The sequence below is a fragment of the Bacillus sp. 9.4 genome (assembly GCF_055486415.1).
The window spans coordinates 858,222-914,647 of the sequence record NZ_JBVFMU010000002.1 but is presented as its reverse complement, the minus strand read 5'-3'; the positions used below and the strand labels follow the sequence as shown (position 1 = coordinate 914,647).

58 protein-coding genes and 2 pseudogenes (2 of these 60 cut by a window edge) are annotated in these 56,426 nt (G+C 44.4%); 29 read left to right on the top strand and 31 right to left on the bottom strand.

Going from position 1 to position 56,426, the window contains the following annotated elements:
* Positions 1–19 carry the 3' portion of a YhaI family protein gene (locus tag ACZ07B_RS11300; RefSeq protein WP_009966921.1) on the top strand. The gene continues 323 nt to the left of window position 1, outside the view, so only the last 19 of its 342 coding nucleotides appear in the window; the start codon falls outside the window, past its left edge; the stop codon is at positions 17–19.
* Here ACZ07B_RS11300 and ACZ07B_RS11295 read toward each other — a convergent pair.
* Together ACZ07B_RS11295 and ACZ07B_RS11290 are read right to left on the bottom strand one after the other, a co-directional pair.
* A complete protein-coding gene (locus ACZ07B_RS11295) occupies positions 16–627 on the bottom strand; it encodes an HTH-type transcriptional regulator Hpr (protein ID WP_268549541.1) in 612 nt (203 codons plus the stop codon). The genes ACZ07B_RS11300 and ACZ07B_RS11295 overlap by 4 nt on opposite strands.
* A gap of 177 nt (positions 628–804) precedes the next feature.
* A complete protein-coding gene (locus ACZ07B_RS11290; protein ID WP_326214122.1) occupies positions 805–1,161 on the bottom strand; it encodes a YtxH domain-containing protein in 357 nt (118 codons plus the stop codon).
* A gap of 129 nt (positions 1,162–1,290) precedes the next feature.
* Between ACZ07B_RS11290 and ACZ07B_RS11285 the strand changes: the two genes are divergently transcribed.
* Entirely contained in the window at positions 1,291–1,482 is a 192-nt protein-coding gene (locus ACZ07B_RS11285) for a hypothetical protein (RefSeq protein ID WP_024571664.1), read from the top strand.
* A 73-nt stretch (positions 1,483–1,555) separates the two neighbouring features.
* Here the strand turns inward: ACZ07B_RS11285 and trpP are convergent, their stop codons facing one another.
* From trpP to ACZ07B_RS11270, 3 genes are all read right to left on the bottom strand, one after another.
* Complete coding sequence (trpP, locus tag ACZ07B_RS11280; protein ID WP_003233236.1) at positions 1,556–2,074, bottom strand: tryptophan transporter TrpP; 519 nt, start codon at positions 2,072–2,074, stop codon at positions 1,556–1,558.
* A 124-nt stretch (positions 2,075–2,198) separates the two neighbouring features.
* Entirely contained in the window at positions 2,199–3,278 is a 1,080-nt protein-coding gene (gene serC, locus ACZ07B_RS11275) for a 3-phosphoserine/phosphohydroxythreonine transaminase (RefSeq protein WP_268549543.1), read from the bottom strand.
* Positions 3,279–3,424: 146 nt separating this feature from the next.
* Positions 3,425–3,862, bottom strand: coding sequence for an HIT family protein (locus ACZ07B_RS11270; RefSeq protein ID WP_003233231.1), 438 nt, complete (start codon positions 3,860–3,862; stop codon positions 3,425–3,427).
* Positions 3,863–4,349: 487 nt separating this feature from the next.
* Between ACZ07B_RS11270 and ecsA the strand changes: the two genes are divergently transcribed.
* The 3 genes from ecsA to ACZ07B_RS11255 are packed head-to-tail and all read left to right on the top strand — an operon-like array spanning position 4,350 to position 7,042.
* Positions 4,350–5,093 (top strand): ABC transporter ATP-binding protein EcsA, encoded by a 744-nt coding sequence (gene ecsA, locus ACZ07B_RS11265; protein ID WP_003233230.1) that lies wholly within the window; start codon positions 4,350–4,352, stop codon positions 5,091–5,093.
* A complete protein-coding gene (ecsB, locus tag ACZ07B_RS11260; RefSeq protein ID WP_268549544.1) occupies positions 5,086–6,312 on the top strand; it encodes an ABC transporter permease EcsB in 1,227 nt (408 codons plus the stop codon). The genes ecsA and ecsB overlap by 8 nt, the downstream gene beginning before the upstream one ends.
* A 19-nt stretch (positions 6,313–6,331) precedes the next feature.
* A complete protein-coding gene (locus tag ACZ07B_RS11255) occupies positions 6,332–7,042 on the top strand; it encodes an EcsC family protein (RefSeq protein ID WP_268549545.1) in 711 nt (236 codons plus the stop codon).
* A gap of 17 nt (positions 7,043–7,059) precedes the next feature.
* Here ACZ07B_RS11255 and sndC read toward each other — a convergent pair whose 3' ends face one another.
* The 4 genes and pseudogenes from sndC to hmoB form a co-directional block, all read right to left on the bottom strand.
* Positions 7,060–8,250, bottom strand: a complete 1,191-nt coding sequence (gene sndC, locus ACZ07B_RS11250; RefSeq protein ID WP_217002633.1) for a M20 family metallopeptidase — start codon at positions 8,248–8,250, stop codon at positions 7,060–7,062.
* 72 nt (positions 8,251–8,322) lie between these two features.
* Positions 8,323–9,714 carry a hypothetical protein gene (locus ACZ07B_RS11245; RefSeq protein WP_216999653.1) on the bottom strand — a complete coding sequence of 464 codons (1,392 nt, stop codon included), beginning with the start codon at positions 9,712–9,714 and terminating at the stop codon, positions 8,323–8,325.
* Between the two features lie 65 nt (positions 9,715–9,779).
* Positions 9,780–10,097: pseudogene (locus tag ACZ07B_RS11240) on the bottom strand (hypothetical protein).
* A 44-nt stretch (positions 10,098–10,141) separates the two neighbouring features.
* On the bottom strand, positions 10,142–10,642 hold the full coding sequence (gene hmoB, locus ACZ07B_RS11235) for a heme-degrading oxygenase HmoB (RefSeq protein WP_086343651.1): 501 nt from the start codon (positions 10,640–10,642) through the stop codon (positions 10,142–10,144).
* Between the two features lie 121 nt (positions 10,643–10,763).
* Here hmoB and ACZ07B_RS11230 point away from each other — a divergent pair, with 121 nt between their 5' ends.
* The 6 genes from ACZ07B_RS11230 to ACZ07B_RS11205 all read left to right on the top strand — a co-directional run bounded on the left by ACZ07B_RS11230 (position 10,764) and on the right by ACZ07B_RS11205 (position 19,642).
* Complete coding sequence (locus ACZ07B_RS11230; protein ID WP_015383251.1) at positions 10,764–12,908, top strand: transglycosylase domain-containing protein; 2,145 nt, start codon at positions 10,764–10,766, stop codon at positions 12,906–12,908.
* A 121-nt stretch (positions 12,909–13,029) separates the two neighbouring features.
* Positions 13,030–14,091 carry a uroporphyrinogen decarboxylase gene (hemE, locus tag ACZ07B_RS11225; RefSeq protein WP_086343653.1) on the top strand — a complete coding sequence of 354 codons (1,062 nt, stop codon included), beginning with the start codon at positions 13,030–13,032 and terminating at the stop codon, positions 14,089–14,091.
* A gap of 71 nt (positions 14,092–14,162) precedes the next feature.
* Positions 14,163–15,095, top strand: coding sequence for a ferrochelatase (gene hemH, locus ACZ07B_RS11220; protein ID WP_327845622.1), 933 nt, complete (start codon positions 14,163–14,165; stop codon positions 15,093–15,095).
* A 14-nt stretch (positions 15,096–15,109) separates the two neighbouring features.
* The gene (gene hemY, locus ACZ07B_RS11215; protein ID WP_464877192.1) at positions 15,110–16,522 is read left to right on the top strand and encodes a protoporphyrinogen oxidase; all 1,413 of its coding nucleotides are present in this window, start codon (positions 15,110–15,112) and stop codon (positions 16,520–16,522) included.
* A 146-nt stretch (positions 16,523–16,668) separates the two neighbouring features.
* Positions 16,669–17,244 carry a TetR/AcrR family transcriptional regulator gene (locus ACZ07B_RS11210; protein ID WP_014479348.1) on the top strand — a complete coding sequence of 192 codons (576 nt, stop codon included), beginning with the start codon at positions 16,669–16,671 and terminating at the stop codon, positions 17,242–17,244.
* A 70-nt stretch (positions 17,245–17,314) separates the two neighbouring features.
* Entirely contained in the window at positions 17,315–19,642 is a 2,328-nt protein-coding gene (locus ACZ07B_RS11205) for a YhgE/Pip family protein (RefSeq protein ID WP_464877191.1), read from the top strand.
* A 41-nt stretch (positions 19,643–19,683) separates the two neighbouring features.
* Here ACZ07B_RS11205 and fabHB read toward each other — a convergent pair whose 3' ends face one another.
* Positions 19,684–20,661, bottom strand: coding sequence for a beta-ketoacyl-ACP synthase III FabHB (gene fabHB / locus ACZ07B_RS11200; RefSeq protein WP_464877190.1), 978 nt, complete (start codon positions 20,659–20,661; stop codon positions 19,684–19,686).
* Between the two features lie 128 nt (positions 20,662–20,789).
* On the opposite strand from fabHB, the gene ACZ07B_RS11195 reads away from it, so the two are divergent.
* On the top strand, positions 20,790–21,566 hold the full coding sequence (locus ACZ07B_RS11195; protein WP_464877189.1) for a YhfC family intramembrane metalloprotease: 777 nt from the start codon (positions 20,790–20,792) through the stop codon (positions 21,564–21,566).
* 84 nt (positions 21,567–21,650) lie between these two features.
* On the opposite strand, the gene ACZ07B_RS11190 is transcribed toward ACZ07B_RS11195, so the two are convergent.
* A complete protein-coding gene (locus ACZ07B_RS11190) occupies positions 21,651–21,842 on the bottom strand; it encodes a hypothetical protein (RefSeq protein WP_003245634.1) in 192 nt (63 codons plus the stop codon).
* A 137-nt stretch (positions 21,843–21,979) separates the two neighbouring features.
* On the opposite strand from ACZ07B_RS11190, the gene ACZ07B_RS11185 reads away from it, so the two are divergent.
* Entirely contained in the window at positions 21,980–23,020 is a 1,041-nt protein-coding gene (locus ACZ07B_RS11185) for a M42 family metallopeptidase (RefSeq protein WP_038428732.1), read from the top strand.
* 12 nt (positions 23,021–23,032) lie between these two features.
* Positions 23,033–23,440, top strand: a complete 408-nt coding sequence (locus ACZ07B_RS11180; RefSeq protein ID WP_015252434.1) for an ASCH domain-containing protein — start codon at positions 23,033–23,035, stop codon at positions 23,438–23,440.
* A 36-nt stretch (positions 23,441–23,476) separates the two neighbouring features.
* Here ACZ07B_RS11180 and gltT read toward each other — a convergent pair whose 3' ends face one another.
* Together gltT and yhfH are read right to left on the bottom strand one after the other, a co-directional pair.
* A complete protein-coding gene (gltT, locus tag ACZ07B_RS11175) occupies positions 23,477–24,766 on the bottom strand; it encodes a glutamate/proton symporter GltT (RefSeq protein WP_003245579.1) in 1,290 nt (429 codons plus the stop codon).
* 270 nt (positions 24,767–25,036) lie between these two features.
* The gene (gene yhfH, locus ACZ07B_RS11170) at positions 25,037–25,171 is read right to left on the bottom strand and encodes a protein YhfH (protein WP_003244802.1); all 135 of its coding nucleotides are present in this window, start codon (positions 25,169–25,171) and stop codon (positions 25,037–25,039) included.
* 157 nt (positions 25,172–25,328) lie between these two features.
* On the opposite strand from yhfH, the gene ACZ07B_RS11165 reads away from it, so the two are divergent.
* The 4 genes from ACZ07B_RS11165 (at position 25,329) to lcfB (ending at position 29,439) form a co-directional block, all read left to right on the top strand.
* A complete protein-coding gene (locus ACZ07B_RS11165; protein ID WP_003233185.1) occupies positions 25,329–26,063 on the top strand; it encodes an MBL fold metallo-hydrolase in 735 nt (244 codons plus the stop codon).
* 12 nt (positions 26,064–26,075) lie between these two features.
* Positions 26,076–27,071, top strand: coding sequence for a lipoate--protein ligase LplJ (gene lplJ / locus ACZ07B_RS11160; RefSeq protein WP_014479356.1), 996 nt, complete (start codon positions 26,076–26,078; stop codon positions 27,069–27,071).
* A gap of 64 nt (positions 27,072–27,135) precedes the next feature.
* Positions 27,136–27,780: an SDR family oxidoreductase gene (locus ACZ07B_RS11155; protein WP_041338152.1), complete on the top strand. Its 645-nt coding sequence runs from the start codon at positions 27,136–27,138 to the stop codon at positions 27,778–27,780.
* 117 nt (positions 27,781–27,897) lie between these two features.
* Positions 27,898–29,439, top strand: a complete 1,542-nt coding sequence (gene lcfB, locus ACZ07B_RS11150; RefSeq protein ID WP_024572532.1) for a long-chain-fatty-acid--CoA ligase LcfB — start codon at positions 27,898–27,900, stop codon at positions 29,437–29,439.
* Between the two features lie 38 nt (positions 29,440–29,477).
* On the opposite strand, the gene ACZ07B_RS11145 is transcribed toward lcfB, so the two are convergent.
* Positions 29,478–29,873 carry a YhfM domain-containing protein gene (locus ACZ07B_RS11145; protein WP_003245187.1) on the bottom strand — a complete coding sequence of 132 codons (396 nt, stop codon included), beginning with the start codon at positions 29,871–29,873 and terminating at the stop codon, positions 29,478–29,480.
* A 148-nt stretch (positions 29,874–30,021) separates the two neighbouring features.
* Here ACZ07B_RS11145 and ACZ07B_RS11140 point away from each other — a divergent pair, with 148 nt between their 5' ends.
* Positions 30,022–31,302 (top strand): M48 family metallopeptidase, encoded by a 1,281-nt coding sequence (locus ACZ07B_RS11140; protein ID WP_086343660.1) that lies wholly within the window; start codon positions 30,022–30,024, stop codon positions 31,300–31,302.
* Between the two features lie 38 nt (positions 31,303–31,340).
* Here ACZ07B_RS11140 and aprE read toward each other — a convergent pair whose 3' ends face one another.
* Entirely contained in the window at positions 31,341–32,486 is a 1,146-nt protein-coding gene (aprE, locus tag ACZ07B_RS11135) for a subtilisin AprE (protein WP_029726299.1), read from the bottom strand.
* 433 nt (positions 32,487–32,919) lie between these two features.
* Here aprE and ACZ07B_RS11130 point away from each other — a divergent pair, with 433 nt between their 5' ends.
* From ACZ07B_RS11130 to ACZ07B_RS11120, 3 genes are all read left to right on the top strand, one after another.
* A complete protein-coding gene (locus ACZ07B_RS11130; protein WP_464877188.1) occupies positions 32,920–33,369 on the top strand; it encodes an N-acetyltransferase family protein in 450 nt (149 codons plus the stop codon).
* A 71-nt stretch (positions 33,370–33,440) separates the two neighbouring features.
* The gene (locus tag ACZ07B_RS11125; RefSeq protein ID WP_464877187.1) at positions 33,441–34,433 is read left to right on the top strand and encodes an NADPH:quinone oxidoreductase family protein; all 993 of its coding nucleotides are present in this window, start codon (positions 33,441–33,443) and stop codon (positions 34,431–34,433) included.
* A 220-nt stretch (positions 34,434–34,653) separates the two neighbouring features.
* Positions 34,654–35,625 (top strand): ABC transporter substrate-binding protein, encoded by a 972-nt coding sequence (locus ACZ07B_RS11120; protein ID WP_464877186.1) that lies wholly within the window; start codon positions 34,654–34,656, stop codon positions 35,623–35,625.
* Between the two features lie 31 nt (positions 35,626–35,656).
* Here ACZ07B_RS11120 and phoE read toward each other — a convergent pair whose 3' ends face one another.
* The 7 genes and pseudogenes from phoE to ACZ07B_RS11085 form a co-directional block, all read right to left on the bottom strand.
* Positions 35,657–36,238, bottom strand: coding sequence for a phosphatase PhoE (phoE, locus tag ACZ07B_RS11115; RefSeq protein WP_003233157.1), 582 nt, complete (start codon positions 36,236–36,238; stop codon positions 35,657–35,659).
* Between the two features lie 70 nt (positions 36,239–36,308).
* Positions 36,309–37,403 (bottom strand): acetyl-CoA C-acyltransferase, encoded by a 1,095-nt coding sequence (locus ACZ07B_RS11110; RefSeq protein WP_123373336.1) that lies wholly within the window; start codon positions 37,401–37,403, stop codon positions 36,309–36,311.
* Positions 37,400–38,839 carry an acyl-CoA synthetase gene (locus ACZ07B_RS11105; protein ID WP_464877185.1) on the bottom strand — a complete coding sequence of 480 codons (1,440 nt, stop codon included), beginning with the start codon at positions 38,837–38,839 and terminating at the stop codon, positions 37,400–37,402. The genes ACZ07B_RS11110 and ACZ07B_RS11105 overlap by 4 nt, the downstream gene beginning before the upstream one ends.
* Before the next feature lie 6 nt (positions 38,840–38,845).
* The gene (locus tag ACZ07B_RS11100) at positions 38,846–39,406 is read right to left on the bottom strand and encodes a biotin transporter BioY (protein ID WP_003233151.1); all 561 of its coding nucleotides are present in this window, start codon (positions 39,404–39,406) and stop codon (positions 38,846–38,848) included.
* 134 nt (positions 39,407–39,540) lie between these two features.
* On the bottom strand, positions 39,541–40,056 hold the full coding sequence (locus tag ACZ07B_RS11095) for a methyl-accepting chemotaxis protein (RefSeq protein ID WP_326255844.1): 516 nt from the start codon (positions 40,054–40,056) through the stop codon (positions 39,541–39,543).
* Between the two features lie 240 nt (positions 40,057–40,296).
* A pseudogene (locus ACZ07B_RS11090) lies at positions 40,297–40,923 on the bottom strand (protoglobin domain-containing protein); the annotation flags it as partial.
* A gap of 54 nt (positions 40,924–40,977) precedes the next feature.
* The gene (locus ACZ07B_RS11085; protein WP_464877184.1) at positions 40,978–42,507 is read right to left on the bottom strand and encodes an FAD-dependent oxidoreductase; all 1,530 of its coding nucleotides are present in this window, start codon (positions 42,505–42,507) and stop codon (positions 40,978–40,980) included.
* Positions 42,508–42,618: 111 nt separating this feature from the next.
* Between ACZ07B_RS11085 and ACZ07B_RS11080 the strand changes: the two genes are divergently transcribed.
* Positions 42,619–43,476 carry an SDR family oxidoreductase gene (locus ACZ07B_RS11080; RefSeq protein WP_003245662.1) on the top strand — a complete coding sequence of 286 codons (858 nt, stop codon included), beginning with the start codon at positions 42,619–42,621 and terminating at the stop codon, positions 43,474–43,476.
* Between the two features lie 27 nt (positions 43,477–43,503).
* On the opposite strand, the gene ACZ07B_RS11075 is transcribed toward ACZ07B_RS11080, so the two are convergent.
* The gene (locus tag ACZ07B_RS11075; protein ID WP_003233142.1) at positions 43,504–43,737 is read right to left on the bottom strand and encodes an IDEAL domain-containing protein; all 234 of its coding nucleotides are present in this window, start codon (positions 43,735–43,737) and stop codon (positions 43,504–43,506) included.
* 292 nt (positions 43,738–44,029) lie between these two features.
* Between ACZ07B_RS11075 and comK the strand changes: the two genes are divergently transcribed.
* Positions 44,030–44,608, top strand: a complete 579-nt coding sequence (gene comK, locus ACZ07B_RS11070) for a competence transcription factor ComK (RefSeq protein WP_003245329.1) — start codon at positions 44,030–44,032, stop codon at positions 44,606–44,608.
* A gap of 46 nt (positions 44,609–44,654) precedes the next feature.
* Here the strand turns inward: comK and ACZ07B_RS11065 are convergent, their stop codons facing one another.
* Positions 44,655–45,554, bottom strand: a complete 900-nt coding sequence (locus ACZ07B_RS11065) for an SDR family oxidoreductase (protein ID WP_123373340.1) — start codon at positions 45,552–45,554, stop codon at positions 44,655–44,657.
* Between the two features lie 216 nt (positions 45,555–45,770).
* Here ACZ07B_RS11065 and ACZ07B_RS11060 point away from each other — a divergent pair, with 216 nt between their 5' ends.
* Positions 45,771–46,040 (top strand): excalibur calcium-binding domain-containing protein, encoded by a 270-nt coding sequence (locus ACZ07B_RS11060; protein ID WP_003224373.1) that lies wholly within the window; start codon positions 45,771–45,773, stop codon positions 46,038–46,040.
* Positions 46,041–46,083: 43 nt separating this feature from the next.
* Here ACZ07B_RS11060 and ACZ07B_RS11055 read toward each other — a convergent pair whose 3' ends face one another.
* The 3 genes from ACZ07B_RS11055 to ACZ07B_RS11045 all read right to left on the bottom strand — a co-directional run bounded on the left by ACZ07B_RS11055 (position 46,084) and on the right by ACZ07B_RS11045 (position 48,320).
* Positions 46,084–47,553, bottom strand: a complete 1,470-nt coding sequence (locus tag ACZ07B_RS11055) for a sodium:solute symporter family protein (RefSeq protein WP_262119611.1) — start codon at positions 47,551–47,553, stop codon at positions 46,084–46,086.
* Positions 47,550–47,750 (bottom strand): DUF3311 domain-containing protein, encoded by a 201-nt coding sequence (locus ACZ07B_RS11050; protein WP_003224377.1) that lies wholly within the window; start codon positions 47,748–47,750, stop codon positions 47,550–47,552. The genes ACZ07B_RS11055 and ACZ07B_RS11050 overlap by 4 nt, the downstream gene beginning before the upstream one ends.
* 207 nt (positions 47,751–47,957) lie before the next feature.
* Positions 47,958–48,320 (bottom strand): hypothetical protein, encoded by a 363-nt coding sequence (locus ACZ07B_RS11045; RefSeq protein ID WP_464877183.1) that lies wholly within the window; start codon positions 48,318–48,320, stop codon positions 47,958–47,960.
* Between the two features lie 151 nt (positions 48,321–48,471).
* On the opposite strand from ACZ07B_RS11045, the gene ACZ07B_RS11040 reads away from it, so the two are divergent.
* From ACZ07B_RS11040 to ACZ07B_RS11025, 4 genes are all read left to right on the top strand, one after another.
* Entirely contained in the window at positions 48,472–49,095 is a 624-nt protein-coding gene (locus tag ACZ07B_RS11040; RefSeq protein ID WP_464877182.1) for a TVP38/TMEM64 family protein, read from the top strand.
* A 1-nt stretch (position 49,096) separates the two neighbouring features.
* The gene (lepB, locus tag ACZ07B_RS11035; protein ID WP_003233128.1) at positions 49,097–49,603 is read left to right on the top strand and encodes a signal peptidase I; all 507 of its coding nucleotides are present in this window, start codon (positions 49,097–49,099) and stop codon (positions 49,601–49,603) included.
* Positions 49,604–49,783: 180 nt separating this feature from the next.
* On the top strand, positions 49,784–51,283 hold the full coding sequence (locus ACZ07B_RS11030) for a monooxygenase (RefSeq protein ID WP_464877181.1): 1,500 nt from the start codon (positions 49,784–49,786) through the stop codon (positions 51,281–51,283).
* A gap of 76 nt (positions 51,284–51,359) precedes the next feature.
* Positions 51,360–51,887, top strand: coding sequence for a MarR family transcriptional regulator (locus tag ACZ07B_RS11025; RefSeq protein WP_041335554.1), 528 nt, complete (start codon positions 51,360–51,362; stop codon positions 51,885–51,887).
* Positions 51,888–52,043: 156 nt separating this feature from the next.
* Here ACZ07B_RS11025 and glcP read toward each other — a convergent pair whose 3' ends face one another.
* The 4 genes from glcP to ntdA form a co-directional block, all read right to left on the bottom strand.
* Complete coding sequence (glcP, locus tag ACZ07B_RS11020) at positions 52,044–53,249, bottom strand: glucose/mannose transporter GlcP (RefSeq protein ID WP_251186895.1); 1,206 nt, start codon at positions 53,247–53,249, stop codon at positions 52,044–52,046.
* 71 nt (positions 53,250–53,320) lie between these two features.
* A complete protein-coding gene (ntdC, locus tag ACZ07B_RS11015; RefSeq protein ID WP_464877180.1) occupies positions 53,321–54,373 on the bottom strand; it encodes a glucose-6-phosphate 3-dehydrogenase NdtC in 1,053 nt (350 codons plus the stop codon).
* A gap of 13 nt (positions 54,374–54,386) precedes the next feature.
* Complete coding sequence (ntdB, locus tag ACZ07B_RS11010) at positions 54,387–55,235, bottom strand: kanosamine-6-phosphate phosphatase (protein WP_024572383.1); 849 nt, start codon at positions 55,233–55,235, stop codon at positions 54,387–54,389.
* Positions 55,207–56,426: the 3' portion of a 3-dehydro-glucose-6-phosphate--glutamate transaminase gene (gene ntdA, locus ACZ07B_RS11005; RefSeq protein ID WP_349611985.1), read on the bottom strand. It continues 106 nt past the right edge of the window; the window shows 1,220 of its 1,326 coding nt (coding positions 107–1,326); its start codon lies off the right edge, out of view; the stop codon is at positions 55,207–55,209. Before ntdA ends, ntdB begins: the two co-directional genes overlap by 29 nt.

Genomic DNA, 56,426 nt, shown 5'->3' with positions numbered 1-56,426 from the left:
CATGAAGCATTTTGATTAACTGTTTACAGGTTCGAGCTCTTCTGCCGGTTCATCCGCCGCACTGTCCTTTGTTTTTTTCTTCAGTTTTCCGTTTACGCTTTCAAAGTCATTGTCAATATTGGTGAGTGACGTTTCGAAAATTTCCATAAAATCATCGCCGTAGATATGGCGTATCATACACATCATTTCTGCCACTTCAGGAAATTTTCCGAATAAATGATACAAAGGCTGTGACCCTTTAAAAACAGCGTTGCGTGTCGGATCAAATTCCTCAAGCAAGCTCCAGAATACCTCGGTACCTTCCTCAGTCAATTGGACATATGTGTTCCGTTTATCATTCAGCCGTTTGGAGAACCTTAAATATCCCCGTTCTTCCAGCTTTTTTGAAAAGTTGAATGCGGTTGATACGTGCATGACCCCGAATTTCGCGATTTCAGAAATGGAAGCTCCATTCAATTGATACGCAATCCATAAAATATGATGCTCATTAATATTCAGGTCATACGGTTTGAGCCATTGCTGCCAATCCTTCTCGATCGATTTCCAAAGAGCCTTGCTAAGCTGAGCCATTTTCTGGGTGAAGACCAGAGCTTCTTTCACATCATAGGGCGGTTCCACTCGATTCATTACGTCACCTGCTTCTCTTTTTCTTTTTCTCTATTATGCCAATAAAATAAAGATTAATAAAGATGAAAATGTAAGAATTTTTTAATAAATTCACAAACCATTGCGGCGGAAGGGTTTTTCGGCCAAAAAAAATACGGGTCCAATTTTGGCCCGCATTTTTTTCTTTTGAATAGGATATTAGTTTTGTAAGGTTTTCTCCAGCTGTCTGATTTTCTCTTCGATTTCGGCAATTTCTTTTTGCAGATCCTGCTGGTGAGGCTTGATCTCTTCCTGCCATTTTTTAATTGACGTTTGGAGCTCGCCGCCCACGTCTTTAATAACATCCGTGCTTTCTTTTGCCGCTTTGATCAGCTGGTCTTTTAATGCAAGCCCGTCTGATTTTAAGCGTTTGATTGTTTCTTCAAAAGAATCATAATTGGTTTTCATTTTTTCACGCAGCTGCTTTCCTGAGGAAGGTGCAGTAAGAAGAACCGCTGCTCCTCCGATGATGCCGCCTACGAATAGTCCTGTTAATAGAGAACGTCCGCTCGCCATTACAATCACCCCGTCTTTTTCTTCAAAATAGGATTCATTCAGCATTTTTCATTTTTGTTGAAAGCCTGAACTTCTATACATAGCTTGCTTTATTTTAGCATATTTTTTAAGTGAAAAGGAGGGAGAAGGTTGTCTGTCTTTTTGATTGTATTATCCTGCATCACACTTGCCTTCGCTTCAGGCGCTGTTTACTATATCAGACTTCTCAGCCAGGCTGCTTCTTATCCGCCCAAGAGGGTTATCCGGCAGAAAGCGCTTGTTTGTTCAACCGGAACCGCCTTTACACTATGTCTTATCTTTTTCACAAAACTCCTCGCTTAAAACATGCTGACATGCTGCAGGCGCTCTGTTCAAAAAAACCTCTCCCGGAAGCGGAAGAGGTTTTGTGTGACAATTATTTAGCAGCTTCCATAAAGCTCGAACGTCTTAAAATGGTTTGCACAATCGGATAAATAATGATCATTGAGATTGTATTCAGCACAGCGGCCGGCAGAACAACAGCCGCGAACAATGCGGCGAAACCGCCCGGCAAACCGACGATCAATAAAGCTGACGATAGAAACACAATTCCCGATAAGATGGTCCCGATCACTGTCAGCACAGCGGCTGCACCTGTTTTCCGGCTCTTTCTGAACAAGAGAAACAGGGAGAAGAACAGAAACGCTGATACAGGTTTGTCGATGATGTTAGGGATCTGTCCGGCTGGAAACGCGGTTGTAAGCGCGGAAATGATTCCGGTCACGATCCCGATGACGAGTACATTTTGCACCCGCGGGAACAGCAGAATGCCCATGAACATCATGATCAGCATCATATCTGGTTTCATGCCGCCTAAAAAGGGCGGAATAATGGAATGAAGCGCTGCGCCGATAGCGGCAAACAGAGCCATAATGACTAACTCTTTTGTTTTCATAACTATGCTCTCCTCTGCTAAGCTTTTTGCCCTCCAATAATATGCTCATCATTTATTGCGAAGGCTTTACAGAATGTGTTATGCAAACAGTATACCAAACGGACGGTTTGCATAGCCAGACTTTTTACTCATTTTCCTGCTGGAATTTCTTCATGAACGCAGCTAATTTTTCACAGTCTTCGAGAGAGACCGCGTTATAAATAGAAGCGCGGCAGCCTCCCACCGAACGGTGTCCACCAAGGCCGATCATCTTCGCATCTTTTGCTTTCTGAACGAATGTTTTCGTTAATTCGTCATCCCGAAGCGTGAAGGTGACATTCATGCGTGAGCGGCTGTCCTTTCTGGCATGTCCTTTATAGAAGCCGTTGCTTTCATCAATACAGCTGTAGAGAACCTGCGCTTTTTGTTCATTGCGCTGTTCAACAGCTTCCACACCGCCGTTTTCCTTTAGCCATTCCAGAACAAGGCTCAGCATATAAATCGCAAATGTCGGCGGAGTGTTGTAGAGTGAATCCGCTTTGACATGCGTGGAATATTTCAAGATTTTTGGGACGTTCGCATTTTCATTTTGCAGCCAGCTTTTTTTCATGATAACTACAGTCACGCCGGAAGGGCCGAGGTTCTTTTGGGCGCCTCCGTAGATCACGTCAAATTTGGACACATCGATTTTTCTGCTTAAAATATCGCTGGACATGTCGGCGACGAGCGGAATTGGAGAATTCGGGAACTCCTGCCACTGAGTGCCGAAAATCGTATTGTTGGATGTGATGTGTAAATATGCGCCGTCTTTTACATCCGTAAGGTCAACCTCTGGAATATAGCTGTAATTGTCTGTTTCACTTGTAGCGGTGATAGACGTGTTCCCGAACAGTTTCGTTTCTGCCAGTGCTTTTTCAGACCAAGCGCCTGTCATGACAAAATGCGCGGTTTTTTCAGGTGTTAAAAAGTTCATCGGAAGCATTGAGAATTGAAGGCTTGCCCCGCCTTGAAGAAACAAGATATCGTAATCTTCTGGAATGCCCATCAGTTCGATTAAGAGGCTTTTCGCTTTTTGGTGCACCGCTTCATACTCTTTGCTGCGGTGGGAAAGCTCCATAACAGACATGCCGGATTCGTTAAAATTAATAAATTCTTTCTGTGCTTTTTGCAGAACTTCCAGTGGCAGCGCTGCAGGACCTGCGTTAAAATTCGTTGTACGTTCCATTATGATCTCTCCCTGTTTTCCACGTTAATGTATAAAATAATACAATTATCCTATCACAAAAATTCAGTTTTTTGATAAAAAATTAGAATTATCAAAAGAAATTGACGGATGTTTGCGAAATGTTCACAAAATAAAATAACCTCATCTTATGATGAGGCCAGGCGTTTTGCGATAGAGGAAGAGATGTTCTGCAGATCCTCCGGTTTATAATCATCAGCATGCGTTTTCCAAACCGCTCCGAATCCATCTCCTTTTCCGTAGCGAGGGATAATATGCATATGGTAGTGGAACACAGATTGTCCAGCTTTTTCGCCGTTATTGTTCAACGTATTTAAGCCGATCGGTTCAAATTCATCCCGGATAGCGCGGGCGATTTTCGGAACAGCATGAAAATATTGTTTTGCTAATTCATCTGTAAATTCATATACATTCTCAATATGTGTTTTCGGAATGACAAGCGTATGGCCTTTTGTCACTTGGCTGATATCAAGAAAGGCAAGTACATGTTCATCTTCATACACCTTCGCGGATGGAATGTCGCCGGCAATAATTTTACAAAAGATACAATTCTCTGCACAATGCATGAGGGTTCCTCCTTATGAAATCGTTTAGTATGTATACACTCATCGTACCACAGAAATGCAGAAAATAGAAAACAGGATGAACGGCTAGCGTTCACCCTGAATGCAGAGGAAGAGCTTATATGAAGAAAATGTGTTATGCCTTTGGTAAGCACCTCATTTGTCAATAAAATGAAGACTTGTTTAATGCCTAACGATTCCTGCGATAAACACCTCATTTGACAATTTGCTTCATACATGAAGAATTCATCAATTCAGTGAAGAGAAATGGTTTGAGCATTGGACATGTTTATTTTCTATCCAACTGTTTCTAAGACGTCTTTGACAAACACCTCATTTTTCAGTTGATATGCTTTTCCTCTACAACTATTATGATGTCCAGAACCCTGTCTCTTTATGACAGCAAATTCATCATTTGTTAAAAGGGAATTGTTTCAAATCAGGCCTTGTTTTTGGTACTATGAAGAAAAACACTATAAGGGGAGAAACTATGTCTCTGCTATCGGTAAAAGACTTAACCGGCGGATATACAAGAAATCCGGTTTTAAAAAACGTATCATTCACCCTTGAACCGAATCAAATTGTCGGCTTAATCGGGCTGAATGGTGCTGGTAAAAGTACAACAATCAGACACATCATCGGGCTGATGGACCCGCATAAAGGTTCAATCGAATTAAACGGTAAAACGTTTGCTGAGGATCCGGAAGGCTACCGTTCACAATTTACCTATATACCTGAAACACCTGTTTTATATGAAGAATTGACGCTGATGGAGCATCTTGAACTAACAGCCATGGCATATGGGCTGTCAAAAGAAACGATGGAGAAAAGGCTGCCTCCGCTTTTAAAGGAATTCCGAATGGAAAAGAGGCTGAAGTGGTTCCCGGCCCATTTTTCTAAAGGAATGAAGCAGAAGGTTATGATTATGTGCGCATTTTTGGCAGAGCCTGCGCTCTACATTATTGATGAGCCTTTTCTAGGGCTTGATCCGCTTGCCATTAACGCGCTGCTTGAACGGATGAATGAAGCGAAAAAAGGCGGGGCGAGCGTGCTGATGTCAACACACATTTTGGCAACGGCAGAACGCTATTGCGATTCGTTTATTATTTTACATAACGGCGAGGTGCGGGCGCGCGGCACGCTGTCAGAGCTCAGAGAGCAGTTTGGAATGAAGGACGCGGCGCTGGACGATTTGTATCTTGAGCTTACAAAGGAAGACGCTGGCCATGAATAATATGCTTGATATTTGGCAGTCGCGGCTGCAGGAGCATATCAAAGAAACAAGAACATACATGAAATATATGCTCAACGATCACCTCGTCATTGTTTTGATCTTTTTTCTAGCGGGCGCTGCAAGCTGGTACAGCAAATGGATACGGGACATTCCCGCTCACTTTCCGTCCTTTTGGGTGATGGCCGTGCTGTTTTCACTAGTGTTGACAAGCTCTTATGTGCGAACGCTTTTGAAGGAGGCTGACCTTGTTTTCTTATTGCCTCTAGAAGCAAAAATGGAGCCTTACTTGAAGCAGGCGTTTGTCTATAGCTATGTGTCTCAGCTGTTTCCGCTGATTGCGCTGAGCATCGTTGCGATGCCGCTTTATTTCGCAGTCACACCGGGGGCTTCGCTCGTATCGTATGCCGCGGTCTTTGTCCAACTGTTGCTGCTGAAAGCGTGGAATCAGGTAATGGAATGGCGCACGACTTTCCAAAACGACCGCAGCATGAAACGGATGGACGTCATCATTCGCTTTGCGGCGAATACACTCGTTCTTTATTTTGTTTTCCAATCTGTTTATATGTATGCGCTTCTCGTCTATGTCATTATGGCTGTTCTTTATCTGTATATGTCTTCCGCAGCAAAACGGAAAACATTTAAATGGGAGAGCCATATTGAGTCCGAATTGAGACGAAAGCAGCGTTTCTATCGGATTGCCAACCTGTTTACTGATGTGCCGCATTTGCGAAAGCAAGCCAAACGCAGAGCTTATCTCGACTTTTTGCTGCGGCTTGTGCCGTTTGAACAGCGCAAAACATTTGCCTATATGTTCACCCGCGCCTTTTTGCGTTCGAGTGATTATTTGGGCATTATTGTCAGATTAACGATCGTTTTCGCGCTGATCATTATGTATGTCTCAGCTAGCCCGCTGATTGCCGCGGTTTTGACTGTGTTTGCCATTTTCATTACGGGCATTCAGCTTCTGCCGCTCTTCGGCCACTTTGACCATCTGGCTCTTCAAGAGCTGTACCCTGTGAAAAAAGAAACAAAGCTGAAAAGCTATTTCTCTCTATTAAAAACTGCACTTAGTATTCAAGCGCTGCTGATGTCTGTTGCATCTGCCTATGCAGCTGGCTTGACCGGTTTTCTGTACGCGCTGATCGGTTCTGCCGTTCTGATTTTTGTTGTTTTGCCTTCTTATATGACAACCAGGCTGAAAAAGCACGGAAAGCTGTGAACTGAAAAGGGGTAATCAAATGACAGATAATCAGCTGCTGATGCAGGAAGCGTTGCAATGGAAAATGCATTTTTTGCGAAAGGATTCCATGTTTGAACGCTTTTCGAAGCGTGTGCAGACGAAGGTGAATGAACGGATTCCTGAAAAAATCCATACGGTCGTCACCGAGAGTGTGAAAAAAATGGTAGAAGCGACAATGGCCGGCTCCAATATCATCACTTATAAAAAGGATACAAGTGCACTGTCGCTCAGTGAAAAAAACGAATTGGCGAAAAAAACGATTGTTTCTTATCAGAAAGTGGCAGCTGCTGAGGGAGTCGGTACCGGAGCGGGCGGCATTTTTTTAGGCATTGCTGATTTTCCGCTGCTGCTTTCAATTAAGATGAAGTGTTTATTTACCTTGTCTTCCATTTACGGCTTTAATGTCAAGGATGCACAAGAAAGGATGTTTTTGCTGCTCGTGTTTCAGCTTGCGTTTTCGAGTGATGATGGCCGTAAATCGCTTTTTTCTGTCATCGAAAATTGGGAGACGGAGAAAAAGAGCATCGACTGGAGAGTGTTCCAGCAGGAATATCGCGATTATATCGACGTCGTGAAGCTTTTTCAGCTTTTGCCGGGCGTAGGAGCGGCAGTCGGCGGAATTGCCAATTATAAGCTGCTTGCTCAGCTTGGAGAAACGGCAAGACATGTTTTTCATCTGAGGATATTAAAGGAAACAGCCGGAGAATAAACACTCCGGCTGTTTTTTTATAGCTGATGATAGGTGATCGCAGCGCCGGCAAGGACCTTGGCCGCTGTCAGCATGGCTTTTTCGTTGATATCAAATTTCGGATGGTGGTGGGAATAAACTCGGTCTGGCTGTTCGGGAGCGGCACCTGTAAAGAAAAAAGTGCCTTTCACGTTTTGTAGGTAATAAGCAAAATCCTCGCCGCCCATTTGCGGTTCACCGTCAATGACCTGCTGAACGCCCTCGGTATTCTTTGCGGTGCTCACCAAGTGGTTCGTTTCTGCAGGATGGTTCACAACCGCTGGATAACCCTGTTCATAGGTGTACTCATAGGACGCGCCGTGCATGCTGCATATTCCTTTTACAACCGCTTCAATTTCTTTCTCCAGAATGTCCCGGACATTTTCATCAAAAGAACGCGCTGTGCCGATGAGTACTGCTTGGTCTGCGATGACATTAAACGGATTGTCGGCGATGAAGGAGCCTGTCGAAATGACGGCGGATTGAATCGGATTGACTTTGCGGCTGACAATGTGCTGCAAAGAGGAAACGATTTGCGAACCGATCAGGACGGCGTCTTTTGTATCATGCGGATGAGCGCCGTGGCCGCCCTTTCCGAAAACTTTAATCGTAAATCGGTCCGCCGCCGCCATTACGGCGCCGGGGCGGCAGAGAATAGTTCCGAGCGGCTCAGTTGCCCAAAGATGAGTGCCGAATATCACATCCGCGTTTTCGAGACAGCCGTCATCAATCATTGGCTTTGCGCCTCCCGGATAATATTCTTCTGCATGCTGGTGGATCATCACAAATGTTCCCTTCAGTTCATGTTTGTTTTGGTGAAGGACCTTGGCCACTGCGAGAAGAGCTGCGGTGTGGCCGTCGTGGCCGCATGCATGCATGACACCAGGCACTTTGGAGGCGTAAGGGACATCTTTTTCATCTTGAATGGGGAGAGCGTCAAAGTCGGCCCGCAAAGCGACTGTAGGGCCTGGTTCGCTTCCTTCTATATATGCTAAAACCCCTCTGCCGCCGACGTTCGTGCGGATTGGGACTCCTAACGATTCATAATAGGAAGCAATAAATGCGGCGGTTTTTTCTTCTTGAAATGAGAGCTCAGGATACATATGAAAATGGCGCCTGATCTCAACCATTTCTTCAAAACAGCCGTCGAGCTGTTTGTTTATCTCTTTCTGCAGTGTGGATATGGACAAAGCCGCTTCCCCCTTTTCTATGCTTTTCCATGATTGTATAGAAAAAGTCTGAATATTTCAACTCATGCTGTTTCAAAGCATCATCACAGCTGCGAGGGTTGTCACCAAAAGGCCAATCGCGACTGGAATGAAGTTTTTTCTGGCAAGCTCAAAAGGATCAACTTTGCAAATGGCCGCGGCGGGAATCAACGCCCATGGGACCAGTGTGCCTCCGCCCACCCAGATGGCAGAGATTTGTCCGAGCGCGGTCAGAACGGCGGGATCGGCATGGAGAGCGGACGAAAAGAGCTTTGCGATGGAGCCGGCGAGAGAAATGCCAGAAAATCCTGAGCCGTCAAGGCCTGTTATGGCTCCAGCGGCAGTTAATGCAGCGGCGGCAAGCTCCTTTGACATAGGCATCATATGGGATAAAGCAATGCCAAGATCGTTGACAATGCCGTGGGAACCTTTAGGGAGTGAAGTGCCCAGTATGCTCTCATAGCCTGAGTCGCCAAGATAAAAGAAAGCGGCAATCGGGATGACGGGGCCGAAAACCTTAAAACCGAACTTAAATCCGTCAATAAAATAGCCGGTGATTTTTTCAAGCCCTTTATGCTTATACACGAAAAAATGAACGGTAAGGAGGATACAGATTGCAGACCCGCCAATTAACGCGGTGGCATCATTTCCTTGTAGGTTAAACAAGAGCATGCAGGAAATATCTGCAAGAAAGGCAAGCGGAATCAAAAAAGCCAGTATGGACCGCAGGCGTTTTGGCAAGTACAGCGAGTTGTCTTGTTCGCCGGAAAGAATGGGGGAAAAAGAAGCGGGATGCTCCTGCTTTTTGCGTTCGCGCTGAATCATGATAAAGGCAGCGGTTGTTGTTGTCACACCCATAATCAGCACAAGCGGAATGCTGGCCGAGACGACATCACCGACTGGAATGCCTGCTGCATCCGCAGTCAGCTTTGGCGCCGCCTGAATGACAAAGTCTCCTGACAGGGCAAAACCGTGTCCGAATAAGTTCATGGCCATGGCCGCGGCAAGAGGCGTCAAACCGGCACGTGCGGCTGCGGGGAGCAGGACGGCGCCGATTAAAGCGACACCCGGAGAAGGCCAGAAGAAGAGAGAAATGGCGAACATCAGGCCTCCAATCAGCCAATAGGCAGTCACAGGCCCTCTCACAAGGCTTGCAAAGGGAGAAATCATCGCTTCATTTATCCCTGTTTTTGTTAACAAATCACTCATTGAAACGATAAAGCAAATGATGAAAATCGTGGGCAGCAGTTCGCCGGCCGCATAGATAAAGCTGTGGAATAAACTGCTGACAGAAGCTGAAAGTGAATGGCTGGCCCATAGCGATATGATAAAAATGCCGAATAGAGAAATAAATGTCGTGTCTTTTCTCAGCAGCATAAATAAGATAATTGCACCGATAAAAAACACATACAGAACATGGACAGACAAAATCCCGACTTCCATCATCGATCACTCCTTCCGCTTACAGATTATTCATAGGCGGGCGGAAGGTGCCGGGACAGAGGGGAGGGTTATGATGGAAGATGAACATTGATCTGTTTCAGCTGCTCAATCAGATGAAGCCTTAACACTCTATTCGCTTTTTGCAGATGTTTTGGGAAGCATTCAGGAGAAAAAATGACGCACCCATCAGCAAGCCAGTTTTTTCTATAGGCGATGATGCTTTCCGATGGCTCTAAATATGAATCATCCTCGTGCTGCATCTCGTAATCATCAAATCCGAACTGAAAACCGCAGCACGGGCAGATTTCATGAGAATGATTGCCTTCATGATCATATGGCGGCTCAGCCAATCCCTTAAACCCGCAGACTGGGCAAGTATGCTTCATTTTGCTTTCCTCCCAATAAAATAAGCTGCCGGACATGCCGGCAGCTATTCGACAGCGAAATATGTGGTGACATAGGAAGGCCGGGAGAAGATCGACGTTGTGTCAATTCCGGCAGATGTATCGCGTTTTTTGTGGGCTTCTTTGTAAGAACCGGACTGCTGCCAGTCTTGAAAGGCGCTTTCCGTTTCCCACAAGGTCAGAATGACATAGGTGTCACTGTCAAGCGGACGGAGCACTCGAATTGCTTCAAAGCCAGGCTCATTTTCGACTTTTCCCGCTCTGTTTTTAAATCTGTTTTCAAACAGCGGACGCCCTTCCTGAGTGACGGCAATATTGTTCAATACTGCAAAACCGGGATGCTTGATCTCTCCGACTTGGTCAATGACTTCATAAGCGTGTGGTGCCTGGAAAACGGTTTCTCCGTTTGTTTCATGAATCAAAATGGCGTTTTCCTGCCCCTGCATCAAAAGGATATTTTCTGAGGGATACTTTTCTACGATTGTTTTTAAAAAATCGGCTGTCCCATATGTAATATAAACCTTCATATCAGCCACCTCCTGCTTGCTAGTATATCAAAACAATGGTATAAGTTTCTATTGGCGAGTGCTTCGAACATAATTCCAAACAATTTTTCCCATACTACCTTTAGAAAGGCGAGGTGAGTTCATGTTTAAGATAAAGAAAAAGAAACTTTTTATACCTATCATTATTTTAGTGTTAACTGCTTTTCTCGCTTTAATAGGATATATTTCAATTATTTTTCTCGGCCATTATGTCATAGATGAAAAAAAGCTTATTCTTCATGCTTCTTCAAAAATTGTTGATCAAAACGGAGATGAGGTTGCAAGCCTGTATACAGAAAATCGCGAGCCGGTCTCGATCAATGAGATTCCAAAGCAGGTCAGAGAAGCGTTTATCGCTGTTGAGGATAAAAGATTCTATGAGCATCACGGCATTGATGCAAAATCTGTCGGAAGGGCAGTGTACCGCGATATATTAGCAGGCGGAAAGGTGGAAGGCGGAAGCACAATCACCCAGCAGCTTGCCAAAAATATTTTTCTGACACATGACAAAACGTTTCTAAGAAAAACAAAAGAAGTGATCATTGCGATCAATCTTGAACGGGATTACAGCAAGGACAAGCTGCTGGAAATGTATTTGAACCAGCTTTACTTCGGACATGGGGTTTACGGCATACAAGCGGCGTCCCACTATTATTTTAATAAAGAAGTAAAAGATTTGACTGTATCTGAAGGCGCTGTTTTGGCCGCTATTCCGAAGGCGCCTTCTACGTACTCTCCGATTTTGCATCCTGATAAAAATAAGGAGCGGCGTGATACAATTCTAGGTATGATGAATGACCAAGGCTATATCAGTGCGAAAGAGGCTGTCACCGCGCAGGGCCGGACGCTTGGATTGCACGTGAAGAAACAGTCGGAAACACCTTGGTTTGACAGCTACATTGACCTTGTGATCAAAGAGGCGGAGGACAAGTATTCCATTTCCGGAGAGCAGCTTCTTCAAGGAGGATACACGATCAAGGTGCCGCTCGATTCGAAGCTGCAGAAGACGGCTTACCAGGTGATGAAAGAGGGTAGCTATTATCCCGGAACAGATCAGAATGCCGAGGGAAGCGCGGTCTTTATTAATAACAAGACAGGCGGTGTAGAAGCGGCCATCGGCGGAAGGGATTACACATCCAAAGGATATAACCGTGTCACAGCTGTCCGCCAGCCGGGTTCCACATTTAAGCCGCTTGCCGTATACGGACCGGCGATGCAGGAAAAGAAATTTAAGCCATATTCCCTATTGAAGGATGAGTTGCAGTCCTACGGAGATTATACGCCGAAAAACTACGACAGCAGGTATGAGGGCGAAGTCACTATGTCTGACGCCATTACGTACAGCAAAAACGCGCCGGCTGTCTGGACGCTGAATGAGATCGGCGTCGAAACAGGAAAATCTTATTTGAAAGCAAACGGCATTGATATCCCTGATGAAGGCCTTGCTCTTGCTCTAGGCGGCTTGGAAAAAGGCGTTTCACCGCTCCAGCTTGCCGGCGCGTTTCATACATTTGCCGCGAATGGAACGTATACTGAACCCTTCTTTATCTCGAGCATAATAGATGAAGACGGAGAAACAATAGCCGATCATAAAGAAGAAGGAAAGCGGGTATTCAGCAAGCAGACGTCTTGGAATATGACGAGAATGCTGCAGCAGGTAGTCAAAAAGGGAACGGCTACGTCCGGCACCTATCACGGCGACCTGGCGGGAAAAACAGGTTCTACATCTTATACAGGCGTCTCCGGCGCGACAAAGGACGCCTGGTTTGCAGGCTATACGCCGAAAATAACCGGGGCAGTCTGGATGGGCTATGACAAAACGGATCAAAGCCATTATTTGAAAGCCGGGAGCTCATACCCGACGCGGCTGTTTAAGGATATTTTGACACAGGCAGGAGAAACCGGTCATGTGTTCACAAAGCCTAAAAACGTTAAAGAACTGGAAAGCCCGATTGAGCTGAAGCCGGTCAAAACACTCACAGCCGATTACACATTTAAAGCAGCGGGGCTCTTTACTATTGAATTAAAGTGGGACGCTCAAGAGGATGATCGGGCCGTATACAGAATTTATGTAAACAAGGACGGCAAGGAGACGCTTCTTGATTCGGTTGAAGGGAAGGGAAGCTATGAAATTCCTTATGCCAACTTATTTTCGGGCGCGTCTTATAAAATTGTGCCTTATAATACACAGACAAAAAGAGAAGGGGAAGGAACCGATTACGTTCAGCCAAAATTGTTTTCCTCTTAATGGAATTCGGCGATTTTTTGAACTTTGAGCTACATTTCTATACCATTTGCCTAAAACAAGGTATAGTGTAATAAGTCAAGAAATACGAACGTATGGTTGCCGTATGAAAGGTGGAAATCAGATGAGTAAACGAGAAACGTTTAACGAGACGTTTTTAAAAGCTGCGCGGGGAGAAAAAGCGGATCACACGCCTGTGTGGTATATGAGGCAAGCAGGGCGCTCACAGCCGGAATACCGCAAGCTGAAGGAAAAGTACGGATTGTTTGAGATCACACATCAGCCCGAACTTTGTGCGTATGTCACAAGACTGCCGGTTGAGCAATACGGAGTCGATGCTGCAATCCTTTATAAAGATATCATGACGCCGCTGCCGTCAATCGGTGTGGATGTTGAAATCAAAAACGGGATCGGTCCTGTGATTGATCAGCCAATCCGGTCTCTGGCGGACATTGAAAAACTCGGCCAAATTGATCCGGAACAGGACGTGCCGTACGTGCTTGAGACAATTAAACTGCTTGTCAATGAGCAGCTGAACGTCCCGCTCATCGGTTTCTCAGGTGCGCCTTTTACGCTTGCAAGCTATATGATCGAAGGCGGCCCGTCGAAAAACTACAATAAAACAAAAGCCTTCATGTACAGCATGCCGGATGCATGGAATCTGCTGATGTCCAAGCTTGCCGACATGATCATCGTGTACGTGAAAGCGCAGATTAAGGCAGGCGCAAAAGCGATTCAAATCTTTGATTCGTGGGTCGGCGCATTGAATCAGGCAGATTACAGAACATACATTAAACCCGTAATGAACCGGATTTTTTCAGAGCTCGCAAAGGAGAATGTGCCGCTGATCATGTTTGGCGTCGGCGCGAGTCATCTCGCAAATGATTGGCATGACCTTCCTCTCGATGTTGTCGGGCTTGACTGGAGACTCGGCATTGATGAAGCCAGATCAAAAGGAATCACTAAAACAGTGCAGGGCAACCTGGACCCGTCCATTTTGCTTGCGCCATGGGAAGTCATTGAGAAGAAAACGAAGGAAATACTTGATCAGGGTATGAAATCAGATGGCTTCATTTTCAATCTTGGCCATGGGGTATTTCCTGATGTCAGTCCCGAGGTTTTGAAAAAACTGACAGCGTTTGTCCATGAATATTCACAAAACAAAAAAATGGGTCAATATTCCTAAGCATATCTTTTGGTATCTTAATGATATCCTGTCAAAATGTTTGTATCAGATCATTAAAGAGGGTGTAAACAGTGAGTAGAAAGAAAATGGGGCTTCTCGTTATGGCGTATGGCACGCCTTATAAGGAAGAAGATATTGAACGTTATTATACACATATCAGAAGAGGCAGAAAGCCTGAACCTGAAATGCTTCAAGATTTGAAAGACAGATACGAAGCGATTGGCGGCATTTCACCGCTTGCCAAAATCACAGAAGAGCAGGCGCATAGTCTGGAACAGCATTTGAATGAAATTCAGGACGAGATTACGTTTAAAGCGTATATCGGACTGAAGCATATCGAGCCGTTTATTGAAGACGCCGTAGCAGAGATGCATAAGGATGGCATTACAGAAGCAGTCAGCATCGTGCTGGCGCCGCATTTCTCCACGTTCAGCGTTCAGTCCTACAACAAACGTGCCAAAGAAGAGGCTGAAAAACTCGGCGGCTTAACGATTACGTCAGTTGAAAGCTGGTACGATGAACCGAAGTTCGTGAAATATTGGGTTGACCGAGTGAAGGAAACATATGCGTCAATGCCTGAGGATGAAAGAGAAAACGCGATGCTCATCGTATCCGCACACAGCCTGCCGGAAAAAATCAAAGAATTTGGAGACCCGTATCCGGACCAGCTGCATGAATCGGCGAAATTGATTGCTGAAGGCGCAGGCGTTTCCGAATATGCTGTCGGCTGGCAAAGTGAAGGGAACACGCCTGATCCTTGGCTCGGACCCGACGTTCAGGATTTAACACGTGATTTATTCGAACAAAAAGGCTATCAAGCATTTGTATATGTTCCTGTTGGATTTGTCGCGGATCACTTAGAAGTGCTTTATGATAATGATTATGAATGCAAAGTGGTTACTGACGATATCGGCGCAAGCTATTACCGGCCGGAAATGCCAAATGCCAAGCCTGAATTTATTGATGCTTTGGCAACAGTCGTATTAAAAAAATTAGGACGTTAAAGAAGGCGATGAACATGAGTGACGGCAAAAAACATGTAGTCATCATCGGCGGCGGCATTACCGGTTTAGCCGCCGCCTTCTATATGGAAAAAGAAATCAAAGAAAAGAATCTGCCGCTTGAGCTGACACTTGTTGAGGCAAGTCCGAGAGTCGGCGGGAAAATCCAGACTGTCAAGAAAGACGGCTATATCATCGAAAGAGGGCCAGACTCATTTCTGGAACGAAAGAAAAGCGCCCCGCAGCTTGTTAAAGACTTAGGTCTTGAGCATTTGCTTGTCAACAATGCGACCGGACAATCCTATGTGCTTGTAAACCGCACCCTGCATCCAATGCCGAAGGGCGCTGTAATGGGGATACCGACAAAAATTGCGCCGTTTGTTTCTACGGGTCTGTTTTCTTTGTCTGGGAAGGCGAGAGCTGCTATGGATTTCATCCTGCCTGCTAGCAAAACAAAGGATGATCAGTCATTGGGAGAATTCTTCCGCAGACGTGTCGGAGATGAAGTGGTCGAGAACTTAATCGAGCCGCTTCTATCAGGGATCTACGCAGGCGACATTGACAAGCTCAGCCTGATGTCGACATTCCCGCAATTTTACCAGACGGAACAAAAGCATAGAAGCCTGATTCTCGGCATGAAAAAAACAAGGCCTCAAGGCTCAGGCCAGCAGCTGACGGCAAAAAAACAAGGGCAGTTCCAGACTCTGTCAACCGGTTTGCAGACCCTTGTAGAAGAGATCGAAAAGCAGTTAAAGCTGACGAAGGTGTATAAAGGCACAAAAGTGACCAAGCTCAGCCGTGGCGGCTCTGGCTATTCGCTCGAACTGGATAACGGCGTCACACTTGATGCAGATTCAGTAATTGTGACTGCTCCGCATAAAGCGGCTGCGGGAATGCTTTCTGAGCTTCCTGCCATTTCTCATTTGAAAAATATGCACTCCACATCCGTGGCAAACGTCGCTTTAGGCTTCCCTGAAGGCTCCGTCCAAATGGAGCATGAGGGCACGGGTTTTGTCATTTCAAGAAACAGTGACTTTGCGATCACTGCCTGTACGTGGACGAATAAAAAATGGCCGCACGCAGCGCCGGAAGGCAAAACGCTGCTTCGGGCATATGTCGGAAAAGCCGGAGACGAATCCATTGTCGATCTATCAGATAATGACATTATCAATATTGTGTTAGAAGACTTAAAGAAAGTCATGAACATAAACGGCGAGCCGGAAATGACATGTGTCACCCGATGGCATGAAAGCATGCCGCAGTACCATGTCGGCCATAAGCAGCGTATCAAGGAGCTGCGTGAAGCATTTGCATCTGCATATCCGGGTGTTTATATGACAGGCGCTTCTTTTGAAGGTGTCGGCATTCCCGACTGCATTGATCAAGGAAAAGCTGCCGTGTCTGACGCGCTTACCTATTTATTCAGCTAAAACCTCCGCTTTATGGCGGAGGTTTTTTTGATGTGCAATGGCAATACTGTGTAAAAAAATGATTGAATTGAACAGCAGGTTATGATACATTTGCATATGTACTTAATGACTAAAATGTTCAAACGGTCAGTTTTGAGGTGAATACAATGTCAATAGATCGAAAAAAGCTCATTTTGGAGGCGGCTACAAAGTCTTTCACGCAGTTCGGGTATAAAGCGACGACAATGGATCTTGTCGCAAAACTTGCGAACGTGGGGAAGGGAACTATTTATACTTTTTTCAAAAACAAAGAAGAGCTGTTTGACGAGATTTTCACTACTTTATTAAAGGAAATGAAGCAAAAAGCGGATGAAGCGATGGAGCCGAACCTTCCGTTCCATGAAAATGTGCACAGAGCGCTGTTTGCCATTCTGGAGTTCAGGAAAACACATCAGCTGACGATTAAAATTTTCCAAGAGAATGCCGAGATTGGTACAATGGCTGTTCAGGAAGTGATCCAGAAAATGGAGCGAGCCATACTGTCTTATATCAAAAGTAAAATTGAAGACGGGATCAAAAGCGGCGCAATCAAGCCGTGCGACCCTGAGCTGACAGCCTTTGTGATGCTGAAGCTTTATATCGCGCTCATTTTTGACTGGGAAAAACAACACCCCCCGCTTGATAAAGAGACAATTGCGGGACTGCTTGAATTGTATGTTGTCAAAGGATTGTCAGCGAACTAGATAATCCTTTCTCTTTGCAAGAAAATGACCATTTTTCATGATGAGTCAGTTTTAGAATGGAGGCATCAGGATGAACACAATACGAAGTCAGTGGAAAGACATCGTAACAAGTAAAAAATTATTGATTCCCATCATCGCCATTTTGTTTGTCCCGCTTATTTACAGCGGCGTATTCTTAAAGGCTTATTGGGACCCGTACGGCACAGTTGACCAGCTGCCTGTCGTTGTCGTCAACCAAGACAAGGGAGCAACGTATGAAGGAGAAAAACTTCAAATCGGTGATGATCTGGTCAAAGAATTAAAGGGTAATAACAACTTTGATTGGCATTTTTCCAATGATCTCGACCAATCGTTAAAGGACTTATTGAATCAAAAATATTATTTAGTTGTCGAGATTCCTGAGGATTTTTCTAAGAATGCCAGCACTGTATTAGACAAAAATCCGAAAAAATTGGATCTGAAATACCATACAAATGCAGGGTCCAACTATGTAGGGGCAACGATCGGCGAAAAAGCGATTGATAAACTGAAAGCCTCTGTTTCAAAAGAAGTGACCGAGCAATATACGAAAGTTATTTTTGATAACTTTAAAGATATCGCAAAAGGTTTGAGCGACGCGAGCAGCGGCGCGAAAAAAATTGATGACGGAACAAAGGATGCGAAAAACGGAAGCGCCCAGCTGAAAGAAAATCTGGCGAAGCTGAAGGAAAGCACCGCTACCATCAGTGACAAAACAGCGCAGCTTGCAGATGGAGCGGCTCAGGTGACGAGCGGCATCCAATCGCTTGACAGCTCGCTTGGAAAATTCCAGGACAGCAGCAACCAGATTTATGATAAATCTAGTCAACTTGCAGCAGGATCAGGCGAGCTGACAAGCAAGATGAATGAACTTCTTGCCGGACTTCAAAACGTGCAGAAGGGTACGCCTAATCTTACTAACGGGCTGGATCAGCTCAACAGTAAAGCCCAAGAAGCTTCTGAGAAAGCAGCAAAAGCGGAAAAGCTCATTAATGCGCTCGATTTAACGAAGCTTGAAACTGCTGTAAACAATCTGGAAAAGTCAGAAACTGCAATGAAGGAATTCAAAAAACAGCTGACTGACTTTGAAAACAGTTTGAAAAACCGTGATCAGACATTTAAAAATGTCATCAATTCGAGTGATTTCTTAACAGCAGAGCAAAAAAGCCAGCTGATTAATTCTGTTGAGAAAAAGCTTCCGCAAGTTGATGCGCCTGATTTTGATCAAATATTAAGCCAGCTACCTGCAGCTGATCAGCTGCCTGACATCGCAACGATAAAAAGCTCTCTTGAAGACGTGAAAGCGCAGGTGGCGCAGGTGAAAGCCATGCCGGAAGCTACATCTAAGCTTTATAACGGCGCAAAAACAATCCAAGATGCAATTGACAGATTAACTGAGGGAGCTGATAAGATATACAATGGTTCACAGAAGCTGACAGATGGCCAAACTAAACTGACAGCGGGCATCGGTGAATATAATAAGCAGTTCGCAAAAGCAAAAGCGGGCTCAGAGCAATTGGTGACAGGAAGCAGCCAAGTATCCGGCGGATTGTTTAAGCTGTTAGACGGGTCTAAACAGGTCCAAAGCGGATCATCAAAACTTGCAGACGGATCTGCATCACTTGATACAGGTTTAGGCAAGCTGTTGGACGGCACAGGCGAGCTGTCTAGTAAGCTGAAGGATGCGGCTGACCAAACAGGAGATATCGATGCTGATGATCAAACATATGGCATGTTTGCAGATCCAGTTAAAACCAAAGATGATGCCATTCATTCCGTTCCTAACTACGGTACAGGGCTGACACCTTATATCCTGTCAATGGGCTTATATGTCGGCGGCATCATGCTGACGGTTGTCTTCCCGCTGAAGGAGGCGTCAGGACGTCCGAGAAACGGTTTTGAGTGGTTCTTCAGCAAATTCAATGTCATGATGCTTGTAGGAATCATTCAATCATTGATTGTGGCGACGGTTCTTCTATTGGGAATTGGTCTCGAGGTAGAGAGCACGTGGAGATTTTACGTGTTTACGATCATTACGAGTCTAGCTTTTCTAGCGATAATTCAATTTTTGGCTACAACGATGGGCAACCCGGGACGATTTATCGCAGTCATTATTTTAGTGCTGCAGCTGGGAGCGAGCGGAGGAACCTTCCCGCTTGAATTGCTTCCGAATTTCTATCAAGTCATCCACGGCGCATTGCCGATGACCTACAGCATTAACGGATTCAGAGCGGTCATTTCAAACGGTGACTTTGGCTACATGTGGCAGATGGCCGGCGTCTTAATCGGCATCGCCCTCGTCATGATTGCACTAAGCATTACTTACTTTACAATGTTAAGCCGGAAGGAAGAAACATCAGAAGAACAGCCGGCTTCATAAAGAAAAAGAACTTGTTTCCTTGGAAACAAGTTCTTTTTTTGTTACATTCCCCATTTAATAAGCAATCCTGTATAGGTTAATCCGCCGCCAAACCCGAAAAGCAAAACGATTTGATCTTTTTTCAGCTTCCCGGCTTTCACTGCGAGATCGAGCGCCAAAACAATTGAAACCGAGGACGTGTTTCCATAATGCTCAACACTAGTGAGCGTTTTTTCAATCGGGAACGGTGTTTTTTCACAAATTGACTCGATCATGCGCAAGTTGGCGCTGTGAGGAACAAACCAATCGAGATCATCAGAGCTGAGTCCTGCTTTATGTAAAAGCCTTTCAAATTCGCCAGGGACGGTTCTTGCGGCCCATTTATATACCTCGCGTCCGTTTTGCACCATTTTTCCAGAACCGACGAGCTGCACACCGTTTATTTCATTTCGCAGTCCGGCACGATACAAAATATCGCCGCCGTTCCCGCTTGTTCCTTGTACAGACGCAAGAAATCCCGGCGTCTCTTCATCTCGTTCCACTAACAGCGCACCTGTGGCATCGCCGAACAGAACGCATGTCGTTCGATCGGTATAATCCGTTACCTTTGATAACGTCTCTCCGGCGATGACGAGAATTTTTTGATGAAGGCCTGATGTGATCAATCCATTTGCCAAATGGAGGCCGTAAGTCAGCCCGGCGCATGTCGCATTAATATCCAGCGCGCCGGTGCTTTCCCAGCCGAAATATTCCTGTACGCGGCATGCCGTACTCGGAAAGGCGTAATCGGATGTGGTTGTGGCAACGAGGATCATATCGACATCATCAAGTGTTCCTTTATAACGGCTCTTGAGATTCTTCACCGCTTCTATGCATAAATCAGAGGTAAATTGATGTTCATCCGCAATCCGGCGTTCTCTCATTCCTGTGCGCTGAACGATCCATTCATCAGAGGTATCAACGATCTTTTCTAAATCTGCATTGGTTAAACGTCTGCTCGGCGCATAGGTGCCGATAGCTGTAATTTTTGCTTTTGACATATGAATCACTCCTTATGGTCAGATTATAACACTAGATATTAGTATCTGGTACTAAAAAGAAGGTTTTTTTACAAAAAAAGAGAAGTGTAGAATAGGGAATCTATGAAAAAGAAAAAGGAGGCTGAAAAATGGTCAGTCAAGAAGCAGTAGTCTTTTTGGCATTATCCGGGGCTATTGCGTTTCTGTTGCCAATCGGGCTGATTGTATGGTTTAAGCGAAAGTATGGCGCCTCGCTTAAAGTGTTTTTTATTGGCGCTCTCACGTTTTTTGTCTTCGCTCAGCTGCTGGAAGGCGGCGTTCATGTTTATGTACTGCAAGTGAATGAAATGACGAAAGAAGCGATGCAACATCCATTATGGTATGGCATTTACGGCTGCTTGATGGCCGGCATTTTTGAGGAGTGCGGAAGGTATATGATGATGCGATTTTTTATGAAGCGCCATCATACTTGGGCAGATGGTCTGGCTTTCGGGGCAGGCCATGGCGGGCTTGAAGCCATCTTGATTACAGGCTTGTCCTCTATCTCACTTATTGTATATGCATTTGCAATCAATAGCGGGACGTTTGAACAGCTTTTGGTCAATGGCGACGTCAAACAGGCGCTTTTGCCGATACAGGAGCAGCTGCTGCATACTCCTTCGTATGAATGGCTGCTGGGCGGAATAGAAAGAATCAGTGCCATTGCCGTCCAGATTGGTCTGTCTCTGCTTGTTTTGTACGCGGTTAAAAGCCGCCGGCCGCTGTTTTTGTTGTATTCTATTCTTTTACATGCACTGTTTAATGTACCGGCGGTTTTATATCAGAGAGGAATCATAGAGCATGCTGCAGCTGTTGAAATCATTGTTGCTCTTATAGCGGCTTTATCAGTTTATTGGATTGTAGAAGCAAAAAGGGTGTTTCAATAAAAGGTCCAAGCAGCAGCAATGCCCGCTTGGAAAAATGTGAACTGGAAATATTCATTAAGCATGGGTCATCAGAATATTTCTGATTCAGTCTTTAGCAATGACAGCAAGAATGTCTGTGTTTTTTACAAGAGAAACAATGGTGTTTCTTTTTCTTCTTCTCGCAAGGGTCATGGCATTCTTTCTTTTTCTTGCAATGGTCGTGGAAATCTTTATCGAACCACTCGTCAAAGAACCAAAAATCATCGAACCAATCGTGACAACGACATTTCTGTTCATGTGAATGACGACAGCACATAGAAATCCCTCCTCTTCCCATGCTCTCTACAGCATATGAGAGATTGATAGGAAAAGATTGGACGGGTCCCTCGGGAAAAGAGTATATTTTAAGTAGAAAATAAAAGGAGGAATGCCCTATGACGTCCGTACGTAAAACGATGGAGCTCATTAAAGAACTTGTATCGATCCCAAGCCCGACAGGAAATACATATGAGGTGATCAATTATATTGAAAGCCTTTTAAAAGAATGGAAGGTAGAAACGGTTCGGAACCACAAGGGCGGCTTAATTGCAACGCTTCCAGGACGCGACACATCCCGGCATCGCATGCTGACAGCGCACGTTGACACCCTCGGTGCTATGGTGAAGGAGATTAAAGCGGACGGCCGGCTGAAAATCGACTTAATCGGCGGGTTTCGCTACAACTCAATTGAGGGGGAGTATTGCCAAATTGAAACCGCCTCGGGAAAAACGTACACAGGCACAATTTTAATGCATCAAACGTCTGTGCACGTATACAAAGACGCGGGAAAGGCTGAGCGGAATCAAGAGAATATGGAGATCCGCCTAGATGAACCAGTTCACTGCCGGAAAGATACGGAGGAGCTTGGCATTGGTGTCGGAGATTTTGTGTCGTTTGATCCCCGTGTCGAGATCACATCAAGCGGATTTATTAAATCGCGCCATTTGGATGACAAAGCAAGCGTCGCCTTATTGCTCCGCTTAATTCATCAAATTCAAACGGAAGACATTGAGCTGCCGTATACAACCCATTTTCTTATTTCCAATAATGAAGAAATCGGATACGGCGGGAATTCGAATATTCCTCCAGAAACAGTTGAATATTTGGCGGTTGATATGGGGGCTATCGGTGACGGGCAGGCGACTGATGAATATTCAGTATCAATCTGTGTGAAGGATGCGAGCGGGCCGTATCATTATCAGCTCAGAAAGCATTTAGTTCAATTAGCCGAGAAGCATCATATCGACTATAAGCTTGATATATATCCGTACTACGGGTCTGATGCGTCAGCAGCGATCAAATCCGGGCATGATATTGTGCATGGCCTCATAGGGCCGGGAATTGACGCTTCCCATGCATTTGAACGCACCCATAAATCATCTCTTCGCCATACCGCTAAGCTTCTGTATTACTATGTACAGTCACCAATGGTATAAGGGGGAGGGCCAATGAAGATTTATAAGCTGAAAAGCACATTCGGCTGGGAAGGTGATGACGGGTTGGGAGAACAGCTGATTCAGCAGATCCTTGCCGGAGAAAAAACCGCCACGTGCGCGCCGAAATCATTGTATTCAAAAGATGAATTGAGGGACGTTTATCAAACAGCGGGTCAGCTTGTTACCGTTTATGATAAACATGACAATCCAAGATGCAATATAAAAGTAACAGATGTCTTTGAAACCATCTTTGGTGCGCCTGATATGAGGTTAGTCAAAGGAGAGGGCAATGGAGACCGAATTGAGGAGTTTCAAGAGGATCATCGGATGGCATGGGCGGAACTGATCAAAAGCGGTGAACTGGAGCTGAATGAGGATACTGTTTTGATTACAGAGCTGTTTGTGCTTGTTAAAGATTAAAAAAGCCTGCGGGGCAAGAACCCCGCAGGCTTTTCATTAACCAGAAATGGTTGCGTTTTGTTCTGTTTTCGATTGGGACATAACAGTTTCTGCTTTCGCAGGATTAAACATGCCTTCCCATTTAGACATCACAACGGCAGCAAGCGCGTTACCAGTCAGGTTGACAACTGTACGTGCCATATCCATGATGCGGTCTACGCCGGCAATAAAGGCAAGTCCTTCAGCCGGAACGCCGATGGTGCCAAGCGTTGCAAGCAAGACAACAAAAGAAGTACCAGGCACGGCAGCCATCCCTTTAGATGTCACCATTAAGACGAGCACAAGCGTAATTTGGTGCCAAATCGTCAAATCAATGCCATATACCTGTGCTAAAAAGAGTGCGGCAATAGATTGATAGAGAACGGAACCGTCTAAGTTAAACGTGTAACCGATCGGAATGACAAATGAAACAATGCCTTTCGGACATCCGATTTTCTCCATTTTTTCCATGATGCGCGGAAGAACCGTTTCAGAGCTGGACGTACTGAACGCCAGTAAGATTTCGTCCTTCATGTAAGCAAGGAACTTGAAGATGCTGATGCCGGCAATTTTTGCGACAATCCCGAAAATAACAATTAAGAAGAAAGCAAGCGCGACATAAACCAATCCGACGAGCTTTCCGAGAGAGATAAGAGAACCGAGTCCGAATTTAGACACAGTCACTCCGATAAGAGCGAAAACGCCGAATGGCGCCACTTTCATCACAAGGTTTACAACGTGGAACATGGCATGGGATACACCTTCAAAAAAGGCTAATACAGGCTTGCCTCTTTCACCGATTGCGGAAATACCCAATGCAAATAGTACTGTAAAGCAAATGATGGCTAGAAGATCCCCTTCGACCAATGACTGGAAGAAGTTTGTCGGCACAATATGGAGGAACGTTTCTGCCACTGATTTATTACTTTGTTCTTTTTCAGTTTCAACATATTGACTGATGTCCGATTTTTGAGCTTCGTGTATATTAACTCCTGTACCCGGATGGAAGATGTTTGCAAGGGCTAGTCCGAGAATAATGGCAAAAGTCGTGATGATCTCGAAGTACAGAATCGTTCTGAAGCCTAATTTACCGACTTGCTTTCCATTTCCTGCACCGGCTACACCGATGATTAAGCTGGAGACAACAATAGGAATCACTATCATTTTGATTAAGCGTAAAAAGAGATCCCCGATTGGCTGCAGGTAAGTAGGCAATGCTGGGTTGCCATACCAAATGACGCCAACAATGACACCTAGAATAAGTCCAACGAATATTTGTGTGGCTAATCCAAACTTAATTCTTTTCATAGATTACCTCCCAAAAAACAAAGTATCAACATATATCATGAATAGACATATATTTAATCTCACTATTAGATCAAATTATAATAGATAAGAAATCAATTCGTCTATAGTAAATTATATTTCGAAAATAAAGAATATTCAATGACATTATGATAATCACCAGAATTATCTAAAAACAGGTGAGCTTTGACCTAACCTGACTATTATTTCAAAATTAAGAGATATGTGAAAAAATAAGAAAATCCCACGCGTAAGGCGCGGGATTTTCGCTCATTACAAATCGTTTACTTTTATACAGTCATTGCAGATATTACCATAGCACTCATGCTGCTCTTCTATCTTTTTTCCGCATTCCGCACACTTTTTCGAAGGCAGGTTTCTAAAAAATTCTGTGATTTTCCCCAGCATAACCAATCCCTCTTTCCCCTTTGTAGTGATTTCATTGTAATATAACAGATTGCAAAAATCAATAACTGTTTTGATACAATGTTTAAAACATGCTTTTTTCAAGAAAAATGGGTATATTGAAGGAGGATCAATTTTTTTGAAAAGATAGGAGGACATTATGAAAGTTACAGTTATCGGATGCTATGGCGGTTTTCCGGCCGCAAATGAAGCGACGTCAGGCTATTTGTTTCAGTCAGGTGATTACTCTCTGCTTGTTGATTGCGGCAGTGCCGTTTTGTCTAAGCTGTTCGGATATGTGCCGGCGGAAAAGCTGGATGCGGTCGTTCTGTCTCATTATCACCATGACCATATCGCTGATATCGGGCCGCTGCAATTTGCCAAGCAAGTCGGTTCGTTTCTCGGCAAAGGAGAGCATACGCTTCCGATTTACGGACATGATGCTGATATAGAACAGTTTCAAAAGCTTACATATAAAACACATACAAAAGGGATCGCCTATCAGCCGGATCAGCCGCTGACTGCCGGTCCGTTTACGATCACCTTTTTAAAAACGATTCACCCGGTGACGTGCTATGCCATGCGGATTACTGACGGCAGCCACACTGTCGTTTATACTGCTGATTCCAGCTACCAGGATTCATTTATACCGTTTTCGAAAGATGCTGATTTATTGATCTCGGAATGCAATTTTTATGCCGATCAAGACGGAACAAGTGCAGGCCATATGAACAGCCTGGAAGCCGGGCGCATTGCAAAAGAAGCCGGAGCGGGAGAACTGCTGCTGACACATTTGCCGCATTTTGGCGTGCATGACAATCTTCGCAAAGAAGCGAAAACCGTTTTTAACGGAGAAGTGAATATTGCGAAATCAGGTTTTGTGTGGGAAGGATAAAGGAGGAGCACCATGTTATTTATAGACAATCAAAATATCAATGATCCGCGGATCAATCTTGCTATCGAGGAGTACTGTGTAAAGCATTTAGACCCTGAACAGCAATATTTGCTCTTTTATGTGAATCAACCGTCTATTATCATTGGGAAAAACCAAAATACAATAGAAGAAATCAATACAAAATATGTAGAGGAAAACGGGATTATCGTCGTCCGCCGTTTATCAGGCGGGGGCGCTGTGTACCATGATCTGGGGAACTTGAACTTCAGCTTTATTACCAAGGATGACGGGGACAGCTTTCATAACTTTAAAAAATTCACTGAGCCGGTGATTCAGGCGTTACATCAGCTTGGGGTTGAAGCCGAATTAAGCGGCCGGAACGACATTGTAGTGGATGGCCGGAAAATATCCGGAAACGCTCAGTTTGCAACGAAAGGCCGTATTTTCAGCCACGGCACCCTCATGTTTGATTCAGCCATTGATCATGTTGTATCAGCATTAAAGGTGAAAAAGGATAAAATTGAATCAAAAGGCATCAAATCGATCAGAAGCCGAGTAGCAAACATCAGTGAGTTTCTCGATGATAAAATGACCACCGAAGAATTCCGCAGCCATTTGCTTCGCCATATTTTTAACACAAACGACATTGGAAACGTGCCGGAGTATAAGCTGACGGAAAAAGATTGGGAGACCATTCATCAAATTTCGAAAGAGCGCTATCAGAATTGGGATTGGAACTACGGCCGCTCGCCGAAATTTAACCTTAATCATTCGAAACGTTATCCGGTTGGATCGATCGATTTGCGCCTAGAGGTCAAGAAAGGCAAAATCGAGGACTGCAAAATCTTCGGAGATTTCTTCGGTGTCGGTGATGTATCTGAAATTGAAAACCTGCTGGTCGGAAAACAATACGAACGCAGCGTCATCGCTGATGTGCTCGAAGGTGTGAATCTCAAGCATTACTTTGGGAACATTACGAAAGAGGATTTCCTTGATCTGATTTATTAAGGCAAAACACATCGTTTGAAAGAGCGGTTGTGTTTTTGAAATAATGGAGGCAGGAGGGATTCACATGAAAGTGTTTTTAATCGGAGCGAACGGACAAATCGGGCAAAGACTCGTCTCTTTATTCCAAGATAATCCTGATCATTCCATCAGAGCGATGGTCAGAAAAGAAGAACAGAAAGCGTCTCTTGAAGCTGCCGGTGCAGAAGCTGTGCTTGCGAATCTGGAGGGCAGCCCGGAAGAAATCGCCGCTGCGGCAAAAGGCTGTGACGCGATCATTTTCACAGCCGGTTCCGGCGGCAGCACAGGCTATGATAAAACGCTGCTGGTGGATCTTGATGGAGCGGCAAAAGCCATTGAAGCTGCGGACATTGCCGGAATCAAACGGTTTATTATGGTCAGCGCCCTGCAAGCCCATAACCGTGAAAATTGGAATGAGGCACTCAAACCTTATTATGTGGCCAAGCATTATGCTGATAAAATTCTGGAAGCGAGCGGTTTAACCTATACGATTATCCGTCCGGGAGGCCTTCGCAATGAGCCTGGAACGGGAACTGTTTCAGCAGCGAAGGATCTGGAGCGGGGATTTATTTCCCGTGAGGACGTTGCAAAAACGGTCATTGCCTCTTTAGATGAGAAGAATACGGAAAATCGGGCCTTTGATCTGACAGAAGGAGATACGCCGATTGCCGAAGCATTGAAGAAACTATGACAGTACTGACACTCAGGGCTTTTTGCTCTTGAGTGTTTTTTTCTGTTTCTCTATAATGGAGGAGAAAGCTTGGCTTCAATAATGAATGACTATTCATTCACTTTAAGGGGTGGGAGAATGAATCTTGTTTCAAAATTGGAAGAAACAGCATCTGAGAAGCCCGACAGCATCGCATGCAGGTTTAAAGATCACATGATGACGTATCAAGAGCTGAATGAACATATTCAGCGATTTGCGGACGGCCTTCAGGAAGCCGGTATGGAGAAAGGGGACCATCTAGCTTTGCTGCTTGGCAATTCGCCTGATTTTATCATCGCGTTTTTTGGCGCTTTAAAAGCTGGGATCGTGGTTGTTCCCATCAATCCGTTGTACACGCCGACAGAAATTGGTTATATGCTGACAAATGGTGATGTAAAGGCAATCGTAGGCGTTAGCCAGCTTTTGCCGCTTTATGAGAGCATGCATGAATCGCTGCCAAAGGTTGAGCTCGTCATTTTATGCCAGACGGGGGAGGCCGAGCCGGAAGCCGCGGACCCAGAGGTCAGGATGAAAATGACAACGTTTGCAAAAATATTGCGGCCGACATCTGCCGCTAAACAAAACCAAGAACTTGTCCCTGATGATACCGCGGTTATTTTATATACGTCAGGAACGACTGGAAAACCGAAAGGCGCGATGCTGACTCATCAGAATTTGTACAGCAATGCCAACGATGTCGCAGGCTATTTGGGAATGGATGAGAAGGACAATGTAGTCTGCGCTCTTCCCATGTTTCACGTGTTTTGTTTAACCGTCTGCATGAATGCACCGCTGATGAGCGGCGCAACTGTCTTGATTGAGCCTCAATTCAGTCCGGCATCTGTTTTTAAGCTTGTTAAGCAGCAGCAGGCGACCATTTTTGCCGGTGTACCTACGATGTATAATTACTTGTTTCAGCATGAAAACGGAAAGAAAGATGATTTTTCTTCCATCCGGCTGTGCATTTCGGGAGGCGCGGCAATGCCAGTCGCGTTGCTGACGGCGTTTGAAGAAAAATTCGGCGTTACCATTTTGGAAGGCTACGGGCTCTCGGAAGCATCACCCGTTACGTGCTTTAACCCGTTTGACAGGGGCAGGAAGCCGGGCTCCATCGGGACAAGTATCTTACATGTCGAAAACAAGGTCGTAGATCCGCTCGGACGCGAGCTGCCCGCTCACCAGGTCGGCGAATTGATCGTGAAAGGCCCCAATGTGATGAAGGGCTATTATAAAATGCCGATGGAAACAGAGCATGCATTAAAAGACGGGTGGCTTTATACGGGGGACTTGGCAAGACGGGATGAGGACGGCTATTTTTACATTGTTGACCGGAAAAAAGACATGATCATTGTAGGAGGATACAATGTGTATCCGCGGGAGGTAGAGGAGGTGCTTTACAGCCATCCGGACGTCAAGGAGGCGGTTGTCATCGGCGTGCCGGACCCCCAAAGCGGGGAAGCGGTAAAGGGATATGTGGTGCCGAAACGCTCTGGGGTAACAGAAGAGGACATCATGCAGCACTGTGAAAAGCATCTGGCAAAATACAAGCGGCCTGCCGCCATTACGTTTCTTGACGATATTCCGAAAAATGCGACGGGGAAAATGCTCAGACGGGCACTGAGAGATATTTTGCCCCAATAAAATGAAAAAGCGAAGCGGTTAGCTTCGCTTTTTCATTTTCAATCCTTTGCTTCTTTTTTAATAATATTTAGCAGCGCCTTTGTATCATTTTTGCTTAATTTGTAGTATGTGCCATCCTTCAAAAAAACGGCTTGCTGGCTTCCGTCAATCCATAGTCTGAATGAGTCATACCGGTCTTTATGAAACTTGATTGTCCCTTCGTAATCAGGGGCTGATGTTTTTTCTGTCTTCACCTGTTTTCCCTGATTCATAATATCCAGCATATCTTTGACGTGCTGTCTTTTTTCAATCTCGATATCTTCCTGGCCGCTTGAAGACAGTGTGATCAAATCCGCGTCTACCGATTGATACACATCGCCTGATCGGCTGTAAAGATAAAAAAATGCTATAAACACAAGACCGATTACCACGATGGCTGCCACTATTTTTTTCATTTGCATCACTCCAAACATTGTTAGTTTTCCCAGCGATCGGGTTTTCCATGCTTAAAAGGATGGAAAAGTGCGGAACACAGCTTGGTTCTAAGAATTTGAATTTATGATTACAATAGAAGTAACGGGTTGATGTGAGGAGTGAGGCGTTATGCGCAAGTGGATTGCGGCAGCAGGACTTGCTTACGTGCTGTACGGGCTGTTTTTTTATTGGTATTTTTTCCTGTCGGGTGATTCTGCAATACCGGAAGCCGTGAAAGGGACGCAGGCTGATCCGGCTTCTTTCATGAAGCCGTCTGAGTTGGCAGTGGCCGAGCAGTATTCGAATGTCAAGAATTTTTTATTTTTTATCGGGGTACCACTTGATTGGTTTCTGTTTTTTGTTCTGCTGGTCAGCGGTGTTTCAAAGAAAATCAAGAAATGGATGGAAGCGGCCGTGCCTTTTCGCTTTTTGCAGACCGTTGGTTTTGTGTTTGTGCTTTCGCTGATTACAACATTGGTGACGCTGCCTTTAGATTGGATAGGCTATCAAGTATCGCTTGACTATAACATTTCCACACAGACAACGGCCAGCTGGGCTAAGGATCAGGTTATCAGCTTTTGGATCAGCTTTCCGATCTTTACGCTTTGTGTTCTCGTTTTTTATTGGCTGATCAAAAGGCATGAAAAAAAATGGTGGTTATACGCCTGGCTGTTAACAGTGCCGTTTTCGCTGTTTCTGTTTTTTATTCAGCCGGTCATTATCGATCCTTTATACAATGATTTTTATCCGCTGAAAAACAAAGAGCTTGAAAGCAAAATTTTAGAGCTGGCAGATGAAGCCAATATTCCGGCTGACCATGTATATGAAGTGAACATGTCAGAAAAAACAAATGCGCTGAATGCCTATGTTACAGGAATCGGGGCCAACAAACGGATTGTATTGTGGGATACGACGCTGAACAAACTTGACGATTCAGAAATTCTGTTTATTATGGGCCACGAAATGGGCCATTATGTCATGAAGCACGTTTACATCGGTCTGGCTGGCTATTTGCTCGTGTCGCTCGCCGGATTTTATGTCATTGATAAGCTTTACAAGCGGACGGTTCGCCTAACCCGCAGCATGTTTCATTTAGAAGGGCGGCATGATCTTGCGGCACTTCCGCTGTTATTGCTTTTGTTTTCTGTTTTGAGCTTTGCGGTGACGCCTTTTTCTAATGCTGTCTCGCGTTATCAGGAGAATAAGGCTGACCAGTATGGGATCGAGTTGACAGAGAACAGAGAAGCCGCTGTTAAAACGTTTCAGGATTTGGCCGTGACGGGGCTGAGCCAGGTTGATCCTCCGGTGCTTGTGAAGATTTTCAGAGGCAGCCATCCGTCGATCATGGAACGGATTCAACATGCGGAGAAAGAAGAGAATGCGCCGGAACATCAGGATGCTGACAAATAAAAAGAAGCAGGTATGGAGGAACCTGCTTCTTTTTACTATTATTGTGCAGCTGCTTGTACGTTGATTAACCCTTTTCCATAGTAGAAAGAGTTTCCAAGATATGTTGCAGTGCTTTCTAAACGATCACGGACTTGCGCGTTTGTCCAAGTCGGGTGCTTAGAAAGAATTAACGCTGCTGCTCCGGCAACGTGAGGAGTCGCCATGGACGTGCCGTTGTAAGCACCGTAAGTGCCTCCAGGAAGTGTGCTTTGGATGGATACGCCAGGAGCCATCACATCAAGCTCAGAACCTGCGCTTGAGAATGAAGCTCTTTGGTTGCTGCTGTTTACCGCACCTACCGCAATAGTAGAAGGATATTTTGCAGGATAGCCGACTGTGCTTGAGCTTCCGGACGAACCTTCGTTTCCGGCAGCGGCAGCAACGACGATACCGCTGGAAACGGCTTTATCAACGACTGTTTTCAGCGCTGTAGAACCAGTAGGTCCGCCGAGGCTCATGTTGATAACATCCATATTGTTGGAAATGGCCCACTCAATGCCGTTAATAATCCAGCTATATTGGCCGCTTCCTGTTGAATCAAGCACTTTTACTGCATATAATGATGCGCTTGGCGCTACGCCCAGAACACCGATTGAGTTATTAAGAGCGGCAATCGTACCGGCTACATGCGTACCGTGAGAACTGCCGTCCTGGTATGGGTTTGTTTCAGAAGGTACGAAGCTTGCTCCGCCTCTGACGTTTAAGTCAGGATGAGAAGAGTCAATTCCGCTGTCAATAACAGCTACTTTTACGTTAGAGCCTGTGTAGCCTTGAGAGTGAAGAGCCGGCGCTTTAATTTGAGAAATGCCATAAGGAACAGATTGCGCATATTCATGTGCAATATGATCTTCTTCCACATATGCAACGCTCGGATCTTTTTTCAATTCTTTTACAGCTTTTTCATCCAATGTTGCTGCGGCCGCGTTAACATACTTAAATTGCTTTTGAACCTTTCCGCCTTTTTCAGAAATAACATCCTTTTTCTTGGCGGAACTCATGGCACTCATTGTCTGTTTAAATCCGACAATGTATTTCTTTTCTGTACTGCTTTTTCCGGCAGCCTGCGCAGACATGTTGCTGAACGCCATCGTAAAGATTAACGTTAACGCAAACAACAAGCTGATCCACAATTTTTTGCTTCTCACTCTTTACCCTCTCCTTTTAAAAAATTCAGAGTAGACTTACTTAAAAGACTATTCTGTGAATTTATTGTAATAGATGGAATAATATTTTAGTAGACCCATTTTTTTGAGATGATTTTATCTCTATTTAGGTATATCATCTCTCGCTATTTCCGTAGAGACTCGAAATAACTATTTTCATACAGAAAAGAACGAAAATAGACATGAGTAAATGTTCATTATGCTGAAATGTCATGCTTTTTTAGGTTAAATGCTCCTGAGTCCCTGCAAATTCCTGTCGAAAAAATTCGTTCAAATGACCTGCATATGTTTCCGTGAGAACAATGGATATTATCGTGATATTTTTTCAAAGCATGATGATAAAAGTATTCTGAAAAATAAACTTTACAGAAAAGGGATAGAATGAAAAAATTATTGAGAGGGAGGAAGAAATAAGATGAACATTCGCCAAGCAAAGACATCAGATGCGGCCGCCATTGCGCCGTTGTTTAACCAATATCGGGAATTTTATAGACAGGCATCCGATTTGCAAGGGGCGGAGGCTTTTTTGAAAGCTCGTTTGAAAAATCACGAGTCTGTTATTTTGATAGCAGAAGAAAATGGAGAATTCATAGGCTTTACCCAGCTCTATCCAACGTTTTCTTCTGTGTCAATGAAAAGGATCTACATATTAAATGACTTATTTGTCGTTCCTCATGCGCGTACAAAGGGAGCCGGCGGCCGGCTGCTTTCTGCCGCAAAGGATTATGCAGAGGAAAACGGGGCAAAATGTTTAACGCTTCAGACTGAGCACCACAACCGGAAGGCAAGAAGCTTGTATGAGCAAAACGGCTATGAAGAGGATACCGGATTTGTCCATTATCGTCTGAATGTGCCGGCGAAGTGAAAATGGCGGCTTGATGATTTGGTTTTTTGAACGTTCTTCGGTTACGATATAAATGAAAAGGAGTGTGCCGAATGTCAACGTTATTTCAAGCATTGCAGGCAGAAAAAAATGCCGATGATGTTTCAGTCCATGTGAAAACCATATCAACAGAGGATTTGCCGAAGGATGGTGTCCTGATTAAAGTTGCTTATTCCGGCATCAATTACAAAGATGGTCTGGCCGGAAAAGCAGGAGGCAATATCGTCAGAGAGTATCCGCTTATTTTAGGCATCGATGCTGCGGGTACGGTCGTCTCTTCCAATGATCCGCGTTTTGCGGAGGGGGATGAGGTGATCGCGACAAGCTATGAGCTCGGTGTCTCCCGTGATGGCGGATTAAGTGAATACGCTTCGGTGCCTGGTGACTGGCTGGTGCCTTTGCCGCAGAATCTTTCATTAGAAGAAGCGATGGTGTACGGAACGGCGGGATTTACTGCGGCGTTATCAGTTCATCGGCTTGAACAGAACGGTCTGTCTCCGGAAAAAGGCAGCGTGCTAGTCACAGGAGCAACCGGCGGTGTCGGCGGAATTGCGGTATCGATGCTGAACAAGCGGGGCTATGATGTTGTGGCAAGCACCGGAAACCGGGAGGCGGCTGATTATTTGAAACAGCTCGGTGCAAGCGAAGTAATCAGCAGGGAAGATGTCTATGAAGGAACGCTTAAGGCGCTGTCCAAGCAGCAATGGCAGGGAGCGGTTGATCCAGTCGGCGGAAAACAGCTTGCCTCGCTTTTAAGCAAAATTCAATACGGCGGATCTGTCGCAGTGAGCGGCTTAACCGGCGGAGGAGAAGTTCCGGCAACGGTGTATCCTTTTATTCTTCGCGGAGTAAGCCTGCTCGGAATCGATTCAGTATACTGTCCGATGGACGTCAGAGCCGCTGTTTGGGAGCGCATGTCTTCTGATCTCAAGCCTGATCAGCTGCTGACCATCGTGGACAGGGAAGTATCATTGGAAGAAACGCCGGGTGCGTTAAAAGATATTTTGCAAAATCGCATTCAAGGAAGAGTGATTGTGAAGCTTTAACAGGATCAGCTTGCAGAGAATGTTATTTTTCTGCAAGCTTTTTTGTGGACAGGATGATCAGCTGCTGAACTGCTGTGTCGCGAAACAAGATTTTCCTGTAAGCCGAACTTTCTCTTCTCATTTTAAAAATAATTGGTGATAATGATTCTCATTCCGTGTTATACTACTCTTGGACATCTTAACCATAGAAACTACCAACCAACAGGAGAGACTGGAACATATGAAAAAAACACTGATTATTCTTACAGTTTTACTTCTTTCTGTCTTAACGGCTGCTTGCTCGTCTTCAAGCGGCAATCAAAACAGTAAAGAACATAAAGTGGCGGTAACACATGATTTAGGGAAGACAAATGTGCCTGAGCATTCGAAGCGGGTTGTTGTTCTTGAGCTTGGTTTTATTGATACACTGCTTGATCTCGGCATTACGCCTGTCGGGGTTGCCGATGATAACAAAGCGAAGCAGCTGATCAACAAGGATGTGCTGAAGAAAATTGACGGCTACAAATCTGTCGGCACTCGCTCACAGCCAAGCATGGAAAAAATCGCTTCATTAAAACCCGATTTAATTATTGCTGACACGACCCGGCATAAGAAGGTGTACGATCAGCTGAAAAAAATAGCGCCGACGATTGCGCTTAATAATTTAAATGCTGATTATCAGGATACAATTGACGCTTCAGTTACGATTGCAAAAGCAGTCGGCAAGGAGAAGGAAATGGAGAAAAAGCTGACGGCGCATGAAGAAAAGCTTAGCGAGACAAAGCAGAAAATCAGCGCGAACAGCCAGTCCGTGCTTTTGATCGGAAATACAAATGATACGATTATGGCCAGGGATGAAAACTTCTTTACATCAAGACTTTTAACACAGGTCGGCTATCGATATGCAATCAGTACGTCAGGCAATAGCGATTCAAGCAATGGCGGCGACTCTGTGAATATGAAAATGACACTGGAGCAGCTTCTGAAAACAGATCCGGATGTGATCATCCTGATGACAGGAAAAACAGATGACCTCGACGCCGACGGTAAACGCCCGATCGAAAAGAATGTCCTTTGGAAAGAACTGAAGGCAGTGAAAAACGGGCATGTATACCACGTGGACCGTGCGGTGTGGTCTCTGCGCCGCAGTGTAGACGGGGCGAATGCCATTTTGGACGAGCTTCAAAAAGAGATGCCGGCTGCTAAGAAATAAAAGAAAAGACAGGCAAACGCCTGTCTTTTTCTTATTTGATAAAGCCGGATAAGTGGCTGTTGATATTATAGTCTTTTATCCGCCATTTTTCTTCTGCAAATTCAATGTTGCTGAGGCAAGCGTTGACGAGGCGCGTGCTTTGAAGCTCCGGGTCACCGCCCGATATTTCCGTCAGCAGTGCGTGAATTGCCGCACCGTGCGCTACGATCAGCACCTTCTTGTTTGGGTACGCCTGGTTCACTTTTGCCAAACCGCCCATCAGCCTGTCAGTGAGTTCTTCTAACGTTTCCATATTCGGATAGATGTTATCCGGATAGCGCTTTGTCCGTTCCTCCAGCGGCATGCCCTCCGCGTCGCCGTAATCGCGCTCCTTAAAATCATCCATCTCGACAATCGGAAGATGCAGATATTCATTAATAATTTCCGCGGTTCTTTTCGCTCTTTTCAGCGGGCTCGTCACAATAATATCCCAAGAAAAGTCCTTTACATATTCTCCGGTTTCTCTTGCTTGGCGTTCACCTGTTGCGTTTAGCGGGATATCGGTTTTGCCTTGGCATTTTTGCTGCAGGTTCCAATCGGTTTCTCCATGTCTTACTAAACAAACGGCTGTCATAAAATCCCCTTCCTGACTTTATTCATATCGCTATTATACTAAATCGAAAGCGTGTGTCCTATGAAAAAGCCTATGCAAGAACTTCAAATAATAAAGCCAGTCCAATTCCGCCGCCGCTTCCGATGGCTGCAACCACATATTGACAGTCTGTCCGTCTTTTCGCTTCATAAAACAATCTGGTTACCAGAGCTGCACCTGATGCACCGTACGGATGGCCAAGAGCTAATGCGCCGCCGCGCACATTGATTTTTGAAAAGGGAATGCCGAGTTCTTGCGAGCAGACACAAATTTTGACGGCAAAGGCTTCATTGATTTCAAATAAATCGATATCATCAGGTGTTACATCGTGTGTATGTAAGAGCTGACGAATCGCGACAACCGGTGCCGCGGGCGGATAGTTGGGGTGAATCCCGCTGACTGCGCTGCCGATAAACCGGAGAACAGGCTTAAGTCCGAGGGCTGCCGCTTTTTCTTCTTCCATTACCAAAAGAGCGGCTGCTCCGTCTGCTATGCCACTGCTGTTGGCTGCTGTGACTGTTCCGGAGCTGGTGTCGAAAACCGGCTTTGCACGGGGAATAATCGCTTCTATCGGACGTGTTTTCAAAAATGCTTCGTCTGTCTCCAATTCCCCGAGAGCAACAATTTCTTCACGGTAAAATCCTTCATCATGCGCGTTCCTGCTGCGTTGATGGCTGAGAAGCGCGTACTCATCCTGCATGCTTCTGCTGATGGAATAGCGTGCAGCCGTATATTCTGCCGCAATGCCCATGTCTGGATCGCCGATCGCATCTGGAGAAAAGCGGGCTCGTTCTGAAAAAGGGGATTGGCTGCTGCTTTCTGAGCCGCCCGCGATATACATCGTGCCGGCTCCCGTTTGAATGAGGCTGCAGGCATAGCGTACGGCTTCAAGGCCGGAGCCGCACTGTCTGTCAATTGTCATCCCGGGAACTGATAAAGGCAGTCCGGCTTGAAGGGCTGACAGTCTGGCCAGGTTGCCGCCTCTGCCAGTAGCGTTTCCGAGAATGACCTCATCAATTTGATCCTCCAGCTTTCGGCTGAGACAGCGGATGATGGGAGCTGACAAATCCTCCGGCAGGAAGGGCTTCAGCAGTCCGTTTTGATTTCCAAAGATCGTTCGTTTTGCATCAACAATAACCGCATTCATTTATACTGTACACCCTTTTCCAGCCATTTTTTCACTCTGGAACGGGCAATTTTTCCGCTGCTCGTTTCCGGCAAGCTGTCTGCAAACACCCATTTTTTCGGAATTTTATAGGAGGCTAATTTCTGTTTACACCAGGCTTTCAGTGTTCTGGCATTAGCGTTTCCAAGAATGACAGCTACAGCGATTTCTCCCCAATACTCGTCGGGAATGCCAACGACAGCCGCGCTTTCAACCTCTGGGCAGGCGAGAAGCACACGTTCAATTTCTTCTGGGAAAATATTTAATCCTCCGTACACGATCATCCCGTTTTCTCTTCCTGATATGTATAGAAAGCCCTCTTCATCAACGTAGCCCATATCATCCACTGTCATCCATTCATCTGGTGTGCTGCCGTTCACATAGCCGGAAAACCGCATCGGGCTTTTGACAAATATTTTTCCGACTTCCCCTGGCTGACAGCGCTCTCCTCCAGCGTTGCGGATTTCGATCCGGACATTATGAAAAGGGCGGCCCGCTGAATGCGGCTTCCGTTTGCTGTCTTCCGGTGAAGAAAACGTCACAAAACTAAGCTCTGAGGTGCCGTAAAAATCGTACAGCTTGAGATGAGGCCATGCAGCGGCAAGCTTCTCCTTGGATTCTGCCGGCCAGTCTGCGCCGGATGAAATGATTTTGACGGGACTGTCGGGAAAACCCTCAATCCTTGTGAGGGCGTCTGTCATCGTCGGTACGGTATAGAGAACACTGATGGATTCGCGGCAAAGCCATTCCTTCGCTTTGGCAGGAGAGAATTTTTTCAGCAAACAAACGGTTCCTCCAAGAAACAAGGTGCTGACAGCCCCATATAGGAAGTGAGAGGACATTAACGTTCCGGGAATCAGAACCTTATCATCTGATGAAATCGAAAAATCTGTTTCTGTACAGGTAAAGCTCTCTATCCATGAGCGGTGAGATCGCGTAAAGGCCTTCGGTTTTCCTGTCGAGCCCGACGTAAATCCCATATAAAAAGGGTGCTCCGGATCAATGGTAGGCAAGGGATCAGCGGTTGCTTCAGAAATATCTGCCATACAGTTATCCAGCAAAACAACAGGTGTCTGGCTATCTGTCAGTTTGTTTTTGAAAAAGGCTAAAGTAACCACAAGATCCGCATTGCTTATGGACAGCCGCTCCTTACATTCAGCCGGGCTCCAGCGTGTGTCGATGGGAATGGCTGTGCATCCAGCCGCTGCGGCTCCGGCAAACAGCTGTAAAAACGCCAGACTATTTGGGAGCAGGATCGCTACACGCTTCGGCATGCTCGGCTGTGACCGCAGCCAATTTGCGGTTTGAGAGACAAGCCGATCCCAATCCTGGTACGTGATTTGCTCCGATTCAGTCTGGATCGCTACACGCCCGGGCGATGTTTCGGCAGTAGATGAATAGGTATGAGTAATTGTCATGTAGTATCATCCTCCTTTTGTAAACATCGTATCAGAAAGAGACAAGGCTTGAGTGATTTTTATCGCCAGAAATGCAGATACAGCCGCTTTTATCAAATCACCAGGCACATATGCAAGGCTCATGAAGGCGGCCTGTGACAAATCAATATGCATGATAAAAGCTTGTACCGGTATACCAAGCAGATAAATAAAGATGATGCCGAATACGATATGAGTGAAAAAGAGACGCAATACTGTCACCTTCCGCAGCCTGTTAGCGGCTAAACTGATCAGCCATGAAGCGAGGGGATAAGCAATCAAAAAGCCTGCGCTCGGTCCGAAAAACACACCAAAACCGCCTCGTCCGCCGGGCAACAGCGGCGCTCCGAAGGCGACGAGCAGCAAAAAGACAAGCTGGCTTAAGAAAGCAGACTTTGGCCTGAGGATGCTGCCTGCCAGCATGACACCAAGCGTTTGCAATGTAATCGGAACAGGTGTAAAGGATAAGAAGAGAGGGGGCATAAAGCCGAGCACTGCCATCAGCGCGGTGAAAATAGCAATATGCATCATGTCGATTAATTTCAGCATGTGAAATCCTCCAAACAGTAATCAAATATGGTTATACAATAAATGCAGGTAAATATTATGTCAACTTATTTTTAAATTAAGTTTACATAATGAACGCGAAAAAACCGGCCGTATCGCAGACCGGTTTTTGATGGTTATTCTTCTGTCAGGATGACAAGCGAATCAACGGAAGCGGCCACATGGGAAACGGCGCGGCTGACTTCCTGAAGCCCTCCAAGAAAGGCTTGCAGATCGACGTCGATTTTGCCTGATTGCTCTTTGCTGATTTTCATGCTGTGGACGATTTCATCGAATAAGCGGTTAATTTGCGTCATTTTTTCTTTACTTTCGCTGACTAGCTCATTCACGTCTTTGATATGCTTGGATACAATGTTGATTTGTGTATTCGTATTGTTCACAAGCTCAGAAACAGTAGAGACGGTTTTTTTCGTGTCCTCAGAAAGCTTCCGCACTTCATTTGCCACGACAGCAAAGCCTTTGCCGTGTTCTCCGGCGCGGGCGGATTCAATAGAAGCATTGAGCGAGAGAAGGTTTGTTTGTTCAGCTATGCCTGTGACGATGCCGAAGATTTTTTCAATTTGCTGCGCGATTTCATCCAGCTTGACCATTTCTTTTTCGATTTGGACAAGGCTTGTGTCAATTTTGTTCATCTGTTTTTGCTGGACTTCTAGCTCTTTTTTTCCGCCGATCGACTTTTCTTCAACAGTGCTGGATGTTACAGTGCCGGCTTTGGATGCTTGAGAAATGCCTTCAGATTTGTCCACAAGCTCTTGAACTGATCTGCTTGTTTCTGAAAACAGATTGGCAATCGATCCAGAGGTTTCTTGAATTTTCTGATGAAGAAGGTTTTTCTTTTCTTCTTGTTCATCACGGGTTTGGTTGTACTCGCTTTGAAATGCTTCAAGGACAAGCTGCTGTTCTAAGTTCAAGATTTTTGTTGTCGCTTTAATGGCTTTCAGCAGTTCTTGCTGATTTGTAATGGATGTTTCGTAAATGTTAATCATTGACAAAAGAAGCTCTTGAAACGCGCCCATATACCATTTTGGCAGAAGGCCGATTTTTAAATGGATAGAGGCAATTCGGTTTCGCTTTTCAATGAATTCATCATCGATAACGCCTGCAAACATTTCCTGAATATGCCGTTTTAAGGTTTGTTTTAAACGGTCAACTGAGCTGTGATCATTAATGATATCCATCAATGAGCTTTCATGGTCAAGGTTTTTATAAAACGCATCGACGATGTATACGATATTTTCTTGAATGAGTGGCTGTAGCTGCTCTAACACGTAAAGCTCAGCATCTCCCAACCTGACCATTTTGAGCTGTTTTTTGACATCTGCATGTTTGTTTGTGAGCTGAATGCGGTTTTTTTGTTGCCCGTTTGAATCTGAAAAGTAAGCTGTTTCTTGTTTTCTGTCTTTTTTAAATAACAATACAATGATCCCCCTTGGGAAAAATATAATTTTTACTTTTTGGCTTTTTAAGCCTTTTTCTTTTTTATCGGCCAAGGGAAACATGAATGAAGCTGCAGATGAAAAATATTTGAAAAACCGTTCATTAAAATGAACGGTTTAATCGAGATCTATTTGTTTTAATGGTTTAATGGCCGGACCCTCTACAACTTCGCCAGATGGCTTAAAGCGTGATCCGTGGCACGGACAATCCCACGTATGCTCACTGTCATTCCACTCGACCTCGCAGCCTAAATGGGTACAAGTCGTATCAACGAGATGGAGGCAGCCTGTCTCATCCCGAAATGCTCCCGCTCGCCTGCCGTTTATGGTGACGGCTTTCCCTTCTCCTGGCGAAATGTCTTCAAATTGGACATCAGGCTTTTCAAGCTTTCCTTTAATCAAATGCTTGGCGACATCGGCATTGTAGGAAATCACTTTCTGCAACCCGGGATTCAGATGGAAACGGGACGGAGTGAAAATGCTTTCGTATGGATTGTCTTTTTTCTCCACAAGGTCTGACAATAGAGTGGCTGCGACTGCTGAGGACGTCATGCCCCATTTTTTGAACCCGGTCGCTACTAGAATATTGTCCTCATTTTCCGACATCGGCCCGATAAACGGGATTTTGTCGATCGTCACTAGATCTTGGGTGGACCAATAATATGGAATGCTTTCGATGCCGATGGTGCTTTCGGCCAGTTGTCTCAGTGTTTCATAATGTGTAGACATGGCTTTTCCCTGGCCTGTTTTATGGCTTACTCCGCTGAAGAGAATCAGCTTTTCACCGTTTACAACCGTATAGCGGAGCGCCACTGACGGCTGATCGATACTCAAATACATGCCCTCGGGATACTCGATCTTCGGCTTGATGGCAAGGACATAAGATCTGTCGGAGTACATTCTCGCAGCATATAATCCGCCTCCGTCATAAAAAGGGAAGTGGGAACAGCATATGATAAAGCGGCTCTTAATGGCGTGCCGGCTTTTTGTTACCACTTGGGGCCTTTCGCCTTTTTTGATATCAAGCGCAACGGTCTCTTCATAAATTCGGCCGCCTTTTTGAACAATTTGCTCCAGAAGCGCTTTTAAGTATTGAAGGGGATGAAATTGAGCTTGATTCTTCATGACAAGCGCCAGCTTAGAACCTAAGGGAATTGGAAGATCCTTGATAAGGTCTCTTTCAATTCCGAGCTTTGTGTATGCCTCATGCTCGGTGCGGATTTTTTGAACAGCGTTTTCATTTGCCGTATAAAGATATGCGTCTTGCTCGACCCATTCACAATCAATTTGATGTTCATCCACAATGCCTTTTATGTAATCAATTGCGTTTTGGTTTGCTTCATAATAAAGCCTCGCATGGTTTAATCCGAAATGGCGGATAAATTCGTCGTATATCATGTCATGCTGTGCGGTAACTTTAGCAGTTGTATGCGCAGTGGTTCCGTTAAGAACCTGATTTGCTTCAATCAAAACGACACGGAAGCCTCTCTTCGTAAGTTCATATGCCGTTGTGATTCCTGTAATCCCGCCTCCGATAATGGTGACGTCACATTCAGTGTCCTCTTGAAGCGCAGGAAAAGAAGGCAGGTCAGTTGATGTTTTCCAGTATGTTTCAGGTGCTTCCTTTGCAAAATGTTGATTAGCCAAGCCGTTATACCTCCAATCAGATTTATTCTTAATTTTTCCATATTCTATCTTTTCATACATAGGAAGCAGGCATTGTTCATAACATAATAAGGTTGAAAAGGAGTGATTTCATTGGCGAATCAAAAAAAGAAAACATTACCGCCTCAGCACCAGAACCAGCAGCCTGGTTTTGAATATCTCATGGACCCGCGTCCGGTTTTTGATAAGCCGAAGAAAGCGAAAAAATTAGAGGGCAAAACCGCTATTATTACTGGAGGAGACAGCGGGATTGGACGCGCTGTCTCGGTGTTATTCGCAAAAGAAGGGGCTAATGTGGTCATTGTGTATTTGAATGAACATCAGGACGCCGAGGAAACAAAGCAGTATGTAGAAAAGGAAGGGGTAAAATGCCTGCTGATTGCAGGAGATGTCGGGGATGAAGCGTTTTGCAATGATGTGGTCGGGCAGGCAAGCCAAGTGTTTCCATCCATTGATATATTGGTTAACAATGCAGCTGAGCAGCATGTCCAGCCCAGCATTGAAAAAATCACCAGCCACCAGCTGATCAGAACCTTCCAAACAAACATTTTTTCCATGTTTTACTTAACAAAGGCAGTGCTGCCTCATTTAAAAAAAGGGAGCTCTATCATTAATACCGCCTCAATTACCGCCTATAAAGGCAATAAAACGCTGATCGATTATTCAGCGACAAAAGGCGCGATCGTTACGTTTACAAGGTCCCTTTCCCAGTCGCTTGTTCAGCAGGGCATACGGGTCAATGCAGTGGCACCGGGTCCCATTTGGACACCGCTTATCCCGGCCAGCTTTGCCGCAAAAGACGTGGAAGTGTTTGGTTCAGACGTGCCGATGGAACGCCCGGGACAGCCGGTCGAAGTGGCGCCAAGCTATCTATACCTTGCCAGCGACGATTCCACATACGTCACAGGGCAGACGATTCACGTCAATGGCGGAACAATTGTGAACGGATAATAAAAAGCCAATCCTTGAAGGATTGGCTTATTCGCTCTGCTTGAGCGCTGCATATTCTTTAGAGAGCGTAAGAAACGCATCTTTATCTTTTTCGTCCAAGGCTTTGTTAATTTGGTCCGTCAGCATGGCAAGCCGACGGTTATACAAGGATTCATCGAGCACCATTTGAATGTAAATATCCGTCATTGTTACATCGAATTCTTTTGTTTTTTGCGTGTTGCGGGACTTCATGAGCTCAGTGTACGATTTTTTCTCTTTCATAAAGAATCCCCCCAATGCCTTTTTTATAGTATATGGATAACGGTCGAAAAAATCAATAAATTTTTATAATTTTTAGACAACTAATACTTGGCAATCTATCGACATATCCTGCAAAATGCCGTAAACCGGCAAGTCTTATGAAAGTAAAATCGGTTTATTACTAGTCATTTAGTACCATTAAATATCATTAAAAGATGATTTTATCTTAAATGTTAAAAAAACCTGTCGTTTTACAAAAACAGATGATAGATTATTAGTATAAATTTTGCAGAAAAAGGATGGAGGCCATAATATGAGTCAGAAAACAGACGCACCTTTAGAATCGTATGAAGTGAACGGCGCAACAATTGCCGTGCTGCCAGAAGAAATAGACGGCAAAATCTGTTCCAAAATTATTGAAAAAGATTGCGTGTTTTATGTCAACATGAAGCCGCTGCAAATTGTCGACAGAAGCTGCCGATTTTTTGGATCAAGCTATGCGGGAAGAAAAGCAGGAACTTATGAAGTGACAAAAATTTCACACAAGCCGCCAATCATGGTGGACCCTTCGAACCAAATTTTTTTATTCCCTACACTTTCTTCGACAAGACCCCAATGCGGCTGGATTTCCCATGTGCATGTAAAAGAATTCAAAGCGACTGAATTCGACGATACGGAAGTGACGTTTTCAAATGGGAAAACGATGGAGCTGCCGATCTCTTATAATTCGTTCGAGAACCAGGTATACCGAACAGCGTGGCTCAGAACCAAATTCCAAGACAGAATCGACCACCGCGTTCCGAAAAGGCAGGAATTTATGCTGTACCCGAAAGAAGAGCGGACGAAGATGATTTATGATTTTATTTTGCGTGAGCTCGGGGAGCGGTATTAGAAAAATAGGAAGGAGCTGACCGAACAGGGCAGCTCCTTTCATAAAGCTATGCCGTCGGAATTCCTCCGGTGATGCCATATACCTGAGATGTCACATAGCTTGAATTCTCTGAAGCTAGAAATACATAAACATCGGCCAATTCCACTGGCTGCCCAGCGCGATGTAATGGAGCTGGCGGCGTGCCTTGTCCGAATTTCGGGATGTTTTCCGTCGGCTGTCCGCCGGAAATTTGCAGCGGTGTCCAAATTGGTCCGGGTGCAACTGAATTTACTCTGATGCCTTTGGAAGCAAGCTGTTTTCCCAGTCCGACGGTAAAGCCGATAATGGCGTTTTTCGTTGCTGCGTAATCTAACAGCATCGGGCTTGGATTATAGCCTTCAACTGAGGTAGTTGTGATAATTGAAGCTCCCTCCGGCAAATACGGAAGCGCCGCTTTTACAACCCAGTAAAGGGAAAAGACGTTCACTTCAAAGGTTTTATAGATTTGTTCAGTAGGCAGATCTTCGATGTTTTCGACCGCTTGCTGTTTGCCTGCAACGAGCGCTAGCACATCAAGTCCGCCGAGTTCGTGATGCGACTGTTTGACTAGATCTTGGCAAAAGGATTCGTCGCTCAAGTCTCCGGGGATCAGCACTGCTTTTCGGCCTTCTGCTTCAATCAGCTCTTTTACCTCTTCAGCATCTGGCTGTTCCTCGGGCAAGTAGTTAATGGCCACATCGGCACCTTCTCTGGCGTAAGCAATCGCAGCAGCGCGGCCGATACCGGAATCGCCGCCCGTGACAAGCGCTTTTCGACCCGTTAGTTTACCGGATCCTTTGTAGCTTTTTTCTCCGCAATCAGGGACAGGCTTCATGTTCTTTTGCAGGCCTGGCGGCTCTTGATATTGTTCGGGAAATTCATCATGAAAAAATGCTTTTACAGGATTCGTAAGTTTTGAATCAGACATCAGAAACGCTCCTTTTCTGTTTGGTGTACATTCGTATGTGTACCCCTGAGCATAAGCAGAAAAACATGTTTTGGCAGTTTGAATAGTGAAGGAAAAAGAAAACGAGAAAAAACAAACCCTTCTTCCATATTTATCTTGTCAAATAAGACTATATGAATTATGATAAATTCGAGCTATAAATCAACTAAATATTGGGTGTTGGGGGAGTGAATCGTCATGAAAAAAGCGGCGGCGGTTTTGCTGTCACTCGGTCTCGTTTTCGGTTTTTCATACGGAGCTGACCATGTGGCGGAAGCCAAAACAAAGGTGAAGGTCTATAAGAACTGCAAGGAGTTAAACAAAGTATACAAAGGCGGAGTGGCTCGCACTTCGAAGGCGAAAAACAAAGGCGGAAAAACAAAGTACAAGCCTTACGTCTCTAAGGACCTTTATGATGCCAATAAAAAGAAAGACCGCGATAAAGATCTTATCGCCTGTGAACGTTAAACAAGAAAAAGCAATCTGATGACCAGATTGCTTTTTCTATTGCTTAGGCCGCCTGATCGGCCGCAGCGCTTTTCGCCTTCCTTGTCATAAGGCTGACTGCCATCATGACCGTGATATTCAAAAGCAGGGCGACGATGCCTACATTCAAGTCTTTTGCGGCTTGCGGCAGAGCCGGAAATAAAGTGCCGATCGTCGTTTCCGTCATTGTAATATAAGTAACTGCTCCGACACCTGCAATAATGCCGGCGAAGGCTCCTTGCTTTGTCACCATATTATGCTTGAACAGGCTGAACAAAAGGGCGGGGAATAGCTGTGTGACAAGGCTGTAGCCCATCAAAAGCAACGTAACGATGGTATTCCCGCCTTTGAAGGTAAAATACACCGAAATCAGCGCAATCACTGGCACTAAAAACTTAGCAAGAGCTGATACTTGCTGTTCTGTCGTGCGGGGCGCAATTACCTTGTACACATTTTTTGCAAACAGCGTGGAGGCGGACATTAAGATCATAGACCCTGGCACAAGTGCTGTCAGCAGTCCGGCAGCACCGATAATTCCGACAAACCAAGGGTCAAATGCTTGCAGAGACAGTCTCAAAAGCGATAGATCCCCGTCTGCGCCTTTCAGATCTGGAACTTGCAGGATAGCCGCGAAGCCGACGAAAAGGACAAAGAGCAGGACCAGCTGGTACAAAGGCATGATGATGGCGTTTTTACGAAACACTTTTGGGTTTTCGGCTGAATACGAAGCGGAAAACGTGTGAGGCCACATGTAAAACCCGAGCGCTGTCAAGAGTACGGTTGAACTGAACCAGGCCACACTTTGTCCCGATTCGGGGAGCGTAAGAAAGCCAGGCTTTGCCGTTTCAATCTGCTGAAACATGTCTTGAAATCCGCCGTAGTAATGAATTGGCAAATACACACCTAAAAACAGAACGACAACCAGAATCATGATGTCCTTCACAACCGATATCCAGGCAGACCCGTGAATGCCTGAAACCATAACATAAACCGTGATGGAAACAGCGCCGATCCAGATGGCGGCGGTCGGGGTGATTTTGCCGTACGAGGTTTCCGATACAATCAGCCCGAGGCCTTTCAGCTGCAGTACAAGATAGGGAATGAGTGCGGCGATGCCGACCAGTGAAACGAGAATGCCAAGCAGCGGACTGTTGTATTTTTTTGTGAAAAAATCAGACTGCGACATCAGTTTATGCTGTTTCGCGTACGTCCAAACTGCTGGAAGAAGCCAGTAAGAAAGGATGTAGGCCAGACATCCGTAGGCGATGATATAAAAGGCTGGACCGCCCTTTCCGTAGGCCCAGCCGCTGCCGCCGAGAAACGTAAAAGTAGTATAAATTTCGCCTGCCATCAAAAGGAAGACGAAAACAGTTCCGAAGCCGCGCCCTCCGACCGTCCACTGCTCCAGGTTCATGTCTTTTCCTTTTTGGGCGCGTATACCGAGAAAAATACTCAAAAGCAGGACACCGAAAATGATGATGAGAGCTGCATTCATTCTGCTTCCTCCTTTTTATTTTCCTTGTCGAGGACATACACAATCGCCATCAGCGCAGAGGTCAAAAGAGCCCACATCACAATATAGGCAAGAATAAACGGCATGCCGAACACATAGGGGGTCACCTTATTTGCAAAAGGGATGCCGAGTAAGATTCCGATAAAGGGCAAAGCGGCAAGAACGTGAATCAGTTTCATAGAATCCTCCTTCTATTTAGGATTGGGGTGTACAAGCCCAAGCGTACTGAAAATGATGGCGCAGATATGGCAGCACATGTCATTTGTTGGCGTGAAAGGCTGTGGTTCGAATTATAAATAAATTTATTTTGTTTGTATAGTGTGAATTGTCTGAAATTAATGCTCTGAATCGCCCGAAGAGGGAACGGGCAGTATGATTCAAAAGGCTCAGAGTCTGTCTGGGGCAAATAGATAGTATGTTAATAATTCGCTGACCTGCTCACGGATTCGCGGATTAAAATAGCGGTGGTTTTCTTCATAACCGTCGATGACAAATACATAGAGCGTAAAGGCCTCATCGCGTTCCACCTCGCGGATCGCAATTTTCCTTTTCCTCAGTTCTTTTCTGACCTCCATCAAATCCTTTTGTGCTATTTTTAATGATTCGCCGATAAGCTGTTTATAAGGATGCTTCAATTTTAAGGTGCTTTTTTCAATTCCGGCGAGATCACGGTTAAAAATCGTAATGGCCATAGGCAAAAAGAGAGCCCGTTCAATTAAATCGTATATTTCCTCCTGCAGATTCTGCATGTTGACTCCTTCTTTCCGAGGGAACGTTTGTTCTATTTGTATTCTATATCGGCTGGTGAAATGTTTCAAGACAGAAAAAATCACCAAAACTTTTTAGTTTTTTGCTGATAATGTGTAGAATAAGGATAGACAAACCCGGTAAGGAGTATAAATGTTGGAGCATTTTTTATCCTATTTGACACAAGAACATTTAACTGAATTATTTCAAAGCTATAGGGCTTTCGGCCCGATCATAGCTGTGCTGCTTCCTTTAATTGAAGCGTTTCTCCCGTTTTTGCCGCTGATCGTGTTTGTGGTGGCGAATACGAACTCGTTTGGCTTGTGGGAAGGATTCATTCTGTCTTGGGCAGGATCAACTGCTGGTTCCATTCTCGTATTTTTGATTGTCCGTCAATACGGACAGAGAAAATTGCTTGGATTTATCCGCAGTCATCCGTCTGTCAGAAAGCTGATGTTATGGGTGGAAAGACACGGCTTCGGTCCCATGTTTCTTCTGCTTTGTTTTCCATTTACACCGTCAGCCGCGGTGAATGTTGTTGCCGGTTTGTCAAGGATCGGAACGCGGCCGTTTATTTTGGCGGCAGCCTCGGGGAAGCTTGTCATGATTTTTATGATCAGCTTCATCGGATATGATCTGCACGCGCTGATTACACAGCCGATTCGAACGGTCATCGCCGTATTGGTGATCACTGTCTTATGGTATGTCGGCAAAAAGGTGGAGCGGTATCTGCATGTAAGAGCCAGTCAGCGTGAGCATGATGGAGGGAGACAGTAACATGAAAAAACGGTTTTGGTTTCTTGCCGGTGTAGTGTCCGTTGTTCTCGCCATTCAGGTTAAAAATGCTGTCTTTATTGATTACAAGGTAGAAGGCGTCAGTATGAACCCGACCTTCCAGGAAGGAAACGAATTGTTGGTCAATAAATTTTCGCATCGATTTAAAACCATCCATCGTTTTGACATCGTCCTTTTTAAAGGCCCTGATCATAAAGTGCTGATTAAACGGGTAATCGGCTTGCCCGGTGAAACGATCAAATATAAAGATGATCAGCTGTATGTGAACGGAAAGCAGGTTGCTGAGCCATTTTTGAAGCATTTGAAATCTGTTTCTGCCGGCAGCCATGTAACGGGTGATTTTTCTTTGAAAGATGTGACGGGAACAAGCAAGGTGCCGAAAGGAAAATATTTTGTCGTTGGAGATAATCGCATATACAGCTTCGACAGCCGGCATTTTGGTCCGATAAGAGAAAAAAATATTGTCGGTGTGATTTCTGATGCCGAATAAAAAGACGCTAATGGAAGAGGCGTCTTTTTGTATGCCGTTTGGAAAAATGTGTTGAAGAAAAATTTGTAAGGAGCTATAATCAAAATTGTTACCTGTGTAACAAAATTTATATATTTTTTTGATTGGAGGGCCGTTTTTATTGGTTTTTGTTCGTTTTTCATGAAACAAAAGGAGTGGTGAATGATGATGAAATATGAAGCAGTGATTATAGGAGGAGGGCCGGTTGGATTTATGCTGGCTTCTGAGCTTGCGATGGCCGGAGTGAAGGCATGTGTAATTGAACGGCTTGAAAAACCTGTTCCGCATTCCAAAGCGTTGACGCTGCATCCCCGAACGCTGGAGCTCCTTGAGATGAGAGGGATTTTAGAGCGGTTCGTATCCAAGGGAAGCAAGATACCTTCCGGACATTTTTCAATGCTGGATACCCGTCTGGATTTTTCAGGCTTGGATACGAGCTGTCCTTACACGCTTTTGCTCCCGCAGTCCAAAACAGAAAAGCTTCTTGAAGATCATGCACGAAGTCTGGGAACAGAGGTGTTTCGGGGTGCAGAGGCGCTGTCGGTTACGCAAAACGGGGAAGCGGTCCAAACGATTTTTAAGGATCGGGACGGCAGTGTACGGACGATCACAAGCAAGTTTGCCGTTGGGGCAGATGGCGCCGGAAGTACCGTCCGGAAACAGGCGAAAATTGAGTTTCCGGGAACAGACAGCACTGTCACCGCTGCGCTTGGGGATGTTGTGCTCCTTTCTCCGCCGCCGTCAGGCGTGCTGTCCCTTTGCACAAAAGAGGGCGGTGTTATGATTGTTCCGTTATCTTCAGACCGATATCGTGTCGTTGTGATCAGCCCTTATCGCACGCAAACGCCGAAAGATGTGCCTGTGACTGAGGAAGAGCTGAAAGCTGACCTCCTGCGAATTTGCGGAACTGACTTTGGTTTAACCGACCCTTCGTGGATGTCGCGGTTCGGGAACGCCGCGCGCCAAGCGAAACGGTATCGGGACGGCAGAATCTTTCTTGCGGGTGATGCCGCGCATATTCATTTTCCGGCGGGCGGGCAAGGACTGAATGTCGGCCTTCAGGATGCAATGAACCTCGGGTGGAAACTGGCGGCGGCCATCAAAGGCTCTGCGCCTTCGTGGCTTTTGGACAGCTACCATGACGAGCGGCACCCGGCAGCTGAAGGGCTCCTCAGAAACACAGAGGCACAGACAAAGCTGATCGATTTCAGTCAAGCAGGCCTCCATTTGCGAAGCATGATGTCGGAGCTGCTGGCCTTCCCTGATGTGAATCGATATGTAGCAGGGCAAATTTCTGCACTCGATGTCAGATATGAAGCTGATCGTACCATGCCGCCGAATTGTTTGAACGGGGCACGGCTCCCTGACATGAAGCTGATTCTTTCCGACGGCAGTTCGGAATGGCTGTACAGCTTTCTCCAAAACGGGTCATTCGTTTTGCTGTCATTGAGGCAGGAAGCTGATGAGCATATCGAAGTGAAAGGCTTACGTACGGTAACCGCCTCGCTTGCCGAACCGAATGAAAAGTTGCGGGATGTGCATACCATATTGATTCGTCCCGATGGACATGTAGCCTGGGCGGTGGATGCATCAGCGCCCGATTGTGCCGAGGTGATTCAAAAAGGGATCAGCCGCTGGTTTTCCGTCACCAGCCGAATATAATTCAATTCGATTGTTTCATCTGTAACAAAACGGTATGATAGAAGAAACAATCGAATGAAAAAGGATGGAAAACCCGATGAACACAGATCATACGAAACGCAATCTTTTTGAATTGTATGCGGAGCTCATTCATCAGCAGGAGAAATGGGAGGGTCTTATTAAAGTCTTTTTATCTGACGAATTGAGGAAGCTGGATGTAGAGCACGGGAGTAAATCTCAATTGACGATGACAGAAATTCATGTTCTATCCTGTGTCGGGGACAATGAACCAATTAATGTCACGTCGATAGCAGAAAAAATGAATACGACAAAAGCGACTGTATCACGCATCAGCACAAAATTGCTCGGCGCAGGCTTCCTTCACAGAACACAGCTCAGCGATAATAAAAAGGAGGTCTACTTCCGATTGACGCCTGCTGGAAAAAAGCTGCACAGTCTGCACAAATATTATCATCAGAAGGCTGAACAGCGTTTTCTGTCATTTTTTGACCGCTATACCGAGGAAGAGATTCTTTTTGCGGAACGGCTGTTTCGGGATCTGGTGACAAAATGGTATCCATCGTCAGAAGAAATTGAAGGGGGTCTCCCGAGCATTTTTAAATAAAAAACACGCACTGCGGTGCGTGTTTTTCGCTTTTTTCTATCTTTTTCAAGGCTGTAACGTAAATCAGATTTCCTCTTGAAGAATGAAATTCAAGATGTTCAGGAATTTGCACTGCATTTACGATATGTCTATTAGTATCTTTATTTTATACGTTTTTTACTGTGTTTTTGATGCTTTGTTTTCAAGTGAAATAGGGTCTTCTGTTTTAGTTCTCCTAATCTTTACAGAAATACCTACTAGAATGACCGCCATAGTTGTAAATATTCCCATGGTTAATAAGATCGTATCCTGATTTAAACTCCATCCAATTAAGAAAGAGATGATCGCTCCTCCGAAACTTGCCGAGGCAATAAATAAACTTGTAACTTCGTCAACGTACTTCTGAATAATGATTGATGCTAGTGTTAAAGCAATGGGAAATATCCCCGCTATACTTAGGCCAATCAAAAATGTACCACTCAATTGAAGTATTGGGTTACTTATATAAGAGAAGGCAATCAACAAAACAATTAAACAACTACAGCTAAAAAGAAGGTATTTGGAAAAATCAAGCCTTCTACTTACGAAACCAATCAATATTCTTCCTATGATGATCCCTACCCAGAAAAAGGAGACACTTATAAGACTAATTTGTTCATTGTCTTGGTTTATCATGATTGAAGGTAAAAAGTTGGCAAAATTTGTTTCAATTCCAGCATATAGGAAAGCAAAAAATACAAAAAAGCCTAATTGCTTTGATTTTTTTCTATCTCCTATAAAGTATTGAAATGCTCCTCCGTCTGGAAAGGTCACTTGTTGGTTAGCATTCTTAGCGTACTTTCGGTTCTTGGACAAGAAAATGAACCACCCTACGAATAGGACGAATAAAAAGGTGAATATACAGTAATACGGTAAAAACCAGTTATTGATATCTATGAAGGAATTAATTAATAATGGGAAAGATAAAGCGCCTAATCCAAAGAGAACTTCCAGCTTACTCATTTTTTCTGCATTACTTTCGAAATTAGCTATAACAAATGAACCAACTGTCGTTTCTAATGTGCCTGCCCCATATCCTAAGAGAAAAGCCATTACAATAATATAATACCAATCCTTAGTTAGAAAAAAGATACTTAACGCTGCAAGCATTATTGTCAAAGCTAAAGTAAGTGTCCTAAAATGACTGTATTTCTTAATCATTAACGGTGCGATTAATACTCCGCTTAGAAATCCGGTAAACTGAAAAAAGATTATGACTGAAATATCATCTGTTGTCTTGTTAAAAGCCTCTAATAGAAATGGTGTCAAACTCCCTGTTGATATATGGATAATACCTACTGTAAAAAAGAAAGCATATCCAAATAAATATGTCCCTCTTAACATTCATTTCACCCCTATATGAAAAAGCAGGAAAATAAATTCCTGCTTTTTTAGTAACTTCTCTCTTTGAAATACTAGTTGACTGCTGAAACAGACATTGGTTGAGAGTTGCTGTCTTTCTCAAAGAACATTTCTAACACTTCCTGAGATCTAAAACCATCACTAAAAGAAGGGATCTCAACCCAATCATTCTGAGTTGATGCAATCCAATTGATTAACTCGCTTCTAAAAGAATCAGCCCATCCATAAAACTCGTTTGGCGGATCGTTTAATAGGCTTTGCGGTACTGGGCAGTCTACCACGTTCAAGCCATCTATGAGCTTGTAAACGTGAGGATTACTTGTGTGGTATTTAAACTCTTTTTTGTGTCCAACTACCTCAATGCTAAAACCACAGTCTTCAGGTACAGAACATTTTGATGTGATGATATTTACAAATACCTTGTTCTTCAGCTGGCCATAAATTTCTGCATAGTCATCTACAAGTACCTGTTTATCCTCTTTTGTTTTTACATTTGTGTTCATTTTTGCCCTTACTGATTCTGTGATGAAATCACTCTCAAACAAATACCATACCATGTCAATAAGGTGAATACCCAGATCCCCCAATGATCCACTCGTCTTCTTACTGTTAGCGTCATCTCTCCAAGTAAACTTCTTACGCCTAAGTGCACTATTTTTCTTGAAGTGTACTTTTATGGACAGTATGTTACCTAGTTCATTATTGATAATTAAGCTTTTTAAGATATTTACGTAAGATAAATATCTATAATTAAATCCCATACTGGCTCTTACGCTCAACCTTTCAGCAGTATCTTTCATTATGCTTGCTTCTTCAAGAGAAATAGCCATAGGCTTTTCACACAAAACATGCTTATGTTTTCCTAATGCTTGCAAAGCATGTTCTTTATGGCAAAAGTTTGGTGATGCTACAATTAAACCTTCTGAGGCATCAATTAGTTCATCTACGTTTTCAAATGACTTCCCGCCGAAAGTTTTCACAAAGCTTTCTGCATTTTGTTGATTTATGTCATATACCCCTACTAACTCTGCATTTTTTATTGTAGATAAAGCAGTTGCATGCGCTCTTGCAATACCACCTGCACCTATGATGCCGATCTTCTTCATTTTTATTTCCTCCTCATGATCCAATTAATTTTTTTAAGGTATTAGTAATTCCTTTTGAGTACTCACTATCAGTTATAAGGTGGTGCAAGTTTTTGGCTTCCTGTGTTGCATTTTTGAGCAGATATCCATTCCCTACTGTCTGTAGCATACGAACATCATTTCCACTATCCCCAAATGCGATAGCTCTTTCGGTATTTAGGTTGTATTTCTCTAACATAAACGTTACAATTTCATTCTTTCCTGTCCCTGTGGGGATAAAATCTACATCATAGCTGTCTTCTGGATCGCCTGCTAAGGGATTACACCGATTTATATTTACTGAAACGCCGTATTCCTCGCAGATTTTTTCAATTGCTAATAGGTTTTTCTTGTCGTTTATTTCATCTTGTTCCTGATAGTAGAAGTTATGCTTATACCGTGACTTTCCTAATTGAGTTTGAGGATTCAAAAGAATGTTATGATTTTCATGTAGCTGTTGCACAAGTTTTTCAACCTTTTCTTTACTAAACCCTTCATTTATGCGACTGTTCCACTTATTATCTTGCTGTCCGAAGTTATGCTCAGAAAAGTACGTAATTTCAGTTCCAAGATCACTAGCTATAAAATGCGGAAAATATCTAAATTTTCCTCGTCCCATTTTATCGAGAATAGATTCTATACTGCTTCCAGTAACCCATCCGATTATTAGCTCCCCATCTTTACTTTTTTGTTCTAGATAGTCTTCGAGTTCATAGATGTCTTGTTGCTTTTGTTCGTCGATTGTATGCGGAAAATACGTTTCATCAAAATCACAAAAAACAATATACTGAGGATGTTCAACTGTGGATAACGTTTTATACTCCGATTTCTTGCTTAATAACATGAAACAGTCCCTCCATTACTCTGTCTTGTTCTTCTAAAGTAAATGACGGATATAAAGGCAAATGCAGTACCTGACTATGAGCCTTTTCCGTATGAACCAATTGGAGTCCTGCATACTTGTCCTGTACTAAAGGAGTTTTTTGCATATGAGACAGTATTGGATAATATACATCTGTTTGAACACCAAAATCTTCATTTAATTTAGTCATGATATCTGCCCTATCTTCTGTTCTTACCTTAATAGGAAACAGATGCCATACATGATCTTCACTTAATTCTGGTAATTCAATATAGCCTTTATTCTGCAACTCTGCTAATTGGGTAATATATCTATCCGCCAAGAACAGTCTTTTGAAGTTGTTTAATGAAAGGTACTTCATTCTCTCTAAACCAATTGCTGCCTGTAAATTGTCCATTTTTGAATTAAATCCAAAATTGATGACTTTCTTATTTTTCACATTTACTTCAAAACCATGATAACTAAATTGAATGCATTTTTTAGCGAGTTCTTCATTATCAGTTGCTATTGCTCCAGCCTTGCCACATACACCAAAATTCTTATAGGGATTAAAACTTAATGTAGTGATGTCTGCATACTTTCCTAAGTCTGTCAGGCCAATTCCTTGGCAGGCATCTTCAATTACTTTTAATTTATAACGATTTGCGATTTGACGGATATGCTGCATGTCTGAATGTTTTCCGTATAAATGCACAGGTAGAATAAACTTTGTATAAGGAGTTATTGCTTCTTCAATTTTGTCAGGATCGATGCAGAATGTTTGCGGGTTAATATCTACATAGATAGGAACGCCTCCTAAAGCTAACACAGCATTTTCAGTAGCTGAAAAGCTATTAGCCGGCATGATAACTTCATCCCCTGGGTTTAACCCTAAAGCCAATAAACCTATCATAATAGCATCGGTTCCACTGCTGGTTGCAATTACATACCTTTTATGTAAATATGTAGATAAAACGTTTTCGAATTGCTCTAAATAGGAACCACTCGTAAATTTTCCAGTTGGCAAAACTTCAGTTAATGTATTTAAGATATCTTCCACTTCATCATTGGTTATTAATCTGTCTACAGGCAAAAAAGGGACTTTACTGATTTCACGATTTTTTTGATAGTTGAAAAGATCATGTTCAATATCTATCTTTTCTTTTAATACTTGTTTCCACCGCTCGTTTACAA

Coding starts and splice junctions, on each gene's coding strand:
- ACZ07B_RS11295 (WP_268549541.1), bottom strand. CDS start 627: ATGAATCGAGTGGAACCGCCCTATGATGTGAAAGAAGCTCTGGTCTTC.
- ACZ07B_RS11290 (WP_326214122.1), bottom strand. CDS start 1,161: ATGGCGAGCGGACGTTCTCTATTAACAGGACTATTCGTAGGCGGCATC.
- trpP (WP_003233236.1), bottom strand. CDS start 2,074: ATGAAAACAAAAGAGTTAGTCATTATGGCTCTGTTTGCCGCTATCGGC.
- serC (WP_268549543.1), bottom strand. CDS start 3,278: ATGGAACGTACAACGAATTTTAACGCAGGTCCTGCAGCGCTGCCACTG.
- ACZ07B_RS11270 (WP_003233231.1), bottom strand. CDS start 3,862: ATGCATTGTGCAGAGAATTGTATCTTTTGTAAAATTATTGCCGGCGAC.
- ecsA (WP_003233230.1), top strand. CDS start 4,350: ATGTCTCTGCTATCGGTAAAAGACTTAACCGGCGGATATACAAGAAAT.
- ecsB (WP_268549544.1), top strand. CDS start 5,086: ATGAATAATATGCTTGATATTTGGCAGTCGCGGCTGCAGGAGCATATC.
- ACZ07B_RS11255 (WP_268549545.1), top strand. CDS start 6,332: ATGACAGATAATCAGCTGCTGATGCAGGAAGCGTTGCAATGGAAAATG.
- ACZ07B_RS11245 (WP_216999653.1), bottom strand. CDS start 9,714: ATGATGGAAGTCGGGATTTTGTCTGTCCATGTTCTGTATGTGTTTTTT.
- hmoB (WP_086343651.1), bottom strand. CDS start 10,642: ATGAAGGTTTATATTACATATGGGACAGCCGATTTTTTAAAAACAATC.
- ACZ07B_RS11230 (WP_015383251.1), top strand. CDS start 10,764: ATGTTTAAGATAAAGAAAAAGAAACTTTTTATACCTATCATTATTTTA.
- hemE (WP_086343653.1), top strand. CDS start 13,030: ATGAGTAAACGAGAAACGTTTAACGAGACGTTTTTAAAAGCTGCGCGG.
- hemY (WP_464877192.1), top strand. CDS start 15,110: ATGAGTGACGGCAAAAAACATGTAGTCATCATCGGCGGCGGCATTACC.
- ACZ07B_RS11210 (WP_014479348.1), top strand. CDS start 16,669: ATGTCAATAGATCGAAAAAAGCTCATTTTGGAGGCGGCTACAAAGTCT.
- ACZ07B_RS11205 (WP_464877191.1), top strand. CDS start 17,315: ATGAACACAATACGAAGTCAGTGGAAAGACATCGTAACAAGTAAAAAA.
- fabHB (WP_464877190.1), bottom strand. CDS start 20,661: ATGTCAAAAGCAAAAATTACAGCTATCGGCACCTATGCGCCGAGCAGA.
- ACZ07B_RS11195 (WP_464877189.1), top strand. CDS start 20,790: ATGGTCAGTCAAGAAGCAGTAGTCTTTTTGGCATTATCCGGGGCTATT.
- ACZ07B_RS11190 (WP_003245634.1), bottom strand. CDS start 21,842: ATGAACAGAAATGTCGTTGTCACGATTGGTTCGATGATTTTTGGTTCT.
- ACZ07B_RS11185 (WP_038428732.1), top strand. CDS start 21,980: ATGACGTCCGTACGTAAAACGATGGAGCTCATTAAAGAACTTGTATCG.
- ACZ07B_RS11180 (WP_015252434.1), top strand. CDS start 23,033: ATGAAGATTTATAAGCTGAAAAGCACATTCGGCTGGGAAGGTGATGAC.
- gltT (WP_003245579.1), bottom strand. CDS start 24,766: ATGAAAAGAATTAAGTTTGGATTAGCCACACAAATATTCGTTGGACTT.
- yhfH (WP_003244802.1), bottom strand. CDS start 25,171: ATGCTGGGGAAAATCACAGAATTTTTTAGAAACCTGCCTTCGAAAAAG.
- ACZ07B_RS11165 (WP_003233185.1), top strand. CDS start 25,329: ATGAAAGTTACAGTTATCGGATGCTATGGCGGTTTTCCGGCCGCAAAT.
- lplJ (WP_014479356.1), top strand. CDS start 26,076: ATGTTATTTATAGACAATCAAAATATCAATGATCCGCGGATCAATCTT.
- ACZ07B_RS11155 (WP_041338152.1), top strand. CDS start 27,136: ATGAAAGTGTTTTTAATCGGAGCGAACGGACAAATCGGGCAAAGACTC.
- lcfB (WP_024572532.1), top strand. CDS start 27,898: ATGAATCTTGTTTCAAAATTGGAAGAAACAGCATCTGAGAAGCCCGAC.
- ACZ07B_RS11145 (WP_003245187.1), bottom strand. CDS start 29,873: ATGAAAAAAATAGTGGCAGCCATCGTGGTAATCGGTCTTGTGTTTATA.
- ACZ07B_RS11140 (WP_086343660.1), top strand. CDS start 30,022: ATGCGCAAGTGGATTGCGGCAGCAGGACTTGCTTACGTGCTGTACGGG.
- ACZ07B_RS11130 (WP_464877188.1), top strand. CDS start 32,920: ATGAACATTCGCCAAGCAAAGACATCAGATGCGGCCGCCATTGCGCCG.
- ACZ07B_RS11125 (WP_464877187.1), top strand. CDS start 33,441: ATGTCAACGTTATTTCAAGCATTGCAGGCAGAAAAAAATGCCGATGAT.
- ACZ07B_RS11120 (WP_464877186.1), top strand. CDS start 34,654: ATGAAAAAAACACTGATTATTCTTACAGTTTTACTTCTTTCTGTCTTA.
- phoE (WP_003233157.1), bottom strand. CDS start 36,238: ATGACAGCCGTTTGTTTAGTAAGACATGGAGAAACCGATTGGAACCTG.
- ACZ07B_RS11110 (WP_123373336.1), bottom strand. CDS start 37,403: ATGAATGCGGTTATTGTTGATGCAAAACGAACGATCTTTGGAAATCAA.
- ACZ07B_RS11105 (WP_464877185.1), bottom strand. CDS start 38,839: ATGACAATTACTCATACCTATTCATCTACTGCCGAAACATCGCCCGGG.
- ACZ07B_RS11100 (WP_003233151.1), bottom strand. CDS start 39,406: ATGCTGAAATTAATCGACATGATGCATATTGCTATTTTCACCGCGCTG.
- ACZ07B_RS11095 (WP_326255844.1), bottom strand. CDS start 40,056: ATGAACAAAATTGACACAAGCCTTGTCCAAATCGAAAAAGAAATGGTC.
- ACZ07B_RS11075 (WP_003233142.1), bottom strand. CDS start 43,737: ATGAAAGAGAAAAAATCGTACACTGAGCTCATGAAGTCCCGCAACACG.
- comK (WP_003245329.1), top strand. CDS start 44,030: ATGAGTCAGAAAACAGACGCACCTTTAGAATCGTATGAAGTGAACGGC.
- ACZ07B_RS11065 (WP_123373340.1), bottom strand. CDS start 45,554: ATGTCTGATTCAAAACTTACGAATCCTGTAAAAGCATTTTTTCATGAT.
- ACZ07B_RS11060 (WP_003224373.1), top strand. CDS start 45,771: ATGAAAAAAGCGGCGGCGGTTTTGCTGTCACTCGGTCTCGTTTTCGGT.
- ACZ07B_RS11055 (WP_262119611.1), bottom strand. CDS start 47,553: ATGAATGCAGCTCTCATCATCATTTTCGGTGTCCTGCTTTTGAGTATT.
- ACZ07B_RS11050 (WP_003224377.1), bottom strand. CDS start 47,750: ATGAAACTGATTCACGTTCTTGCCGCTTTGCCCTTTATCGGAATCTTA.
- ACZ07B_RS11045 (WP_464877183.1), bottom strand. CDS start 48,320: ATGCAGAATCTGCAGGAGGAAATATACGATTTAATTGAACGGGCTCTC.
- ACZ07B_RS11040 (WP_464877182.1), top strand. CDS start 48,472: ATGTTGGAGCATTTTTTATCCTATTTGACACAAGAACATTTAACTGAA.
- lepB (WP_003233128.1), top strand. CDS start 49,097: ATGAAAAAACGGTTTTGGTTTCTTGCCGGTGTAGTGTCCGTTGTTCTC.
- ACZ07B_RS11030 (WP_464877181.1), top strand. CDS start 49,784: ATGATGATGAAATATGAAGCAGTGATTATAGGAGGAGGGCCGGTTGGA.
- ACZ07B_RS11025 (WP_041335554.1), top strand. CDS start 51,360: ATGAACACAGATCATACGAAACGCAATCTTTTTGAATTGTATGCGGAG.
- glcP (WP_251186895.1), bottom strand. CDS start 53,249: ATGTTAAGAGGGACATATTTATTTGGATATGCTTTCTTTTTTACAGTA.
- ntdC (WP_464877180.1), bottom strand. CDS start 54,373: ATGAAGAAGATCGGCATCATAGGTGCAGGTGGTATTGCAAGAGCGCAT.
- ntdB (WP_024572383.1), bottom strand. CDS start 55,235: ATGTTATTAAGCAAGAAATCGGAGTATAAAACGTTATCCACAGTTGAA.